The organism is Leisingera sp. ANG-M1, assembly GCF_000813745.1.
In the GTDB taxonomy this organism is placed as follows: Bacteria; Pseudomonadota; Alphaproteobacteria; order Rhodobacterales; family Rhodobacteraceae; genus Leisingera.
Genome location: NZ_JWLC01000020.1, coordinates 57,672 through 113,478 on the forward strand (window position 1 = coordinate 57,672; position 55,807 = coordinate 113,478).

Annotated in this window: 51 protein-coding genes (2 of these 51 only partly in view); 17 read left to right on the forward strand and 34 right to left on the reverse strand. The window is 63.4% G+C overall.

What is annotated here, in order from left to right; genetic code table 11:
* On the reverse strand, positions 1 to 376 hold the 5' end (the start) of the coding sequence (locus tag RA19_RS17020; protein ID WP_039164772.1) for a ParB/RepB/Spo0J family partition protein. Its footprint begins 713 nt before the window's first position; the window shows 376 of its 1,089 coding nt (coding positions 1-376); its start codon is at positions 374 to 376; its stop codon lies off the left edge, out of view.
* Entirely contained in the window at positions 354 to 1,778 is a 1,425-nt protein-coding gene (locus tag RA19_RS17025) for an AAA family ATPase (RefSeq protein WP_039164775.1), read from the reverse strand. The genes RA19_RS17020 and RA19_RS17025 overlap by 23 nt, the downstream gene beginning before the upstream one ends.
* A 590-nt stretch (positions 1,779 to 2,368) precedes the next feature.
* On the opposite strand from RA19_RS17025, the gene RA19_RS17030 reads away from it, so the two are divergent.
* Positions 2,369 to 3,652, forward strand: coding sequence for a replication initiation protein (locus tag RA19_RS17030; RefSeq protein WP_039164777.1), 1,284 nt, complete (start codon positions 2,369 to 2,371; stop codon positions 3,650 to 3,652).
* A gap of 74 nt (positions 3,653 to 3,726) precedes the next feature.
* Here the strand turns inward: RA19_RS17030 and RA19_RS17035 are convergent, their stop codons facing one another.
* From RA19_RS17035 to RA19_RS17070, 8 genes are all read right to left on the reverse strand, one after another.
* On the reverse strand, positions 3,727 to 4,716 hold the full coding sequence (locus RA19_RS17035; protein ID WP_039164779.1) for a sterol desaturase family protein: 990 nt from the start codon (positions 4,714 to 4,716) through the stop codon (positions 3,727 to 3,729).
* Between the two features lie 58 nt (positions 4,717 to 4,774).
* Entirely contained in the window at positions 4,775 to 6,172 is a 1,398-nt protein-coding gene (locus RA19_RS17040; protein WP_039164781.1) for a DUF4856 domain-containing protein, read from the reverse strand.
* A gap of 230 nt (positions 6,173 to 6,402) precedes the next feature.
* Positions 6,403 to 6,888: a bacterioferritin gene (bfr, locus tag RA19_RS17045; protein ID WP_039164783.1), complete on the reverse strand. Its 486-nt coding sequence runs from the start codon at positions 6,886 to 6,888 to the stop codon at positions 6,403 to 6,405.
* A gap of 163 nt (positions 6,889 to 7,051) precedes the next feature.
* On the reverse strand, positions 7,052 to 7,900 hold the full coding sequence (locus RA19_RS17050) for an alpha/beta fold hydrolase (RefSeq protein ID WP_052261857.1): 849 nt from the start codon (positions 7,898 to 7,900) through the stop codon (positions 7,052 to 7,054).
* Between the two features lie 22 nt (positions 7,901 to 7,922).
* A complete protein-coding gene (locus RA19_RS17055) occupies positions 7,923 to 9,089 on the reverse strand; it encodes a CaiB/BaiF CoA transferase family protein (protein ID WP_039164785.1) in 1,167 nt (388 codons plus the stop codon).
* Entirely contained in the window at positions 9,086 to 9,733 is a 648-nt protein-coding gene (locus tag RA19_RS17060) for an enoyl-CoA hydratase/isomerase family protein (RefSeq protein ID WP_052261858.1), read from the reverse strand. The genes RA19_RS17055 and RA19_RS17060 overlap by 4 nt, the downstream gene beginning before the upstream one ends.
* Entirely contained in the window at positions 9,730 to 10,479 is a 750-nt protein-coding gene (locus RA19_RS17065) for a class II aldolase/adducin family protein (protein ID WP_039164786.1), read from the reverse strand. The genes RA19_RS17060 and RA19_RS17065 overlap by 4 nt, the downstream gene beginning before the upstream one ends.
* Positions 10,473 to 11,567, reverse strand: coding sequence for an aromatic ring-hydroxylating oxygenase subunit alpha (locus RA19_RS17070; protein ID WP_052261859.1), 1,095 nt, complete (start codon positions 11,565 to 11,567; stop codon positions 10,473 to 10,475). Before RA19_RS17070 ends, RA19_RS17065 begins: the two co-directional genes overlap by 7 nt.
* 403 nt (positions 11,568 to 11,970) lie before the next feature.
* On the opposite strand from RA19_RS17070, the gene RA19_RS17075 reads away from it, so the two are divergent.
* On the forward strand, positions 11,971 to 12,870 hold the full coding sequence (locus tag RA19_RS17075) for a LysR substrate-binding domain-containing protein (protein WP_193748290.1): 900 nt from the start codon (positions 11,971 to 11,973) through the stop codon (positions 12,868 to 12,870).
* 2 nt (positions 12,871 to 12,872) lie between these two features.
* Here the strand turns inward: RA19_RS17075 and RA19_RS27775 are convergent, their stop codons facing one another.
* Positions 12,873 to 12,989, reverse strand: a complete 117-nt coding sequence (locus tag RA19_RS27775) for a helix-turn-helix domain-containing protein (RefSeq protein ID WP_082020593.1) — start codon at positions 12,987 to 12,989, stop codon at positions 12,873 to 12,875.
* A 183-nt stretch (positions 12,990 to 13,172) separates the two neighbouring features.
* On the opposite strand from RA19_RS27775, the gene RA19_RS17080 reads away from it, so the two are divergent.
* The 3 genes from RA19_RS17080 to RA19_RS25885 are packed head-to-tail and all read left to right on the forward strand — an operon-like array spanning position 13,173 to position 15,481.
* Positions 13,173 to 14,327 (forward strand): aromatic ring-hydroxylating oxygenase subunit alpha, encoded by a 1,155-nt coding sequence (locus RA19_RS17080; protein ID WP_039164789.1) that lies wholly within the window; start codon positions 13,173 to 13,175, stop codon positions 14,325 to 14,327.
* 10 nt (positions 14,328 to 14,337) lie between these two features.
* Positions 14,338 to 15,084, forward strand: coding sequence for an aromatic ring-hydroxylating oxygenase subunit alpha (locus RA19_RS25880; protein WP_052261860.1), 747 nt, complete (start codon positions 14,338 to 14,340; stop codon positions 15,082 to 15,084).
* Positions 15,017 to 15,481 (forward strand): SRPBCC family protein, encoded by a 465-nt coding sequence (locus RA19_RS25885; RefSeq protein ID WP_193748291.1) that lies wholly within the window; start codon positions 15,017 to 15,019, stop codon positions 15,479 to 15,481. Before RA19_RS25880 ends, RA19_RS25885 begins: the two co-directional genes overlap by 68 nt.
* Positions 15,482 to 15,668: 187 nt before the next feature.
* Here the strand turns inward: RA19_RS25885 and RA19_RS17090 are convergent, their stop codons facing one another.
* Together RA19_RS17090 and RA19_RS17095 are read right to left on the reverse strand one after the other, a co-directional pair.
* Positions 15,669 to 17,003 (reverse strand): MmgE/PrpD family protein, encoded by a 1,335-nt coding sequence (locus RA19_RS17090; RefSeq protein ID WP_052261862.1) that lies wholly within the window; start codon positions 17,001 to 17,003, stop codon positions 15,669 to 15,671.
* Positions 17,003 to 18,043: an alcohol dehydrogenase family protein gene (locus tag RA19_RS17095; protein ID WP_342586088.1), complete on the reverse strand. Its 1,041-nt coding sequence runs from the start codon at positions 18,041 to 18,043 to the stop codon at positions 17,003 to 17,005. The genes RA19_RS17090 and RA19_RS17095 overlap by 1 nt, the downstream gene beginning before the upstream one ends.
* Positions 18,044 to 18,118: 75 nt before the next feature.
* Here RA19_RS17095 and RA19_RS17100 point away from each other — a divergent pair, with 75 nt between their 5' ends.
* Complete coding sequence (locus tag RA19_RS17100) at positions 18,119 to 18,637, forward strand: TetR/AcrR family transcriptional regulator (protein WP_039164795.1); 519 nt, start codon at positions 18,119 to 18,121, stop codon at positions 18,635 to 18,637.
* A 59-nt stretch (positions 18,638 to 18,696) separates the two neighbouring features.
* On the opposite strand, the gene RA19_RS17105 is transcribed toward RA19_RS17100, so the two are convergent.
* The 11 genes from RA19_RS17105 to RA19_RS17155 form a co-directional block, all read right to left on the reverse strand.
* Positions 18,697 to 19,713: a proline racemase family protein gene (locus tag RA19_RS17105; protein ID WP_039164796.1), complete on the reverse strand. Its 1,017-nt coding sequence runs from the start codon at positions 19,711 to 19,713 to the stop codon at positions 18,697 to 18,699.
* A 12-nt stretch (positions 19,714 to 19,725) separates the two neighbouring features.
* Positions 19,726 to 20,481 carry an SDR family NAD(P)-dependent oxidoreductase gene (locus RA19_RS17110; protein ID WP_039164798.1) on the reverse strand — a complete coding sequence of 252 codons (756 nt, stop codon included), beginning with the start codon at positions 20,479 to 20,481 and terminating at the stop codon, positions 19,726 to 19,728.
* A gap of 4 nt (positions 20,482 to 20,485) precedes the next feature.
* Positions 20,486 to 21,241, reverse strand: coding sequence for an SDR family NAD(P)-dependent oxidoreductase (locus tag RA19_RS17115; RefSeq protein WP_039164800.1), 756 nt, complete (start codon positions 21,239 to 21,241; stop codon positions 20,486 to 20,488).
* A gap of 3 nt (positions 21,242 to 21,244) precedes the next feature.
* Entirely contained in the window at positions 21,245 to 22,723 is a 1,479-nt protein-coding gene (locus tag RA19_RS17120; RefSeq protein ID WP_039164802.1) for an aldehyde dehydrogenase family protein, read from the reverse strand.
* A 37-nt stretch (positions 22,724 to 22,760) separates the two neighbouring features.
* Complete coding sequence (locus RA19_RS17125) at positions 22,761 to 23,999, reverse strand: NAD(P)/FAD-dependent oxidoreductase (RefSeq protein ID WP_039164804.1); 1,239 nt, start codon at positions 23,997 to 23,999, stop codon at positions 22,761 to 22,763.
* Positions 24,000 to 24,063: 64 nt separating this feature from the next.
* On the reverse strand, positions 24,064 to 24,954 hold the full coding sequence (dapA, locus tag RA19_RS17130) for a 4-hydroxy-tetrahydrodipicolinate synthase (protein WP_039164807.1): 891 nt from the start codon (positions 24,952 to 24,954) through the stop codon (positions 24,064 to 24,066).
* Positions 24,951 to 26,495 carry a choline-sulfatase gene (gene betC, locus RA19_RS17135; RefSeq protein ID WP_052261863.1) on the reverse strand — a complete coding sequence of 515 codons (1,545 nt, stop codon included), beginning with the start codon at positions 26,493 to 26,495 and terminating at the stop codon, positions 24,951 to 24,953. Before betC ends, dapA begins: the two co-directional genes overlap by 4 nt.
* Positions 26,496 to 26,627: 132 nt before the next feature.
* Positions 26,628 to 27,374, reverse strand: coding sequence for an amino acid ABC transporter ATP-binding protein (locus RA19_RS17140; protein ID WP_039164810.1), 747 nt, complete (start codon positions 27,372 to 27,374; stop codon positions 26,628 to 26,630).
* 11 nt (positions 27,375 to 27,385) lie between these two features.
* Positions 27,386 to 28,453: an amino acid ABC transporter permease gene (locus RA19_RS17145; protein WP_039164813.1), complete on the reverse strand. Its 1,068-nt coding sequence runs from the start codon at positions 28,451 to 28,453 to the stop codon at positions 27,386 to 27,388.
* Positions 28,454 to 28,466: 13 nt separating this feature from the next.
* Positions 28,467 to 29,636, reverse strand: coding sequence for an amino acid ABC transporter permease (locus RA19_RS17150; protein WP_039164815.1), 1,170 nt, complete (start codon positions 29,634 to 29,636; stop codon positions 28,467 to 28,469).
* A gap of 61 nt (positions 29,637 to 29,697) precedes the next feature.
* Positions 29,698 to 30,729, reverse strand: coding sequence for a transporter substrate-binding domain-containing protein (locus tag RA19_RS17155; RefSeq protein ID WP_039164816.1), 1,032 nt, complete (start codon positions 30,727 to 30,729; stop codon positions 29,698 to 29,700).
* A gap of 139 nt (positions 30,730 to 30,868) precedes the next feature.
* Here RA19_RS17155 and RA19_RS17160 point away from each other — a divergent pair, with 139 nt between their 5' ends.
* From RA19_RS17160 to RA19_RS17185, 6 genes are all read left to right on the forward strand, one after another.
* Entirely contained in the window at positions 30,869 to 31,573 is a 705-nt protein-coding gene (locus RA19_RS17160; protein ID WP_039164818.1) for a GntR family transcriptional regulator, read from the forward strand.
* A 307-nt stretch (positions 31,574 to 31,880) separates the two neighbouring features.
* Positions 31,881 to 32,894, forward strand: a complete 1,014-nt coding sequence (dctP, locus tag RA19_RS17165) for a TRAP transporter substrate-binding protein DctP (protein ID WP_039164821.1) — start codon at positions 31,881 to 31,883, stop codon at positions 32,892 to 32,894.
* Positions 32,895 to 32,963: 69 nt separating this feature from the next.
* Positions 32,964 to 33,521 carry a TRAP transporter small permease gene (locus tag RA19_RS17170; protein ID WP_052261881.1) on the forward strand — a complete coding sequence of 186 codons (558 nt, stop codon included), beginning with the start codon at positions 32,964 to 32,966 and terminating at the stop codon, positions 33,519 to 33,521.
* On the forward strand, positions 33,518 to 34,810 hold the full coding sequence (locus RA19_RS17175; protein WP_039164823.1) for a TRAP transporter large permease: 1,293 nt from the start codon (positions 33,518 to 33,520) through the stop codon (positions 34,808 to 34,810). The genes RA19_RS17170 and RA19_RS17175 overlap by 4 nt, the downstream gene beginning before the upstream one ends.
* 168 nt (positions 34,811 to 34,978) lie before the next feature.
* Positions 34,979 to 35,863 carry a MurR/RpiR family transcriptional regulator gene (locus RA19_RS17180; RefSeq protein WP_039164826.1) on the forward strand — a complete coding sequence of 295 codons (885 nt, stop codon included), beginning with the start codon at positions 34,979 to 34,981 and terminating at the stop codon, positions 35,861 to 35,863.
* Between the two features lie 3 nt (positions 35,864 to 35,866).
* Complete coding sequence (locus tag RA19_RS17185) at positions 35,867 to 36,715, forward strand: carbon-nitrogen hydrolase family protein (RefSeq protein ID WP_039164829.1); 849 nt, start codon at positions 35,867 to 35,869, stop codon at positions 36,713 to 36,715.
* Here the strand turns inward: RA19_RS17185 and RA19_RS17190 are convergent.
* Positions 36,712 to 37,611, reverse strand: coding sequence for a MurR/RpiR family transcriptional regulator (locus tag RA19_RS17190; RefSeq protein WP_039164834.1), 900 nt, complete (start codon positions 37,609 to 37,611; stop codon positions 36,712 to 36,714). The two genes, RA19_RS17185 and RA19_RS17190, sit on opposite strands and share 4 nt — an antisense overlap.
* 97 nt (positions 37,612 to 37,708) lie before the next feature.
* On the opposite strand from RA19_RS17190, the gene RA19_RS17195 reads away from it, so the two are divergent.
* A complete protein-coding gene (locus RA19_RS17195) occupies positions 37,709 to 40,093 on the forward strand; it encodes a GcvT family protein (protein ID WP_039164838.1) in 2,385 nt (794 codons plus the stop codon).
* 6 nt (positions 40,094 to 40,099) lie between these two features.
* Here the strand turns inward: RA19_RS17195 and RA19_RS17200 are convergent, their stop codons facing one another.
* The 4 genes from RA19_RS17200 to RA19_RS17215 all read right to left on the reverse strand — a co-directional run bounded on the left by RA19_RS17200 (position 40,100) and on the right by RA19_RS17215 (position 45,154).
* On the reverse strand, positions 40,100 to 41,140 hold the full coding sequence (locus tag RA19_RS17200; RefSeq protein WP_052261864.1) for a GlxA family transcriptional regulator: 1,041 nt from the start codon (positions 41,138 to 41,140) through the stop codon (positions 40,100 to 40,102).
* A gap of 4 nt (positions 41,141 to 41,144) precedes the next feature.
* Positions 41,145 to 43,109, reverse strand: a complete 1,965-nt coding sequence (locus RA19_RS17205; protein WP_039164841.1) for an ABC transporter permease — start codon at positions 43,107 to 43,109, stop codon at positions 41,145 to 41,147.
* Positions 43,106 to 44,137 (reverse strand): quaternary amine ABC transporter ATP-binding protein, encoded by a 1,032-nt coding sequence (locus RA19_RS17210; protein ID WP_039164843.1) that lies wholly within the window; start codon positions 44,135 to 44,137, stop codon positions 43,106 to 43,108. Before RA19_RS17210 ends, RA19_RS17205 begins: the two co-directional genes overlap by 4 nt.
* A gap of 69 nt (positions 44,138 to 44,206) precedes the next feature.
* The gene (locus RA19_RS17215; protein WP_039164845.1) at positions 44,207 to 45,154 is read right to left on the reverse strand and encodes an ABC transporter substrate-binding protein; all 948 of its coding nucleotides are present in this window, start codon (positions 45,152 to 45,154) and stop codon (positions 44,207 to 44,209) included.
* Positions 45,155 to 45,343: 189 nt separating this feature from the next.
* Between RA19_RS17215 and RA19_RS17220 the strand changes: the two genes are divergently transcribed.
* Positions 45,344 to 46,036 carry a response regulator gene (locus RA19_RS17220; protein ID WP_039164848.1) on the forward strand — a complete coding sequence of 231 codons (693 nt, stop codon included), beginning with the start codon at positions 45,344 to 45,346 and terminating at the stop codon, positions 46,034 to 46,036.
* On the opposite strand, the gene torS is transcribed toward RA19_RS17220, so the two are convergent.
* Positions 46,017 to 48,941, reverse strand: coding sequence for a TMAO reductase system sensor histidine kinase/response regulator TorS (gene torS / locus RA19_RS17225; RefSeq protein WP_039164851.1), 2,925 nt, complete (start codon positions 48,939 to 48,941; stop codon positions 46,017 to 46,019). The two genes, RA19_RS17220 and torS, sit on opposite strands and share 20 nt — an antisense overlap.
* 92 nt (positions 48,942 to 49,033) lie before the next feature.
* On the opposite strand from torS, the gene torT reads away from it, so the two are divergent.
* Entirely contained in the window at positions 49,034 to 50,086 is a 1,053-nt protein-coding gene (gene torT, locus RA19_RS17230; RefSeq protein ID WP_052261865.1) for a TMAO reductase system periplasmic protein TorT, read from the forward strand.
* A gap of 57 nt (positions 50,087 to 50,143) precedes the next feature.
* Here the strand turns inward: torT and RA19_RS27250 are convergent, their stop codons facing one another.
* The 3 genes from RA19_RS27250 to RA19_RS17245 form a co-directional block, all read right to left on the reverse strand.
* Positions 50,144 to 51,103, reverse strand: coding sequence for a helix-turn-helix domain-containing protein (locus RA19_RS27250; protein ID WP_039164853.1), 960 nt, complete (start codon positions 51,101 to 51,103; stop codon positions 50,144 to 50,146).
* Positions 51,103 to 51,885 (reverse strand): sulfotransferase-like domain-containing protein, encoded by a 783-nt coding sequence (locus RA19_RS17240; protein ID WP_039164855.1) that lies wholly within the window; start codon positions 51,883 to 51,885, stop codon positions 51,103 to 51,105. Before RA19_RS17240 ends, RA19_RS27250 begins: the two co-directional genes overlap by 1 nt.
* 77 nt (positions 51,886 to 51,962) lie before the next feature.
* Complete coding sequence (locus RA19_RS17245) at positions 51,963 to 52,886, reverse strand: LysR substrate-binding domain-containing protein (RefSeq protein ID WP_052261866.1); 924 nt, start codon at positions 52,884 to 52,886, stop codon at positions 51,963 to 51,965.
* 108 nt (positions 52,887 to 52,994) lie between these two features.
* On the opposite strand from RA19_RS17245, the gene RA19_RS17250 reads away from it, so the two are divergent.
* Together RA19_RS17250 and surE are read left to right on the forward strand one after the other, a co-directional pair.
* Positions 52,995 to 54,281 (forward strand): hypothetical protein, encoded by a 1,287-nt coding sequence (locus RA19_RS17250; RefSeq protein WP_039164858.1) that lies wholly within the window; start codon positions 52,995 to 52,997, stop codon positions 54,279 to 54,281.
* Between the two features lie 31 nt (positions 54,282 to 54,312).
* Positions 54,313 to 55,113 carry a 5'/3'-nucleotidase SurE gene (gene surE, locus RA19_RS17255; protein ID WP_039164860.1) on the forward strand — a complete coding sequence of 267 codons (801 nt, stop codon included), beginning with the start codon at positions 54,313 to 54,315 and terminating at the stop codon, positions 55,111 to 55,113.
* A 24-nt stretch (positions 55,114 to 55,137) separates the two neighbouring features.
* Here surE and RA19_RS17260 read toward each other — a convergent pair whose 3' ends face one another.
* Positions 55,138 to 55,807, reverse strand: partial view of a cis-3-hydroxy-L-proline dehydratase gene (locus RA19_RS17260; protein ID WP_039164861.1) — the 3' portion only. It continues 434 nt past the right edge of the window; 670 of the gene's 1,104 nt are visible here — the last part of the coding sequence; its start codon lies beyond the right edge, outside the window; it ends in the stop codon at positions 55,138 to 55,140.

The window sequence follows — 55,807 nt, forward strand, 5'->3', positions numbered from 1 at the left end:
TGAGCGGCTCGAACACCTCAATCGGCAGGCGCAGCCCGTTCACCGAGATCGAGGTCATCAGCTCTTGAAGCTCTTCCTCGTCCATCACGATCCGGTCGCGGTTCAAGGCGTCGGCGGTGATCTCCTCAAGCGGGATTTCCACGGCGACCAGGCCTTTTCCCTCGGCGTCGCGCAGGCGTTCGGCGTCGGCCTTGTCGCGGGCAATGGACTCGCGGTCGGCCTGGGGCAGGGGGCTGGCGTGCTGGGCGGCGTCCGCCACCACATCAGCAATTGGCGGCCGCAGGCCGGGGCTGCGGGCCAGATCCCGGTCGATACCGGCCTCAATCTCCTTCAGCGCCTCGGGCGAGGGGGTCTCAAGCTGTCTGCGGCGTGCCATCTGCTCTGTCCTCTTCGTAGGTTTGCTCTGCCTGCTCCATCTGCTGATCGCGCCACCAGCTACCGATCAGAAGCTCCTTGAATTCCGCATAGGTGCGGTCGAAGACTTCACGCCCGCGCACATAGGTCTCGCGGTTGAAGTTGCGGTAATCGGCCTCGTAGATGCCGGAGACGCTTTCGCCGGCCTGGCCGACCATGGCGGTGTAATCCTGCCGGTAGGCGTTCATCATGTCGCCGAAATAGGCCTGGATCACATTGGCCAGATCCGCCTGCTGACTGGCGTCGAAGCGGGTGATCAGGGCGCGCACAACGTCCCATTCGAACTTCATCTCCGGCAGCCCGGCACGGCGGCGGGCGGCGTTTTCGCCGTCCTCGATCGAGGCAAAGGTGGAGTAAAGCATGTCGAAGAAACGGCCGGTGGAGTCAAACTCCAGGAAGGAGGCGCCAAGCGGCACCATCAGGATATCGGCGGCGGCGAGCGCGTTGATCGTCAGATAGCCAAGGGCAGGGGGGGTATCGAGCAGGATGATGTCGTAGTCATCCAGCGCGCCGCCCTGATCCAGCGAATTTGTCAGCGCGTCCCACAGCGCCCAATTCCTGAGGCCCATGCGCCAGACCGGAATCTGGAACTCGGCCCAGTAGAGATTGAGCTGCGCGCCAATCAGGTCGATGTTGGGCCAATGGGTCTCCTGAACTACGTTTCGCAGCGAAACCTCTTTGGCCTCGGTTAGAGTCTCATCAAGGGGAATAGAGTCTAATCCGGAGGCTTCGCGCACCTTATTCTCGGCTTCTACCGCCTCGGCGTAGTCGCGGGCGAGGAGCGGGAAAACGGTTTGCCATTCGTCGGCAACCTTGCCGCCGAGGATCGAGGTCATAGAGCCCTGGCTGTCGAGGTCAACCACCAGAACCTTGTAGCCGTCGAGCGCGGCTGACATCGCCAGATGCGCTGCGGTGGAGGTCTTGCCGACGCCGCCCTTGAAGTTGGCAACCGCAACCACTTTGGCGGGCAGGCCTTCGGGGCGGTAGGGGCGGTATTCCTTGGTGCTGATGCCTTCTTCTGCGAAATGGTCGCGCAGCTTCAGGACCTCCTCCAGCGTGAACCATTTCGAGCCGCTGGCGCCTTCGCCCTGCGGCAGTTCCGGGTTCTTGTTCAGCACCCGGCGCAGGTGGGCGGGGGCCACCGGGATAAGGTAGCGGCAAACCTCCCAGGTGGAGAAACTGCGCAGGCGTTTCCGGCCGTCCGGCGCATAGCCGCGTTTGGCCAGGTCGTCACGGCCGCGGCCCGCGAAGGCAGCAGCCTTGGCGAATCTGGCGGTGTCGACGAGTTCGCCCAGCTTAGCTGCGGCTGCCTCGGGATCCAGGTTGAAATAGGGGGGCAGGGGGGTGTCAGGTTTCTTTGCCATGTGCCGTGTGCCTCGGGTAGATCGCCTGTTTGACGTGTTATCCCGGTTTTTGTCGCACATCATGGGGCAAGAGTGAATCATTATCTGGCAGCGCATCTGATTTCCGCTGCCGTCCGTATCCCGCGGAATATATGACTCTTTTCCCCAATTCTTACTATGGCACAAACAGGTTGAAATGTTGTGAATCTTTGATTCAGTTTAGAATCTTTGGGTCTGTAATATTAAACAATACCAGTATGTTAAATGACTTTCGGTACCTGCTTCCGGTATCAAAGGGACCCGTTTACAGGGGCATAGGTACCTGTCTGCGGGAGCAAGGGTTCCGATTCGCAGGAGCATGGGTACCCGCGGCCCGGGATCGTCAAAACAGGCCATTTCTGGCGGCAGAATACGCGAAAAACAGCAGATTTCAGCCCGGATCGGTCCCCGGCGCCGGGCCTGAACGTGAAAGGTACCCGTTTGCAGGACTGGGTTCTCCTGTATTTGGGTCCCCAAAGCAGGATTGAGCCCGGGTGCCTTTTCCGTCATAGTGGCGGCAGAGCAGTCCCCGGAGAGTCGCAAAGGCCGGAGCGGGGCAGGAGGGCAGGGCGATGGACGCCGACAACATCCCGCACAACAAGCTGTCAGGCCCGCTGCGCCGGGGCTCGGTGAAGAAGAATGTCGCGGCCATTCATGTCTCGGGCAAGCTGACGCTGCTGCAGCGCAAGCTGTCGAATGTGCTGCTGCTCAATGCCTATGACTCGCTGATCACCAAACCCAAGCACCAGATCGACGCCCAGACCCTATGCATGATGGTGGGCTACAACTCCAATGATATGGAGACGCTGAAACAGTCGCTGCGCTCGCTGGCGGAGACGGTGGCGGAGTGGGATATGCTGGATGAGCAGGGTCGGCAGGAATGGGGCGTGAGCTCGCTGCTGTCTTATGCCAAGCTGGCGGGCGGGGTGTGCGAATATGCCTACTCTCCGGCGCTGGCCGAGAAGCTGCACGACCCCAAGGTCTTTGCGCTGATCAATCTGAACATCCAGCGGCGGTTCACCAGCGGCCATGCGCTGGCGCTTTATGAGAACTGCTACCGGTTCGTGCGCACAGGGTCGACCGGCTGGTGGCCGATTGATCTGTTCCGCCGCCTGATGGGGGTGGATGGCAGCGCTTATTACGAGAGCTTCAAGCATCTCAATGCCAAGATCATCAAGCCGGCGGTTGCGGAGGTGAACAAGACCTCAAACATCCTGCTGACGCCTGAGTTCAAGAAGATGGGGCGGCAGGTGGCCGAGGTGCGGTTCCTGATCAAGGAGAACCCGCAGCTGGCGATGCTGGACATCGACGACGGTGCCGGGGTGCGGCAGGGCGCGGTCTACGGCCAGCTGATGGCGCTGGGGGTGAGCGACCGGCTGGCGCGGCAGTGGATTGCCGAGCATGGCGAGGAGTATGTGGCCGAGAAGGTTGGCTATCTGAAGGGGCGCAAGGGGGTGGACAGCCCGGTGCGTTACCTGAGTGCAGCGCTGCGGGACGATTACAAGGACGCGCCGGCGGACACGGTGAAAGAGGTGCCGCCAGAAGTGCTGGCCGCTGCGGAGGCGCGCAAGGCGGCGGAAGCGGAGGCCGCACGGGCCGAGGCGGCGGCGGATCAGGCCAAGGCGCGCGAGCGGTCTTTGCGGGCGCAGAAGCTGGAGCGGATCCGGGAGCTGGCGGCGGGGCGCTCGCCCACCCAGCGGGATGCGGACAAGCGGCTGTTCCTGAGCCGCCTGGAGGACGAGATCGACCGCGAAGAATTCCGCAACCGCGGCTGGGGCGCGGCGCTGCTGGCCGGTGAGATGGCGGAGTTCTGGGAAGAGCTGATCCCCGGCGCGCTGGAGGATCTGGCCGGGTAGGGCGCCTGTTTGCCCGGGGGGGACTGAACCCGCACCGGCAGCGCTGTGCGGCTGCTTGCAGCCGGGGAGGCGGGTTATGCCCGCCTGAACGTGCGCCGGATGAACCCGAAGCCGCTGCGCAGGCGCCTGCGGAGGAGCCGCCCGATATCCGCAACCGGCTGCAGGTAGAGAACCTTCAGGCTGTCTGCTGAGCTGCGTTCCGATGCATCCAGGCCGAAGGTCAGCTCCTGATCGGTCTCGGACAGGTGCAGGGAGTTGAACAGCCAGTCCCAGACCGCCAGCGCCGCGCCAAAGTTCTTGTCGAAATGGCGCTCGGCCACCGAATGGTGCAGCTGGTGCTGGGCAGGTGAGATCAGGATGTGCTCCAGCCAGGGCCAGTAGCGGATGCTGATGTGGGAATGGCGCAGGTTGGATCCAGTGACATGGAAGAGGAACACCAGCACGTTGACCCCGACCACCGTGTAAAGGCTCACCGCATCGCCGAACAGGTAATAGAACACCGGGATCACCGTTCCCTGCGCGGCAACCCCGCGCAGGGTATACAGCACCCCTTCCAGCGGGTGCACCCGGTAGACGGTGACCGGGGTCAGCGTGGTGGCAGAGTGATGCACCTTGTGCAGTGCCCACAGCAGCGGAAAGCGGTGCATCCAGCGGTGCACCAGGTATTTCGAGAAGTCATCCGCCACAAACAGCGCTGCGGTGAACAATGCCACCACCATTCCTTGGCTCAGACCGCTGAAATGGGCGGGCACCAGGAAATCCTGCCCGTGCAGGAAGAAATAGATAGCGGTGGCGATGGCCACCTGGCTAAGCAGCAGCGGTGAGATCAGGAAGGTGAACAGCCGGTTGATCACAAAGATCTTGCAGTCCGCCAGCGACGATTTGGACAGCAGCACTTTGCGGTCGAACACCCGCGCCAGCGCCGCCCGCAGCGGGGTTTTGCGGATGCAGACCAGCCAGGTGAGCGCAATCAGGACGGACAGGGCCAGATAGCCGAAGAACACCCGTTTCTTCGGATTGGCAAAATCCGCGAACACCGCGGCGATCTGGTCAAACAGGTCCACGCTGATGCCTCAAGCAGAGAGGGCCGGGCGGCGCCTGGGGACGCCGCCCGGACAGGGATTAGTCGGTCTCGGCACCGCCGTCGCCGCTCAGGCTGTCGACCAGGCCGGCCAGCTCGGCGGTCTGGTCATTGGCGCGCGCTTCGATGCCAAAGCTGTTCGCCAGCAGCTCCTGCACCCGCAGCATGTGCAGCTGGTAGCTGTTCCAGGACATTTTGCGGTTCTTTTCAAAGTTGCCGTCCGCATCCAGGCCGCTGACAAAGGTGCCGTCCAGGGTCACCGGGCCGTAGCCGATCAGCCGGTTCAGGTGCACCGCGGTTTTGCCCAGGTTGTTCTTGCCGCTCTGCAGCGCCATGGCAAAGCCCTTCAGCTCGCCCCAGTGCTTGACATATTTGCGGTAGGCCTTGGCGCGGGCGGCATCATCCGCTGCTTCGGTGAGGGCGCTGATGTCTTTGTAGACGGAACCTGCGTATTTGAAGGTCGCCTCAGCCAGTACCATTTCCCAGTTGTCGGCGATGGTCTTGGCATAGCCCTGCAGCTCAGCCCGCTGTGCGTCGGTCAGGTTCTCGCCCGCAGCCGAAGCAATCAGCGACCGACCGTCGATGAACGCCTGGGTAATGGTCTGCATATAGGCGGTTTTGCCGGACTTGTCGGCGCCTGCGGCGTAGTAGGCGGGGCCAAAGACATATTCGGTCTTCAGGTCGATCACGCCGTCGCCATTGGCATCGGCCGCAGCGAGATCCTTCATCTTGGCAACGTTATAGTTATCCTCGGCGCTCAGCGTCAGGCTGTGCGCTGCGGCACCGAAGTAGCCGAAGGCCTCGTCCCAGACGTGCTCTTTGCCGGTGTAATAGGCGCCGTCCTTGTAGGCTTCGCCGTTCGGCTTGGTGCCTGCGCCCAGCTTCTCGTCCAGGTAGTTGTCGACCGCCTGGCTGAACGGCATCGCGCCCATGGTGAATTTGGAGATCAGCTGTGCGTAATCATAGCCGTTTGCCGCGTCAAAGCCGCCGTCGGCCTTGGCCGCCTGCGCGATCATGTGCAGCACAACTTCTTTGCCGGTCATATCGCCGGGCCAGGCCGGCATGGCGCCGTCATAGAATTTGCCCGCGATGTTCTTGCCGCTGGACAGCTCGTTCACAGTGGTCTGCTTGATCGGGAAACCGTCCTTGGAGACCGGCGCGATGATCGGCAGATCCTTGTCCGAACCGTTGAAATAGCTCAGCATCTGGGCTTCCAGTTCGGCTGCGTTGGCGCCGCCGTTGCCCTTGCCTGCCAGTTTCTTCAGGCTGTCGTGCAGCACATGGCGCGCCACCTGGCCGGAATAGGCAACCGAGTTGGCTTTTTCGCCGCCGTAGCCTTTTACGGTCACCGGGAACGGGCCGTAAGTGTCCGCTGCAAATGCGGTGCCCGCAGTCAGCGCTGCCGCCACGATGCAAGTCGTCAGCTTGAGTGAGTTCATCGTCAGTTCACCTTCCTCGCAAAGGTCTTGAGTATTTTTCTCAAGATTAAATTCCCGAGCGAAAAAGTCATATTTCTGCCGGTGATGTCAACAGAAAAGATTGCACCGTGCGCGACGGGGCTGCGGCGGCGCATCAGATGCGGCCGGCCGGATGTCCGGACCGGCAAAAAATGGTCTGGATTCAGCGTGTTTTAAAGGCTGCGGCCAGGCCGGCCGCAGCCTCCGGCGGCTCAGTCCGCGTCTTCCATCTTGGTGGCATTGAGCTGGGCATAATGCTCGGCGCCGATGGATGCATGCAGATCCAGCTGGGTTTCGAGGAAGTCGATATGGCCTTCCTCATCCGCCATCAGCTGCTCAAACAGGCCCATGGACACATAGTCGCCTGCTGCTTTGCAGACATCCCGCGCTTCCTTGTAGAGCGCCCGTGCGTCCTGTTCGGCGGCCAGGTCGCATTCCAGCGTTTCCTTGGGGGTTTGCCCGATCCGCAGCGGATCCAGCTTTTGCAGGTTGGGATGGCCTTCCAGCATGATGATCCGCTCGATCAGCTTGTCCGCGTGTTCCATCTCCTCGATGGATTCCTCGCGGCTTTTCTTGGCCATGCTGCCAAGGCCCCAATCCTCCTGCAGCCGGTAGTGCAGCCAGTACTGGCTCACCGCTGTCAATTCATGCTTGAGCGCCTTGTTCAGATATTCGAGAACCTTTTTGTCACCTTTCATGGAATGTCTCCTCCGCTGCCTTGCAATGCATCTACGGTTGCTGAGAGCACCTAAGGCGTTAAGTGTGGCGCGATCGGAAAATTTCCAGAAATGCCCTGACCTGGGCGGCAGGTCCGGGAGGGCAGGCCAGGACGGCCTGCCGTCTTAGCGGTGCAAAGAACTTTCAAGCCTGGCGGCCCGGCGGGTCCAGTTCGGCGGCAAATTCAGCCAGCAGGGCGTTGAATTCCGAAGCCCGTTCAATGTTGACCAGGTGGCCGGTTCCGGGGAACCGGTGCCATACGGCTTGGGGCAAAATCTCTTGCAGGAAAGCATTTGTCTCGCCCACCAGGTAGTAATCCTCGTCTCCGGTGACCAGCAGCACCGGCTTGTCCAAGGCCTTGAGCCGGGCCTGATCCTCAAACAGCGACCGCCGGTTCCAATGCACGGTCGACAGCACATGAACGGCGCCCTCGGGCGATTGGCCGCGCAGGTTTGCGGCATAGATGGCCCAGTTTTCGGGGTCGTTTTTCTGAAAGCTCTGATAGGCGGGGTCGTCCTCAAGAACAGCGACCGCGCCGTCACCGCCGCGCTCTTCGCGCAGTTTGGCTTCGTGGCCGACCCATTCCTGCCGGTAGCGGATCCGCTCCTGGCCGTCGCGGGGGCCGGAGCTGTTGCCGACAAGGGTCACGCTGGCAACCCTGCTGGGGTGGTTCAGCGCGAAATCGAGGCTGGTGAAGCTGCCCATGGAGGTTCCGGCCACGTGGGCCTGGTCAAGCCCGAGATGGTCCATCAGGGCCAGTAGGTCACCGGTCGAATAGGATTGCCCGTACTGGCTGCGGTCCTGCGGAACCGCGGAAGGCAGAAAGCCGCGGGCGCTATAGGTGATGCAGCGGAAAGACCGGCTCAGCTCTGCCACCTGCAGGTGCCAGCTGCGGTAGTCGCCGCCGAATTCGTGCACAAAGACAATGGGGGCGCCGCTCCCGGTCTCCTCGTAGTAGATCGAAATGCCGTCTGCGGTTTGAAATTCGGGCATGTGCTGTGTCCTGAGTTGGCCGTTAGGTTGTTTCTGCGGTCAGCGCGTCGATGGCAGCCGGGGCGTAGCCCAGTTCGGCCAGAATCTCGCGGGTGTGCTGGCCCAGTTCGGGGGGCGGGCTTTCCTGCTGGCCGCGGTCGGCGATGGGGTTGCGGGCAAACTGCATGGTCCGCCCGGCCGTTCCGGCTTTGACGGTGGAGAAGGCCGCGTATTCCTCGGCAATGGGGCTGTCGGCGATGGTCTGGATGGTCTCAACCACCGAACAGGGGATGGCGTTGTCGATCAGGATCTCTGTCCAATAGGCAGAAGGGTGCTGTTTCAGGTGCGCGCCCAGCACCTCGTCCAATGCGTCGCGGTTGGCCAGCCGCGCCTCATCGCCCTGGAACCGCGGGTCGTCCAGCAGTCCGGTATAGCCGATGGCCTCGCAGAACCGCGGCCAGTCCTTGTCACTGCCGAGGCCGATGACAATGTCCCGGTCGGCGGTGGGGTAGGGCTCGAACGGTGCCATCGACGGGTGCCGCGAGCCGATCGGGCCGGGCACGATGCCTGCGTTGAGGTAACGGGCAAAGGCGTTTTCCAGGCAGACCCACTGGCAGGCCAGCATGGAGACATCCAGATGGCTGGTTTCGCCTGCGCCCTTGGCGTCACGTTCGTAGAGCCGCTGCATAATGCCGATGGTGGTGAACAGGGCGGCGGCGATATCGCCCACGGAGAAGCCGACGCGGGTCGGGTCGCCGTCCAGCTCGCCGTTGATGCTCATCATGCCGCTCATCGCCTGCACCACGATGTCATATGCGGGGCGGTGCGACAGGCTGCCGGTTTGGCCAAAGCCGCTGATGGAGGCGGAGATCAGCCGCGGATTGATCCGCTTGAGGTCGGCGTCGCTGCAGCCCAGCCGGTCGCGCACGCCGGGGCGCATGTTCTCGACAAAGACGTCCGAGGTGGCGAGCAGCTTGTGCAGGGCCTCTTTGCCCGCCTCGGTTTTCAGATCCAGTTTCACCGACCGTTTGCTGCGGTTCAGCGAGGCGAAATAGAGGCTGATGCCGTCCTCGAACGGCGGCGTGGTGCGGGCCAGGTCGCCGTTCGGGTTTTCCACCTTGATCACATCGGCGCCGAGGCTGGCGAGCAGCCAGGTGCAGAACGGGCCGGACAGGACCGAGGTCATATCAACAACGCGGATGCCTTTCATGATGCAGCTCCCCTCAGCATGGATTTGAGTGTTTTCAGATGTGCGCCATCGGCGGCCAGTGCTGTGGCGCAAAGGCTGCGGCAAGTGTCTTCCAAAGCCTCCCGCGGTGCCAGCCGGTCCGCCAGTCCCCAGGCGGCGGCGTCTTCCGCGCTCACCGTATCGCCGCCAAGCAGAATTGCGGCGCTGCAGCCGGGGCCGGTCAGCGCCTTCAGTTTATCAACGTCGTATTGCCCGGGCAGCACGTTGTTTTTGAGCACGGGGTAGGAGAACCGCGCTTCGGGCACGCAGACGCGGATGTCGCACCCCAGCGCCAGGGTCAGCCCGCCGCCGATGCAGGGGCCGTTGATGGCCGCCACCGTCAGCACCGGAACAGCGCGCAGTGCTGCGGCCATTTCGTCCCAGGGATCGGGGCCGAATTGCGCGTCGTAAAGCGTGTTCAGGTCCGCGCCGGCGCAAAACACCCGTTCGCCCGCGCCTGTTATGACAACTGCCCGCAAATCGTCGTCGCTGGCCGCAGTGCGGAAGATGTCCCGCAGCGCGCGCAGCATCTCCGTGGTCAGCGAGTTGGCCTTGTCCGGCCGGTTGATGGTGACGGTCAGGCAGGCATCCTCGCGCCGGGTCAGGATCAGGCTGTCTGAACTCATGACCGGAACTCCGGCACCGTGCGCTCCAGCATCCGGATCAGCGACGGCCATTGCACATCGCCGTGCGGGCCGTTTTCCGGCGCGCCCCAGTCGTGCAGGGCGGCCATGGCATCCTCGGTGATGGTGATGGGCTTGTCAGTGGCGCCCAGAATGTCGACCTGAATTTTGCAGGCCATCTCGAGGTAGTAGTGGTAGGTGAAGGCCTCCGCCGCAGTGCGCCCGGCGACCAGCAGCCCGTGGTTCTGCAGCAGCATGGCGAAATTGCTGCCCAGGTCGCGGGCCAGCAGCGCGCCTTCATCCTCGACCGCGGTGGAGTCCTGATAGGGATGGCTGGACAGGGTGCCGAGCACAAATCCGGCGTGCTGGGACAGCGGCAGCAGGCCTTGGGGCATTGCTGAGACCGCCACACCGGCGCGGGTGTGGCTGTGGATCACGTAGTTCACATCGGGGCGCGCATTCAGAATGCCGGAATGGATGATATGGCCGGCCAGATTGATGACCTTGCCGCTGCCGGGCTGGTCATCCACCGCTTCACCTTCGAAAGACATGCGGGTGAGGTTTGATGCGGTGATCTCGTCGAACATCAGGTCGTGCGAGTTCAGCAGGTAGTGCCCCGGGTCCTGCGGCAGGCGGGCCGAGATATGGGTCGAGGTGAGGTCGGTCCAGCCAAAGTGGTGCGACAGCCGGTAGAGCGCGGCCAGCTCCTGGCGGATCTGGGTGGCGGAGTCAGATGAGGGGGTCAGCATTCCGGTTCTCCCAAAGCGTCGCGGTAGAGATTGTGGAAATGGCGCAGGCCCACTTCGCTCATGGCGCCGCAGCCGTCGCCGATGACGTAAGGGCCGGGTTCAAAGGCTCGGCTTTGCATGCCTTTCTGGATCTTGGAGACCACCACTTCGTCCTCGGCGCCGGTGGTTTCGCGGTGCTTGACCATCAGGGCGCGGACCTCGTCGTCGGACACCGTGCCGCTTGCGAACCAGCGGTAGCGGTAGATGGTGCGGTTCCAGGCGACCGGCAGCCATTGGCGGATGGTGAAATAGCCGCCCGGGTAGCAGCACATCGACACATTGGGCCAGATCCAATAGGCGCCGTAGTCGCCTGCGCGGGGGCTGGCCTCCAGGTCATAGTCGTACTGCTTTTCGTTTTTCGTCTGCGCCTTGCCGTCGTGCCAGATGGTCATGCCCTTCGGCACGGTGGTGTAGCCTTCCATGTCCAGCACGCCATGGGTCAGCGAGGAGGCATGCACCGTCGGGCAGTGGTAGCATTCGTTGTAGTTCTCGACCGAAAGCTTCCAGTTGGACTGGTGCTCAATCTCGGTCTCGCAGACAAACCGCAGCTGGGTCGGGTCGGGGTGGAAGCTCAGCAGGTTGTCCCGGTATTCCTCCAGCGCGGGCGCCATCGGCGCGGCGTCCTCATCCAGATTGACAAAGATAAAGCCGCAGAATTCCTCGACCCGGATGGTGCGCAGATTGATCTGATCGCAGGTCAGCCCATCACTTTCGACCGACCCGGGCGCGCGGCGCAAGCGACCGTTAATCTCGTAGGTCCAGGCATGATAGGGGCAGACCAGCACCCGCTTGCCCTTGCCTTCTCCCTCAACAATCGGATGACCGCGGTGGCGGCAGATGTTGTAATAGGCCTTGATGCCGCCATCCGGCGCCCGGATGACAAAGACATCCTCGTCGACAATGGTGAAGGTTTTGAAATCGCCGGGCTCTGCGATCTCGGACACATGGCAGACGCATTGCCAGCTGCGGAAAAAGATCTTTTCCTTGTCGGTCTCAAAGCAATCCGGCTCAACGTAGTAGCGCGCGGAAAGCGGGGTGTCGCGTGACATGGGCTGTGCCTCTCAGACAGGTTTCAGGGTGTGGGCTGGGCGCGCGTATGGGCGGCAGTTTCGCAGGTGCAGGAAACAAGGGCTTCGCAGCACCGGGGATGGGTTTCCTGCACGGCCCCTCGGTGGAGAAGTTCGCGAAACAGACGCTGGCCAGCTTCCCGCCCCTGGTTTCGCTGAAGGCCATATTGGCGCAGAGCTGGCCGTTCTGCGCCCCATGCGCGGGCAAATTGCGATGGGCCGGTGAAACGCGTTCTCCTAAAGGCCTTTGTCAGGGTGATCCGGGACAATTCCATCGGGCTGGCCTCTCTGCGTGCTCTGGAATGAGCCGCAGTTTGGCTTGCTCTAAACGTGTTGCATAGATATATAATTTTTGCACCTAGGGTAACTTGAAATTGGTCTGATGATGCCGGAGCCTTTGCCTTCCATACCGCTGACGGCGGTGCGGGCCTTTGCCGCCGCGGCACGGTTCGAAAATTTCAAACGCGCCGCGGCCGAGCTTGGCGTCACGCCCACCGCCGTCAGTTCCCAGGTCAAATCGCTGGAGGCCTACCTTGGCTGCAGGCTGTTTGACCGCAACGCCCAATCGGTCACGCTGAGTGACGCAGGACGGCAGTTTTCCGAGGCCTGCGATGCTGTTTTTGCACGGCTCGACAAGGCGGTGCAGGATGTGCGCCAAACCGCCAGCCGCACTTCGATCACGGTGGGGGTCGGCGCGCTGATCGGCTCGCAGTGGCTGTCCAGGCGGCTGTTCAGTTTTTGGCAGCGGTTTCCGGAAACCGGGCTGCATCTGCAGTACTCGCCCGGCGGGGTCGAGTTCTCGGACGGCCAGACGGACATGATGATGGCCTGGGGCGACGGGCGCTGGCCAGGACTGGTGTCGGAGCCGCTGCTGCGTTTCAAAACTTCGCCGGTGATCGGCCCGGCGCTGCTGGCGGGCGGTCCGACCCCGGCCCGGCCGGCGGGTCTGCTGAACCTGCCGCTGCTGCATTGGAAGGATCAGCACGACTGGCTGGAGTGGTTCGGCGCCATGGGGGTGGAAACCGGCGGCCGCCTGCCGGGCGTGGTCATCGACGATTCCAGCGTGCTGCTCAGAGCGGTGCTGTCCGGCCAGGGGGTGTCGCTGGGGCTGCTTCCCCTCATCGAAAGCGAGCTGCAATCCGGGCAGCTTATCCGGCCGTTCAGCGGCGATTTCACCCCGTCGCGGTCCTATCACCTTGTCTATCCGCCGGATGCCATGGACCAGCCGCAGCTGAAAGCGTTCCGGGATTGGATTGTTGAGGAGGCCGGGGTGCATCAGCCATAGGGTCAGGGTGCGCCTGCGTGCCGGTGGGCCGAGGGCGTTTTGCCGTATTTCCTGCGGAAGGCGCGGGTGAAGGCGCCGCGGGTTTCGAAGCCGCAGGCGATGGCGACAGCTGGGAGTATTTCGGCACCACCAGTATGGCGGCTTCATAAGGCGGGTGCGCATGTGCCATGCGGATTCCCGGGTTAAACGAACGCGGCATGTAGGATTTTGTCAGTTGGCACGTCGTCTATGGCGGTTTCTGCGCCATGCTTGGCGGAAAAATCAATCTCCATTACGTCCCGCCATGATGGAGGAGCCAGGCCATGCCCCAGCCCGAAACCAGCCCGGACCGCCTCGGCGACAGGGATCTGCGGGCGCTGCCTTCCAAGTATTATGTCAGCGAAGGCGTGTTTCAGCGGGAGAAGGAGCTGCTGTTCTTTCGAACTTGGCAGTACGCCTGCCACAGCAGCGAAGTTGAAAACCCGGGCGACTATGTTGCCACCGATATCCTGGGCCAGAATGTTTTTGTGGTCCGCGATCAGGATGGCGAAATCCGCGCCTTCCGCAATGTCTGCCCGCACCGCAGCCACAAGCTGGTGGAGGGCAGGGGCCATACCACGGTTCTGGTCTGCCCGTATCACCAGTGGAGTTTTTCGCTGGACGGCGGTCTGAGGCGGCTGCGCAAGACGCCGGACAGCCAGGCGCCTGCGGCCGGCAGGGTTTGCCTGACACCGGTGCGCTGCGACCGGATGCTGGGGTTTGTCTTCATCAACCTGGATGACGATGCGGCCTCTATTGCCGAGACTTGGCCGGGGGTGGAGGCGCATATCCTGGAAACCTGCCCGGAGGTGATGAGCTACAAGCTGGCGGAGGGCGCCTCGGCCGTGCCGCCTGCGGATGTCGATTGCAACTGGAGGATCCAGGTCGACAATTACCTGGAATGCCAGCACTGCCGCCACGGGCATGAAAACTTTGCCGACATGCTGGACATCTGCAACCAGAACTACACGCTGGGTGCAAACCACGCTTACTACTTCTTCCTTTCGGCCGGGAAAGCGGACAACAAAGCCTATCCGCTGGATCCGGAGCACGATGTGATGGATCTGCACTTCTGGTTCCTGTTCCCCAACATCGGCTTTGGCCAGTTCTCCGGCCCCGGCAACCTGAGCCTGTTTCAGTGGCTGCCGGTTCATACCGGGAGCGGCATCCGGGTGAATGCCTCGCTGGAACCGGCCGAACCCACTGATCCAGGCATGAAGGTGCGCCAGGCGCTGCGCACCAAATGGGGCGAGGAGGTTCTGCAGCCCGAAGACCTCGCCTTTATGCGGTCGGTTCAGGTGGGAATGCATCAGCACACATTCGACCAAGGCTGGTACATCGTCGACCGCGAAAGCCAGGAGTTCTCCGAGGCGATGATCCGCCATTTCCACCAGCTTTATCAGGCGCGGATGGCAGCGCCTGAGCCGAGCGCCAATTAAGGAGCCCGCCATGAACACGCCACAGTCCCATGCCGCTTTCAGCAATGCGCCCGATGCCGATCTGCAGAGCTCCTTTGTGCTGCCGGCCTGGACCTATACCGACCCGGAGATCTACGGGCGGGAGAAGCGCGAGATCTTCTACCGCACCTGGCATTACGCCGGGCACCGCTCCCAGCTGGCGGAGCCGGGCAGCTATGTCACGGCCGTTATTGCCGATGAGGAAGTGGTTGTTGTGCGCGGCCGTGAAGGGGTGCTGCGCGGCTTTTTCAACGTTTGCCAGCACCGGGCGCATCCCTTGTTGAAGGGCGCTGGTCAGACCAAGCTGATCGTCTGCCCCTATCATTTCTGGACCTATGATCTGGACGGGTCATTGCGCGGGGTGAAGAAAGGCAGCGGCATGTCCTGCTTTGACAAGGGCAGTGCCCAACTGACGCCAGTTGCGGTGGAGGAGTTCTGCGGGCTGGTCTTTGTCAATCTGGATGCGGACGCGCAAGGCCTCGCCGAACAGGTGCCCGGGCTGGAGAAGGACATCCGCCGCCTGATCCCGCGCTATGATGAGCAGGTGCCGATGCAGGAAATGGCGATGTTCGACGGCGACCTGAAAGCGGGCTGGAAGGTGACCATCGACAATATCCTGGAATGCAACCACTGCACCAATGCGCAACCCGGCTCTGGCGGATCTGATCAACATGGAGAGCTACCGGAACGACACCTTCGGGATCTGGTCGCGCCAGTACGGGCCGGAGATCAGGATTGAGAATTCGGCTTATCCGGTGACCGGCGACTCGCCGGTTCAATACAGTGCCTTTTGGTACATCTGGCCCTCCACTGCGATCCTGCTGAACCCCGGCGAGGCGCAGATGGATGTCTGCACCATGATGCCGACGGGGCTGGAGACCTCGACCTTCCGCGGCATGCATTTCTCGCCCGGGGGCGAGCCGCTGGATGCGGCGCGGATCACCTATATGAACGAAGTGCTGGGGCCCGAGGACACCAGCCTGTGCGAGATGACCCAGAAGGGGCTGAAGTCCATGGGTTACCGGCAGGGGCGGATCGTGGCGGACTGCAATGGTGATGGCACGCTGGAGCAGGGTGTGCACCACTTTCATACACTCGTGTGGTCGGCGCTGTTCGGCGATCAGCCCGCAGACTGACCGGGGCAAGGAAAGCGTTCTGCTGAACCTGCGCTAGTCAGTGGGACGGGCGGCGCTGGACCGGAAAATCGCCTGCGTGGCGCTGAAAGCTCTCAATCCGCGGCTGATCCTTGTGCAGCCCGGCCCGATCCCTGCCGGGCGGCTGTGATTTGCGGTAAAACGGGAAGAGCCGGAGGGCTCCGGCCCGTTATCCTGATGCCTCCTGCCCAGGCTGGAACAGCTCCAGGACATTGAAATCCGGCTGGGGCTTGGCCGGGGCCAGCAGCAAGTCTGCCAATACCCCGCGCTGCCGGGAGGTCAGAACACCGGAGGTGTAAAGCTCCATCTTCCCGGCCAGCTCCTGGTCGCTTAGCGGGGCATCATAGTTGCCGCGGGCGGCTTTGAATTCGGAGGTGAAGCGGCGGCCGTCGCGCAGCGTCAGCGACACTGAGGCGTAGCGTTCGTCCGGAAAGGCTGCATTGCAGTCGCTGGATTCCTCAAACTCAACCAGATCCGCCAGCCGCCAGGTTTCCGCTGTGCTGTATTGTTCGGGCAGCAGGTGCCCGGGCAGGATAGTGCCGTGCTGAAGCGCCAGCGCAACAGCAAGCGGCAGGCTGTATTGCGCGGCGTCGCCGTCCAGGGGGCGGCGCACCGACAGCCGGGTTGCTTCGTGGAAAGTCGTGACGGTGATGCCGGTGATGTCTGCTGGAAGGATGTCCTCGGCACGCAGAAGGGAGAGTGCGGCCTCAACGGGCGGGTGGGCCCAGCGGCACACCGGGTAGGCCTTGAAGTTGCTTTCAAGAATACGCCAGCGGCGGCCCAGATCGCTCCAGATATCTGCAACCTCGGCCGCTTCGACGGTCAGCGCCGGAGCGCCGGTGAAACCGTCCTCTGCCAGATCGGCGGCTGAAATCCCGGTCAGGGCGCCCCAGCTGCTGCTGTCCTTGACCATGGCCGGGTGGTCAATGCAGCGCATCATCGGGGCCCGCGGGCCATAGTATTCGGCGATACCAAGCGCCTCGCGGGTTTGTGCCGGCGGCAACCCGCGCAAACGGCTGGCAATGGCGGCGCAGCCAAGCGCGTTCCAAGCCCCGGAGGAATGATAGTCCGGGGCCGTGGCATGGAGCGACAGGGCTGCGCGAAGGGCGATTTCCTCGCCCGCGATCAGATGGCACAGGAATGCGTCCAGCGTGCAGCTGCGGTCTCCGAGTTCGGCAATCAGGGCGGGCACCAGCGCAACGCTGGCATGGCCTTTGCAGGATTGATGCCCGTCGTGGGCATCCAGCGCATCAATGCTTGCAGCACCGGCAAAGGCGAAGCCTGCCGGATTGACAGGCCGGCCGTCGAACGGCAGCGGCAACCGGCCCGGATAGCGCCGCGCGGCATGGTTGCGCGCGATGCGGGCGGGGGCGGTGGCAGCCCCCGCAGCCCAAACTGACAAAGTGTCCGCCAGGCAGCGCCTGGCCATGCGGAGCACCTCTGCGGGGAGATCTGCAGGGGTCAGGCCGTGGATGAACTCCGGTGCCGGAATGCGCTTGGCCATTAGGGAACCTCTAGAACGATTTTGCCGGTATGGCCCTTTTTGCCAAAATCCTCCTGGGCCTTGTCAATGTCTTTCAGGGCATGCACCGCGGCGACCAGCGGTTTGATTTCGCCGCGTTCGATCCGGCCTACCAGGTTGCCAAAGACTTCGGGCTCCAGAACAGTGCAGCCAAAGAAGCTCAGATCCTTGAGGTAAAGGGTCCGCACGTCCAGCTCGACCATCGGGCCGCCGATGGCGCCGGCCACAGCGTAGCGGGCGCCGGGGCGCATCACGTCCAGAAGGGCAGGCCAATTCGGTCCGGCGACAAGGTCAATCACCACGTCGACGCTGTTTGCACCGAGCCCGGCGAGCAGGTCATCGTCCCGGCCAAAGGTGCGCGCCGCGCCCAATTCGCGCAGGGTTGCGGATTTTGCCGGGCTGGTCACCGCGGCAACAGTGGCCCCGCGCGCCCGGGCCAGCTGGACTGCCGCCGAGCCTACGCCGCCTGATGCGCCGGTGACCAGAACGGTGTCGCCGTGCTTGACCTGCGCGCGGGTCAGCATGTTTTCCGCCGTCGAATAGGAGCAGGGGAAGGAGGCCAGCTCAATATCCGACAATGTGCTGCGGACAGGGTGGGCATGGCGGCTGGCAACCCGGGCAAACTGTGCAAAGCCGCCGTCGCATTCGGACCCGAAATACCAGGGAGCGGCCAGTTCCGCGCCGTCCGCTTCGCGGATGCAGGGCTCGATCAGGACGCGCTCGCCAATTCTGCCGGGGCTGACATCTGCGCCGACGGCGGCGATCTCGCCGCAAACGTCCGCCCCTTGAATGCGCGGAAACTGCAGCGGGTTGCCGGACCACGAAGCGTCTTCGGCCTGGTTGCCGCCCTTGGAATACCAGGCTGTCCTTGTGTTGATGTCGGTGTTGTTCACAGCTGCGGCGCGCACCCGCACAATCACATCCTTCGGACCTGGTTGCGGGACCGGCAAATCATCGCGCCATTCCAGCTTCTCCGGTCCGCCGTGCCCGGTCAGCACGACGCCGCTCATCCTGCTATCCATCATCGTCCTCCGTCGTCAGTTGTAGAATCATCATTCTACTTGTGTGAGTAGAATGTTTATTCTACACGGTCAAGCATGACGGATACCGCCACGAAAATTGCTGCGGGGCTGGAACAGGCCTTTGTTGAATTCGGATTTGCCGAGCCGCCGGTGGAAGCGCTCAGAGAAGCTGCCGGGGTCAGCATGCGCACGCTGTATAAGTACACGCCGTCGCGCAGCGAGATGGTGCTGAGCGCATTGGAGCACCGTCACCGGCGGTATTTGCATCACGTTTTTGACGGGCTGCCCGGCAGCAAGGCAGAGGCACTGGATGAGATCATCGCCAGGATTGCGCAATGGATGGCCCAGGAGGCGCCCCGCGGGTGCCTGTTTCATGCCGCCGTTGCAGCCGCCCCGCAGGACGCGCGTCTCCGGGAGCTTTTAAAGCGGCATAAAGGCGAAGTTGCCGCCCGCGCCGCAAAGGCCGCCGGAGCCGAGGACCGGGAAATGGATCTTTCGCTGATCTTCGAGGGGCTGACCCAAAGCTGGCCGCTGCACGGGAGCGCAGCAGCCGGCTGCGCCCGGCGCCTGGCGGGCGGCCTTTGCCCGGGGTGAGGAAGCCGACTGAAGGCGGCTGAGATGGCCAGGGGCGCCGTGAGGCTTGCGGTGCCGGTCTATCCGCCCCAGGTATCCGACAGGGTGAACCCCTGCTGGAAGGGGTCCGTGGGGTCGAGGCCGATCTGGCTGATGCCGTAGATCCAGCATTGGCCCGACACGCGGTTTTGGGTGGCGGTGTAGGGGCCGGCACGGGTTTCGCGGAGGAATTCGGTTGTGAACTCACCGCCGATGATAGAGCGCGTCAGCGTTAGCGCGCCGGGCTGCACCAGCCCGCGGGCGTGGCGCGCGGCCATATTGGCGTTGGAGCCGGTGCCGCAGGGGGAGCGGTCGGCGCGGCCCGGGCGCAGGGTGGTGCAGGTGCGGATGGCGCCGTCCGGCTCGGGGCTGCGGAACATCACATAGGCGAGGCCATTCAGCGCCGGGGTGGTGGTATGCAGCACCTCGGTGCGCCCGGCGATCAGGTTGCGCAGGGCAACGCCGGTCATGGCCAGCTCGCGGGCGTTTTCCGGCGTGATGGCGAGGCCCAGCTGATCGGCATCCACCAGCGCGTAGAACACGCCGCCGAAGCAGAGGTCATAGGTGATGCGGCCCCACTCCGGGGTGTCGATCACCGCGTCTTTGGCAGCCACGAAAGCGGGCGGCATATCGAGGGTGACTCGGGTGACCTTGCCGTCTTGGCAGGCGGCTGTGGCGCGGACCAGGCCTGCAGCGGTGTCGAGCACCACTTCGGTTTCCGGCTCCTGCATGGGTTTCATGCCGGTTTCCAGGATCGCAGTCACTGCGCACATGGCGTTGGAACCGGACATGGCATGGGCCTGATCCGGCTGAAGCACGATGAAGCCGGTGTCGGCCTCGGGCGTGGTGGCGGGGGGGAGCAGCACGACGGAGCCTGCTGGCCCCGAGCGCGGCTCGGAACACAGGAGGCGGCGGAGGCTGTCGTCCTGGGTATTCAGGTAATCCAGCTTGTCCGCCATCGTGGTGCCGGGAATGTCCAGCAGGCCGCCGGTCACGACGCGGCCGATTTCGCCAGCGCAATGCACATCGACGGTCTGCAGGGTACGGGTCCAGCGCATGAGGATCTCCTGTCAGGCGACGGCTTGGGCGCCGGTGATTTCGACAACGGAGCCGCAGAGGTAGCCGGCCTCGTCCGAGGCGAGGAAGGCGATCAGCGCGGCGATTTCCTCGGGTTCGCCGATGCGGCCATAGGGCACCAGCGCGTTGAGGTCGTTGAGGCTGCGCCCGGAGCGGGCGAGGTTGCTTTCCAGCATTGGGGTGCGGACTTCGCCCGGGGCGACGCCATTCACCCGGATCTTGTCCGGCGCATAGTCGCGGGCGAGGTTTTCCGTGAAGGCCACAACCGCAGCCTTGGTGGTGTTATAGGCGATGTGGCCGGGTGCGGGGTGCAGCCCCCATTGCGAGGCGGTGTTGACGATGGCGCCGCCGCCCTGGGCCTGCATCACCGGGACCACCGCCTGGCACATGTGGAAGAGCGCGTCGATGTTGACCTGGAAGGAGAGGCTCCAGTCCTCGGGGGTGAGCTCCATAAGCGCGCCGCGGCGCATCAGGCCCGCGTTGTTGCACAGCACGTCGATGCTGTGGCCTTTGGCGGTGAGGGCGGAGACAAAGCTGCGGATGGCTTGCGGGTCGGTCAAGTCGACGGCGCTGAAGTCTGCCTGGCCGCCATCGATGCGGATCGTTGCGGCCAGGTCCTCTGCGGCTCCAGCGTTGGTGTCTACGATCCAGACGTGGGCGCCCTCAGCGGCGAGGCGGCGGCAGATTGCAGCGCCGATGCCGCCGGCGCCGCCGGTGACGACTGCTGTCTTGTTTTCGAACCGGTTCATTCGGTTACCTCATCTGGCTGGCGCCGTTCACGTCGAGAACGGCTCCGGAAAGGGACGATTGCGACGGGCGCAGGGCAAAGGCGGTTAGTTCTGCTATTTCATTGGGTTCGGCCATGCGGCCGATGGGGATGCCCGAGAGTGCCGCCGCCTCGCCATGTTTGGCGATATAGGCCTCGGACATTTCCGTGCGGACCCAGCCAGGCGCCAGTGCGGTGGCGGTGATGTTGTCCGCTCCGAAACCGCCCGCGATGCTTTGCGTCAGGTTGACCAGCGCCGCCTTGGTGGCGCCATAAGACATCGCTTCGGCCCGGTAGCCGCCCTGCGCCGCGCGGGAGGCCATGTTGACGATCCGGCCGCCGCCACGGGCGCGGAAATGGGGGATGGCGGCGCGGCACAGATCTGCGGCGGCCAGCAGGTTCACCTGCACATCGCGCGCCCAGGTCGCCTGCCATTGGTCCAGCGGGTCATCCACCGAGGAGGGTGACAGGATGCCGGCATTGTTGATCAGCGCATGGATGCGGCCTGCTGCGGCTTCCGCCTCAGCCCAGAGGCGGGAGGGGGCGGCCGGGTCGCTGAGATCGGCCGCGAAGCACATGGCGCCGTTGCCGATCTCCGCCGCCAAGGCCTCTGCCGTCTCGCGGTTGCGGCCGTAATGGAGCAGCACCCGGGCGCCCTCGCGGGCGAGCTCCCGGGCGATGGCGGCGCCGATGGTGCCGGTGGCGCCGGTCAGCAGTACGGTTTGCCCTGTCAGGTGCGCCATGGCTCAGCCTTTCAGATACCAGCCCCAGGGTTTGGAGCGGTTGTAGGTAGTAATCTGCTTGGTCTCCAAGTAGTTGTTTAGCCCCCACTCGCCCAGCTCGCGGCCGATGCCGGATTGTTTGTAGCCGCCCCAGGGCGCTTCGGTGAACGTGGGCTGCGAGCAGTTGACCCAGACGATCCCGGCGCGGAAGGCGCGGGCAACGCGGTTGGCGCGCTCGAGATCGTTGGACATAACGGCTGCGCCGAGGCCGAAGCGGGAGTCGTTGGCCAGCGTTATAGCTTCCTCTTCGGTTTTGAAGGGGCGGATGCAGACGACGGGGCCGAAGATTTCTTCGTTCCAGATCCAAGCGTCAGTGGGGACGTCGGCAAAGATGGTGGGTTCGACATAGCAGCCGTGCTCCAATCCCTCCGGCACGCCGCCGCCGCAGACCAGGCGGGCGCCTTCGGATTTGCCGCGGGCGATGGCGGCGAGGACTTTTTCGTGCTGGCCCTGGCTGACGAGGGGGCCGAGCAGTACGCCGTCCTCCAGCCCGTGGCCGATTTTGATCTTCTGCGCCTCTTGCTGAAGCCTGGCCAGCAGGGGTTCGTAGAGACTCTCTTCGATCAGCACGCGGGAGGTGGCGGAGCAGACCTCGCCCTGGTTCCAGAAGATGCCGAACATGATCCATTCGACGGCTTCGTCGATATCCGCGTCGCCAAAGACCACCATCGGGGACTTGCCGCCAAGCTCCAGGCTGACGGTTTTGATCTCCTGCGCGGCTGTGGCCATGATGCGGGCGCCGGTGGGGACAGAGCCGGTGAAAGCGAGCTTGTCGACGCCCGGGTGCTCGGTGAGCGGCTGCCCGGCCTCAGGGCCGAAACCGGTGACGATGTTGAGGACGCCTGCGGGCAGGCCTGCGGCGGTGGCGATAGTGCCGAGTTCCAGCGCGGTGAGCGGGGTGAGCTCCGAGGGCTTCAGCACCATGCAGCAGCCCGCGGCGAGGGCCGGGGCGACCTTCCAGGAGGCCATCAGCATCGGGAAGTTCCAGGGGATGATGGCACCTGCCACTCCGACAGGCTCTTTTACCGCCTTGGAGGTGAACTCCGCCATCGGCAGTTCGATGTCCTGTTCGGCGCTGTTGGCAAGACGCTCGGCCAGATCGGCGTAGAAGTGAAAGCAGCCCGCGGTGTCCTCGATGTCCCAGACTGCCTCGGGCAGGGGTTTGCCGTTGTCGCGGACTTCCAGACGCGCCAGTTCGTCGGTGCGGCGGGTGATCTCATCCCCCATCCTGCGCAGGATGGCGGCGCGCTCGGCCCCGGTCATCCGCGGCCAGATGCCGGTGTCAAAGGCGGCGCGGGCGGCCTGAACGGCGGCGCCGATGTCGGCGGCATTGCCGCGGGCCACCTGGTGAAATGTCTCGCGGTTGGAAGGGTCCACCACATCGAACAGGGCGCCGGATGCGGAGGCGGCCCATTTGCCGTTGATGAAGAGTTTGTTTTGCATGGTTGTTCTCCGGTGCCGGCCGGTGCCCGGCAAATGTTTAGAAACGATCGGCCCTGTAGGCGTGCATGTCGATGTTGGGCTGGCGCCCGGCAGCGAGGCTGCGCACCAGTTTGCCGGTGGTGGCGCTGAGAGTGAGGCCGAGCTGGCCGTGGCCGGTGGCCAGGATCACGTTGGCAGCACCCGGAGCCCGGCCGATGATGGGCTTGGTGTCCGGGGTCAGCGGGCGGCGGCCGATGCGGCGCTCGGCGGGCTCGGTGTGCAGGCCGGGCAGAACGCGCTTGGCCTTCTCCACAAGGATTTCGGCGCGTTTCCAGTTTGGCTGGGCATCAAGGCCAGCAAATTCGATGCTGCCCGCGACGGCCAGCCCGCTTTCATAAGGCGTGATGCCGAAGCCGCCCTTGGCGTAGACCATGGCGTGGGTCACATCGACGCCAGGGGCCGTGAGGCTGGTCTGGTAGCCGATGACGCCCTGCATCTGGATCGAAACGCCCAGGTCGCGGGCCAGGTCTTTGGACCAGGCGCCGGCGGCCAGGACGTATTGGTCGCCGGTGACGGTCTCGCCGCTGTCGGTGCGCACGCCTGCGGCGCCGCTGCCGTTGCGCAGGAAACTGGTGGCGCGGGCGGGTTTCACGGTACCGCCGCGGGTGGTGAAAACGCGGTGCAGCTCGGTCACGAACCGCTTGGTGTCCACCACCGAGCGCCAATCGAGGAACACCGTGGCGCAGGCGAAATCACCGGCAATTGAAGGCTCCATTTCCTTGGCCTCGCCGCCGCTGATCTCGTCAATCTGGAAGCCGAGCGCGCGGCGCATGTCGTGGAAATCGCGCTCGTGGGCGAGCTCTTCGGTACTGTCGTAGAGCTCCATCACCGGGGTCGGGCGCAGCAGGTCCGAGAGCCCATAGCGCGCCAGCATGGACTGCAGGTCGGCGAGCGACGGCAGGGTGAGCGCGGCGATGTCGGCGCTGATCGCCCGGATCCGGCTGGCGCGGGCGTTGGCGGCAAAGCGCAGGAACCAGGGCAGCACCCCGAGCGCGGATGAGGCACGCAAGGTCAGCGGCCCCAGCGGGTCCAGCAGCCAGCCCGGTGCCTTCATCATGATGCCGGGTTTAGAGAGCGGGATCACCTCGCTGACGGCGATGGATCCGCAGGAGGCCCAGCTGGCGCCTTCACCGATGGGGCCGGGTTCCAGCACGGTGACGCGGTGGCCGTCGTCCTGCAGCTCCAATGCGCAGGCGATGCCGACAACGCCGCCGCCGATGACCACGATATGGCTCATGTCTGTCTTGTCCTAAAAAGCCCGGAAACGGCGCGCCTGCGCCGCCTCCGGTCAGGGAGAGAGGTTACCAGTTCAGGATCGGTTCCATCGCGGCGCGGAATTCGGTCTTTTCCTGATCCGTGAGCGAGCCCAGCGGGGCGCGGCATTCGCCGACAGGCAGGCCCTGCAGCTCGCAGCCGTATTTGATCTTCTGCACGAACTTGCCGGATTCCAGGATGTTCATGGCGCGGTAGAGCGTCTTCATCATCTCTTTCGCCTTATCCAGGTCGCCCGCCTTGTAGGTGCGGTCCAGGTCGCAGCAGGCCTTGGCCATGCAGTTGGACGGGCCGCAAATCCAGCTGTCCGCGCCCCAGAACATGAAGTCCAGCGCAATGTCGTCGGAGCCGGAGACCAGCTGGATTTTGCCTTCGTAGCGCGAGGCGATGTCGATCGCGCGCTGCAGCACGCCGGAGCTTTCCTTGATGCCGATGACGCGGGGATTGTCGGCGAAGTGGTCCATCAGCTCGAAGCTGATGTCATTGCCGTCCTTCAGCGGGTAGGAGTAGAGCACCAGGTTCACGTCGACTTCGGCCAGCACGGTCTCATAGTGCTTGATCAGCTCATCCTGGGTCGGGCGGGTGTAAAAGGGCGGCGCCAGCAGCACGTTGTCATAGCCGATGTCCTTGGCCATGGCAGTCTGCTCGATCACTTCGCGGGTGGCGGGCGCGTTGGTGCCTGCGATCAGGATCTCGTCATCGTTGGCGAATTCCTTGACGAACTGCAGCACCTGGCGGCGTTCCTCAGTGGACTGGCTGAAGTATTCGCCGGTGGAGCCGTTGGGCACCCAGCCGGTCACGCCTGCTTCACGGAAATGGGTCAGCAGTTTTTCGAAGGCACCGAAGTCGACGCTGCCGTCGGCGCTGAAGGGGGTCACGAGAGCGGGCATGACGCCCGAGAGTTTGACGTTGTAGCTCATGAGGAGGTCCTTTTGGTGTTGTAGGGGAGGTAGCCGCGCTGTTCGACTTCGGGAAAGGCGTCGCCGCGGCGGACATAGTTGGTGTTCTGGGTGAGAGGGCGCGGGGTGAAATCCCAGATTTCCTCGCGGCCCGTAGAGAGGGCGTTGTCGATCAGTTTGCGCGCAACCTGGCTGGCGATGACGTCATCCAGCAGGGTGTCGAGCGGCCAGGTCTGTTCGGCAAGTTCGGTCAGGCGGGCCTCGTCCGCATCGCCTTGGCCTGCCAGGTTGACCTGCTCCAGCGGGTCGGCGGCGAGGTCATAGAGCTGCGGCGGGTAGGCGCGGGAGATCACCAGCTTCTTGTCGCCGTCGCGGACGCAGACACGCGGGGCGGAGGTGCCGCCGTCGATGTGTTCGGCAAAAACGGGGCCGATCAGGGCCTCGCTCCGCAGGGCGGGCATCAGGCTGCGGCCGTCCAAGGGCGTCTTGATGGCCTCGCCCCGGATGCCGCCGATGTCGAGGAGGGTCGGGAAGATATCCAGCAGCGAGGCCGGTGCCGCGACCCGGCCGGGGGCGTGCCCTGGATGGGCGATGATCAGCGGTACCTGAATGGCCGGGTTGAACAGGGTCTTTTTGAACCACATGCCGCGCTCGCCGATCATGTCGCCATGGTCGGAGGCAAAGAGCACCACGGTGTTGTCTGCATAGCCGCTCTCGTCCAGCGCCTGCATCAGGCGGCCGAACAGGTCATCGACGTAAGAAATCATCCCGTAATAGCCGCGCCGCGCGTTGCGGTAGTCCTGCTCGCTCAGCGCGCATTTGTCTTGGCCGTAGTGGTAGTAGAGCGACTGGCTGTGGGCGTCGCGCTGTTCCACCGGGATATGGGGCACCTGCGGGGCGTCGATAGTGTCTTCCGGGTGGCGGTCCCAGTATTCCTGGGTGGTCACATAGGGGTCATGCGGATGGGTCAGCGAGACCGTCATCATGAAGGGACGGGTGTCGTCGCTGCGCGCCCGGGTGTAGAGCTCGCGCACAGCGTGGTGGATGACGTCCTCGTCGTAGTCGATCTGCATCGACCGGGCAACGGGGCCTGCGTCGCGCACGGTGTCGATGGTGGAGACGCCGAAGGTATAGGCGCGCTCTTCGTCCTTGTTGTAGTCGCGGAAATCTGCGTCCGGGGTCCAGGACATGTCGGCCGGGTAGATCTCGGTCGTGAGGCGTTCCTCAAACCCGTGGTATTGGTCGGGGCCGACGAAGTGCATCTTGCCTGAGATACAGGTGTAATAGCCGTTTGCCCGCAGGTAATGGGCAAATGTCGGGGTGGAGGCGGTGAATTCGGCGCCGTTGTCATAGGCACCGATGCGCGAGGGCAGGCGGCCTGCCATCATTCCGAACCGAGATGGCGCGCAAAGCGGATAGGGGCAATAGGCGTTTTCGAACACCGTGCCGCGCGCCGCCAAAGCGTCGATGTTGGGGGTTTTGCAGGTGGTGCCGCCATAGGCGTTCAGCACAAATGAGGTGAGCTGATCGACCATGAACAGGATGATGTTGGGTTTTGTCATGCTTTGTCCAATTGCTTAGCAGTACCACGGTGAGCGTCTGCCCGGGCGGGTGCGGAACGCGCCCGCCGTGGGGCGGGCGACGCGTGCCCGCCGCTTGTGCGACGGGCAGGAATTCTGAGGAAACACGGCACTTCAATGCCCCAGAACCTGGCTGAGGAACGTTCGGGTGCGTTCGTTCTGCGGGTTGTCGAAGAACTGCTCGGGCGTGCCCTGTTCGACGATCTCACCATCGGCCATAAAGATCACCCGGTCGGCGACCTGCCGGGCAAAGCCCATCTCGTGGGTGACGCAGACCATGGTCATGCCGTCTTCGGCCAGCGACACCATCACGTCGAGCACCTCGGAAATCATCTCAGGGTCCAGGGCCGAGGTGGGTTCGTCAAACAGCATGATCTCGGGCTTCATGCAGAGCGCCCGTGCTATTGCGACCCGCTGCTGCTGGCCGCCCGACAGCTGGCCGGGGAATTTGTCGGCCTGCTCGGGGATCTTGACCTTGTGCAGGTATTCCATCGCCACCGCCTCGGCCTCTTCGCGCTTCTGCTTGCGCACCAGGATCGGGGCGAGGGTGCAGTTCTCCAGGATGGTCATGTGCGGGAACAGGTTGAAGTGCTGAAACACCATGCCGGTCTCGCGGCGGATCTCGTCGATGTGGTCGAGGTTGTCGTCCAGCTCGGTGCCCAGCACATTGATCGAGCCCGCGTGGTAATCCTCCAGCTTGTTGATGCAGCGGATCAGGGTGGACTTGCCGGAGCCGGAGGGGCCGCAGACGACGATTTTCTCGCCCTTGCGGATGTCCAGGTTGATGTTCTTCAGCGCGTGAAAGCTGCCGTAGTATTTGTCCATATCGGCGATGCGCACTGCGGTGTCGGTTGCGGGCATGGGTTCCTCCCTCAGCGGCTGGCAACGGCCAGGCGGCGTTCCAGATAGGCGCCGTAGCGGGACAGCGCGAAGACGAAGACAAAGAAGATGAGCGCGACGAAGCTGTAGACTTCGATATGGGCAAAGCTCCATTCGGCGGTGCCAAAGGCCGCATTGCCCGAGGCCATCACATCAAAGAAGCCGATGATCACAACCAGCGAGGTCTCCTTGAAGGTGATCACAAACTGGTTGATGGTCGGCGGCAGCGCGTTGCGGAAGGCCTGCGGCAGCACGATATAGCTGATGCGGTGCCAGTAAGACATGCCAAGCGCCTTGGCAGCCTCTTCCTGGCCGGCGGGCAGCGCCTGTATGCCGCCGCGGATGATCTCGGCCTGATAGCAGGCAAAGAACAGCGCGTAGCCGACGATGACGCGGTAGAGCTTGTCGCCGATCAGCCAGCCCGGCAGCACAAAGGGCAGCACGATGGCAAAGGTGAACATGATCGACAGCAAGGGCAGCGAGCGGATGGTGTCGATCACCAGCCCCATGGTGCGGGCGATCCACGGGAGCTCGGACCGGCGCAGCAGGGCAAAGACGATGGACAGCGGCATGCCGATGATGGCGACCGCGGCGAAGACGAAGATGGTCAGCGACAGGCCGCCCCAGCTTTGCGGCGGGATTTCTTTGAGCCCGAAATAACCGCCTGCCATCAGCACATAGAAAACGGCAAACCCTGTGAGCCACAGCACCGGCAGGCGCCTGGCGTTCCAGAACCAGGGCACGCAGGAGAGCGCGGTGACCAGCACGATGGCGGCGCAGGCGATGGCCGAGCGCCACTGTTCCTCAAACGGGTAGAGACCGAACAGGATCAGCCGCCAGCGCGCGTCGATCACCGACCAGCAGGCGCCGGCATCGTGGCCGCACAGCTCCTTGTCGGCGGCGCTGAACACGGCGTCCAGAACGGCCCAGTTCAGCAGGCTCCATAGGATCCACAGGGTAATGGCGCCGAAGAGGACCGACATGGCGGTATCCAGGCGGGTGGCGAAGTAGCGGGTGCGGACGTGATCCAGCAGGGTGGGGCGGTGATAGGTCTTGGCCATGGCGTGTGCTCCTTCAGATCCGCAGCTGCGTGCCTTTGAGCTTGATCGCGTCGTTCACGCGATTGAGCACCCAGGCCATGGTGTAATTGATCAGCAGGTAGCCCCCCATCAGGATTCCGATCAGCTCCAGCGTCTGGCCGGACTGGTTGATCGAGGTGGAGACCACCATGAAAAAGTCCGCGAACCCGATGGCGATACCGATGGTGGTGGCTTTGAACAGCCAGACGTACTGGTTGATCATCGTCGGCAGCACCACACGGATGGCCAGCGGCAAGCGGATGCGGCTGAAGATCTGCCAGCGGGTGAGGCCCAGGGCATGGCCGGCCTCGCTCTGGCCGCCGGGGATGGCGTTGAAGCCGGCTCGGATGATCTCGGCGATGTAAGCGGCGCCGTAGATCGAGATGGCGATGATGCAGGCCAGGAGTTCCGGTGAGATGCGGATGCCCTCGCGGTAGTTCAGCCCCTTGAGGTAGGGCATGTTGACCAGCGGGGTGTCCGGCAGGCGGCCGAGCCACATCGACAGGATGCCAAGGATGATGGCCCCCAGCCACAGGCTGCGGCGCAGCGTTTTCTTACGTGCCTTGCCCATCCGCGAAAAGCGGCGTGCGGCGCCGAGCCAGAGCGACAGGCCGAAGGCTGCGAGCAGGAACAGGAAGGCGAGGAAGACGGAGCCGCCGGAGACATTCAGTCCAGGCACAAAGATGCCGCGGCCGGTGAGGGCAATGGAATCCCAGACAAAGGGCGCCTGTTTCGGTTTCGGCAGCCCGATCAGCAGCGCATACCAGAAGAACAGTTGCAGCAGCAGCGGCACGTTGCGGAATATCTCGACAAAGGCGGTGCCCAACAGCTCGGCCATGCCGTTGCCGGAGGTGCGCATAACGCCTGCGGTGACGCCCAGAACGGTGGCGACGGTGAGGCCGATGGCGCCGACAAACATCGAGTTCAGCACGCCGACCAGGATGGCCCGCCAATAGGGGGAGGATGTGGAATAGTCGATCAGGGAGAAATTGATCTCCCAGCCGGTGGCGCGCTCCAGGAAGCCAAAGCCGGACGTCAGCCCCTGTGCCTCCAGATTGGTTTGCGCAGTCAGCACAAAGACCACGATCATGATGAACAGACCGCCGGTGAACCCAGCCTGCAGGCCTGCGTCGCGCACGGATTTGCTTCTGAGCAAAGCTGTCATAGTGTCTCCCCCCTTTGTTTGATGGGCAGAGCCAGCCGGCTCTGCCCGGGTTCAAACCGGATCAGTCGATGATCATCGGGTAGAAGACGCCGCCCTCGGTATAGAGCGCGTTGATGCCGCGGGGCAGGTTGTAGGGCGAGCCGGAGCCGATGTTGCGCTCGTAGATCTCGCCGAAATTGCCGACCTCCTTGATCATGTTGTAGGCCCAGTCGTCCTTCAGGCCGAGACGCTCGCCGTAGCCCGGGGTGACACCCAGGAACTTGCCCACGGTGGTCGAGGGCGGGTTGGCCTTGAACTCGTCCACGTTGGCAGAAGTGATGCCCTGCGCCTCGGCGTACCAGAGCGAGTTCAGCATCCAGTTCTGCACGTCCAGCCAGTCCGGGTCGCCCTCGGGGACGATGATGCCTTCGGCTTCCAGCTCCAGAACGTCGGGCAGGATCACATGGGCGGAGGGGTCTTCGGCCTCAACCCGGGCGGCGGCCAGGCTGGGCGCCCATTCGATCAGGCCGTCGCAGCGGCCGCCGAAGTAGGAGGTACGGACCTCGTCACCCTTTTCAAAGACGATGATCTCGGCGTCGATGTTGTGGCTTTCCAGGTAGGAGGCCAGGACCCGCTCGGTTGAGGTGCCGGCCGAGACGCAGATCGAGCCGCCGTCGAGATCCGCCACGCTTTCCGCTTCGGTTTCGGCGTGGGCCATAACTTGGAAGGCACCGATGAAATAGGGGCGGCTGTAGGCCAGGTTCAGCTCGGTGTCGCGGCTTTGGGTCCAGCCGGAGACCTTGATCACCACGTCAATGTCGCCCGACTGCAGGGCAGGCCAGCGCTGTGCCCAGCTGATCGGCACGATTTCCAAGTTGCCGTCGGACTGGCCAAAGAGGCCCGCCGCCAGTGCCTTGCACAGGTCGATGTCGACGCCCTTCCAATTGCCCTGATCGTCCACCTCGGCAAAGCCCAGGAACGAGCCGTTATGGCCCGAGCACAACAGCGATCCTCGCTCCAGAACGGTGTTGAGGCGGGTGTCATCAGCGGCAAATGCGGTGCCCGCCGCCAGTGCGGCGGCGCCTGCCACGGCGCTCAAAATTGTTGGTTTCATGTTCTCCTCCCATTCTTGTCGACATTTTGTCTGCACGTTTAGTGTCGACAGTTTGGCGACACGTCAATAAATTTGTTTGGCCGGGCAAATGCTGTATGAGTAGGCAGAGGAGCCGCCTGCCGCCTTTGGAAGAGTAAAAATGACGGAAAATCAGCAGTCTGCACAAAAGCTTGCCAAGGGGCGCGGGGCCAAATTTGTCTATGACGAGTTGCGCCGGGAGATCCTGACGCTGGAGCTGGCACCGGGGGAACCCTTGGATGAGACCAGCTTGTCGCAGCGATTCGCCATGTCGCGCTCACCGATCCGCGAGGCGCTGGTGCGGCTGTCAGCGGACGGGCTGGTGGAAATGCTGTCGAACCGGTCGACCCTGGTGGCGCCGATCCGGCTGGCGGAATTTCCGCGCTATGTCGAGGCGCTGGATTTCCTGCAGCGGATCAATACCAGGCTGGCGGCCGAATTCCGCAGCGAAGCGGATCTAAAGCAGATGACCCGGGATGCGAAGGCCTTTGAGGAGGCCTGCCGCAAGAACGATTATCTGCGGATGTCCGCGACCAACCGGGATTTCCATATGACCATTGCGGCAGCGGGCCGGAACCCGTATCTGGCGCGGTCTTACGGTCAGCTGCTGGATGAGGGGCGGCGGCTGCTGCACATGCATTTCGACTATATCCAGTCGTCGGCGACGGATCATCTGCTGACCAGCGAGCATTTCGATATCATCGAGGCGATCCGCAATCAGGATGTGCCGCTGGCCGACAAGCTGGCGCATGAGCATACCCGGCAGTTCCATGACCGGTTCATGAGTTTCCTGAGCGCCCGCTATCACTCAGATTTCGAGTTCTGAGCCCGGCGGCAGCCCCGCAATCCTCTGAACGATTCCCTTTTGCCTGCAGCCTGCAGGCCGTGCAGCAGCGTTGTGCGGCACTGGCTGCTGCGCCTGAATGCTCTGTTCAAGGAAGCTGATCTCTCCTGTTTGCAAGGTCTTAAGGCCCTGCCGGGGCGTGTCATGCTCAATTATGAAATTTAACAAATGACACTGAAGGATACAAAAGTATTGCAAATGATAAAATCCTTAGCCTAAAGTCCCTCCACCCGATGCGGCCCGCAAGAACCCGCACCAGTCTGACGCGTCCTGAGCAAGGGAGGGAAACATGCTCAAATCACTCAAATTCGGAAAACTCCTGGGCCGGGCCGGCCTGGCAGGCGCCCTGGCCCTGTCCGTTGCCACCCTGGCCTCCGCTGCCGACATGCGCCTGAAATTTGCAGGCACCTTCCCGGTCGATCACCCCGGCACCAAGATGATGGAGCAGATCAAGGCGGATATCGAAGCTGCTGATGTGGGCCTCAAGGTCTCGCTGTTCCCGGCCAACCAGCTGGGCTCCGGCGAGGCGCTGATGGAAGATACCATCCGCGGCAACATCGATTTTACTGCCGCCTTCATCTACAGCCACAAAGACCCGCGGCTGGAGTTCCTGTCGATGCCGTTCCTCGTCAACAATTTCGACGAGATGGACAGTATCATGCGCAACATGGACAGCCCGTTTAACCAGATCCTGCAGGAGCGCCTGAACGAGCTGGGGCTGCGTCTGCTGGCGAACAACCCCGAAGGCTTCACCGGCATCGTTGCCAACAAGAAGCCGGAGAACTGGAACGTCATGGGATCCAAGGACATGAACATCCGGGTCTGGTCCTCGCCTGTTGTGAAGAACATGGTCGAAGGGCTGGGCTTCCAGGCAACCACCATGGCCTGGGGCGACATCTTCCCGGCGCTGCAGTCGGGCATCGTGGACGGTGCGATCTGCTGCACCAAGTCGGCGACCTATTCGATCTTTGCGCAGTCGGATGTGGGCAAATACTATGTCCAGTACAACTCGGTGTCCGAGCTGACCTCCTACTACGCCTCGGAGAAGACCTGGGCCAAGCTGGACGACGCGCAGCGCGCGGCCGTGCAGGCGGCCTTTACCAAGGCGTCGGATGACTTCTTTGCCTACAACCGCGAGAACGATGCCAAGTTCGGCGAGCTGCTGCAGGAAAAGGGCTATGAGATCCTGGCCCTGAACGACGAAGAGCAGGCTGCGATGGCCGCTTGGGTGCGCGAGAACATCTGGCCGACCATGGTCGACACCATTGGGCAGGACACGCTGGACCGTCTGACCGCGGAGTAATCCAAGGACCGGGGCCGGCGGCATCCTATGCTGCCGGCCTACTTCTGCCATGGCGAAAGGGGAGGGCTGATGAGCGAGATTACCGAAAGACTGCCGCATGGCGCAGCCGCCCCGCTGCGGGCCGCGTTGCGGTTCATGCGCCTGTTTGTGGCCGCAGGCGGGTTGCTGATGGCGCTGACCTTTCTGGCAGTGGTGATCATCCGATACGGCTTTGCCGGCAATCTCTTTGCTTATGAGGAATGGCTGCTGGCGATCAGTTTCTGGACCTTCTTCTTTGGCGCCGCTTTGGCTGGTGAAAAGAAGTCCCACGTCAATGCCGATATCCTCGGCGTGGTATTGGGGGACGGCAAGCTGGCCTGGTGGCGCGGCATCCTAGTCTATCTGATCGAGATCGGGGTCGGCGCCTATATCGTCTACTGGTGCTACCTGGCAGTGGAGAGCGAGATCATCGCCTACCCGCTGTGGGAGCGCACCACGGCGCTGAAAATCCCCGCAGTTCTCCCCCGTGCCGCGATCATGACCGGCTTTGCCTTCATGACCCTCTTCAACGCGATTTACTTCGTGCTGCATCTCATCGATGGGCCTGACGCCTATCACGCGCCCCGCCCCGAGGAGGACGACGCATGATCATCTTTGGCAGCATTGTCATCATCTGCGGCCTGCTGTTGCTGGGCGTCAGCGTCTATATCGCCTTTGGCGCGGTGCTCTTGTTCCTGGCCATGACCGGCGGCCATGACATCACCGGCTATCTGCCTGCGGGCTATTGGAAGATGAACACGCTGGTTCTGCTGGCGATCCCGCTGTTCATGATCTCCGGTGCGATCATGGAAAAGGGCAAGATCGCCGCACCGCTGGTGGCATTGGCAGAGCTGTTCATCGGCCATATCAAGGGCGGCTTGTCCGCCGCTGCGGTGGTCGCTTCGGGCATCTTCGGGTCGATCTCCGGCAGTGCGAATGCGACGCTTACCTGCATCGGCGGTATCATGATGCCGCATCTGCGCAAGGCGAATTACCCCGATGGCCTTTCCGCTGCGCTGATCGTCAGCGCCAGCCCCTTGGGCCTGCTGATCCCGCCGAGCTCCTCGCATATCCTTTATGCCTGGGTGGCGCAGCAGTCGGTGCTGAAGGCGTTCCTGTCGACCGTTTTTCCGGGCATCATCCTGATTGTCCTGCTGATTGCCACCAACCAGTTTGCCCTGCGCAAATACAAGGACATAAAAACCACTGAAAAGCCGGTGGACTTTGCCCCGCAGTTCAAGCTGCAGACCCGTCAGGCGATGCCTGCGCTGCTGATGCCGCTGATCATTCTGGGCGGTATCTATGGCGGCATCATGACCCCGACCGAAGCCGCAGGCGTTGCGGTGGTCTATTCGATCCCGATTGCGATTTATGTCTACCGCGGCCTCACCTGGCGCGGGCTGATGCAGACGCTGACCGGCGCGGGCATCACCATCGGCGTGGTGATGACGATGATCTTCATGGTGCTGATCGTCTCGCGTTTCCTGATCTTCGAGGACATTCCGAACATCGCCCGCGATCTGGTGTTCTCGGTTTCGGAGAACCCGATTGTGATCCTCTTGATGGTCAACCTGGTGATGATCCTGATCGGGATGCTGATGGACGATATCTCAGGGCTGCTGCTGGCGACGCCGCTCTTGCTGCCTATTGTGCGCGATGTCGGGGTCGACCCGATCCATTTCGCGGCGATCCTGGGGGTGAACCTTGGCATGGCAAATGTCACGCCGCCAACCGCGCCGCTCTTGTACCTGGGCGCGCAGGTGACCGAGACGCCGGTGGGCAAGATGCTAGGGCCGACGCTTTTGTTCATCTTCTGCGCCTGGCTGCCGACACTGGCGCTGACCACCTTTGTTCCTCAGCTGTCGCTCTGGCTGCCGGATGTGCTGCTGAGCAGCTGAGGCCTCCCCGGGCGGCAAGATGATCCCCCGCGCCGCCCGGGCCTTGAACTTCCCCGTTGCAATGTTTGCAAATGTAAAATCTTTTGCAGCGGGGTGTATTGAATGGATCGGGCTGCACCCTTTGGACTTGCAGGGGAGCCTTGGATGCAACAGGAGACGCCGGCCGGCATGAATACCTACCTTCACGTGAGCGACAGGCTGAAGGAGCTGTTCCCGCAGCTCCCGCGCGCGCTGAAGGTGGCGGCGACCTACATGCTTGAGCATCCGGGCGATATCGCGACGCTGTCGATGCGGCAGGTGGCCGGGAATGCGGGTGTTTCGCTGCCGAATTTCTCGCGCCTGGCCAAGGCGCTGGGATTTGAGACCTACAGCGAACTGCGCGAGGTTTACCGCAAGCAAGTGCAGCAGAACGATATCAACGAGTACCACCTGCGCGCCGAGAACCTGCAGAAATCCGGCGGAGACCAGGCGGCGCGGGAAGTCTGGGAGGACTTCCGAAGCTCCACGATTGGGAACCTGACGGCGATTTTCGACTCCATCGATCCTGACTATTTTGCCAGTGTTGCCAAGGTGCTGAACGATGCCGGGCAGGTCTATATGGTGGGGATGCAGGCTTCGGCCAGCTTCTCAGCCTACGCGCACTACATCGGCGGCATGGCCAGCGGCAAGGTGCGGCTGGTGCGCGGCGAGGGCGGGGTGTTTGCCGATCCGGTCGCTGACATCGGCGAAGGCGACGTGATGATTGCCATCAGCCAGCAGCCCTGCGCGCGGGCCGCGATTGAGCTGGCGATGTTGGCGCGCGAGCGCGGTGCCAAGGTGATTGCGATCACCGACAGCCCGGCCTCACCGATCGCTATGGAAGCGGACTATGTGCTGCTGGGGCCGAACCGCAGCCCGCTGTTTTTTGAATCCTATGTCGGAACCACGGTGCTGATCGAGGCGCTGATCGGCTTCTTCACCATTGGCCAGCCCAGCGGCGTGGTGGAACGGATCGAGCGGATCGAGGCCGACCGGCTGCGCATGAACGAATACTGGAAAAACAAGAAAGCCTGAGCCATGACCGCCACCGAGACCCTGACCCTTCTGGCCTGCCAGATCAGCATCCCGCCGATGACCAGCGCGGCGGAGCGCGATGCGCATCTGGCGGCCTCGGCGGCCAAGGTGCGTGCGCAGCTGGAGGCAGCGGACGGCAAGGTCGATCTGGTGGTGCTGCCGGAACTGTCCAGCATCGACTATGCCCGCGACACCTTTGCCCGGCTGGATGAGATCGCGGAGCCGCTGGATGGCGCCTCGTTCCAGGCCTGGCGGCAGGTGGCGCAGGAGCATGGAGTGCATGTCTCCTACGGGTTTGCCCGGGCAGGCGAGGGCGGCCCCTTCATCAGCATCGGTGTGGTTGGCCCGGACGGGGAACTGGCCGGCCATTACGACAAGCTGCATCTGGCGCAATACGGCGCCTCGATGGAGAAGGAGTACTTCAACCGCGGCAGCCACCTGTTTGTGTTTGAGGTCAACGGCTTCCGCCTGGCGCCGATCATCTGCTACGACATCCGCATCCCGGAGCTGGCGCGCACGCTGGTGGTGGACCACGGGGTCGACGCGATCCTGCATTGCGGCGCCTATTACCGGGATGAGAGCTTTCACACCTGGCATCCTTTTGCGATTGCGAGGGCGCTGGAAAACCAGGTGTTCTTCCTGTCGCTGAACCGGGCTGGGGAGACCTATGGCAACTCGCTGTTCTGCCTGCCGTGGCAGGACGAAAACACCCCGCCGGTGGAGTTTGCCGAGACCGCGGAGGAGTTCCGTCTGATCATCCTGGACCGGGAAACCCAGGCCAAGGCGCGGCGGGACTACACTTTCCTCAAGGACCGGCTGGACGACTACCGGATCAGCGTTCTGTCGGCTTAACTCCGGATGCGGGGCGTGCGGCCGGCCTTGTAGTAGGCTCCGCTGTCTTCGCGGGTAGCCTCGTAGTCGGCAATCCGTTGCTGGGCCTCTTCGCCGCCAAGCGCCACGAGGTGGCCCAGCAGGCACTCCAGCACCGCCATCGCGCCGCCGTAGCAGCCGAAGTAGTGATGCGACTGGGTGGTGATCGGGAAGACGACATCAGGGTCGATCTGCGGCGCGACCACCTCGCTGTCGGAAATCACGATCAGCCTGGCCCCGCGGCTGCGGGCATAGCGCAGCGACTGGATGGTTTCGGCGGAGTATGGGGCGAAGGTGATGGCGATCAGGCAGTCCTGCTCGGTTGCGCCAATCAGCTCATCCACGGCTGACCCCATATGGCGGGGGATCAGCTGCAGGCCGGGCAGGGCCATGCGGCCGACGTAGTGGAAGTAATAGGCCATCGCATAGCTGGAGCGGGTGGCCGTCACATAGCAGTGGCGCGCCCCGGTCATGCAGCGCAAAGCGGTCTCGATCCGGTCCTGCGACATCATCCGCAAAGAGCGTGAGACGATATTGATTTCATTCCGGGCCAGCCGGGCCTGGGTTCGGGCCAGGCTGTCACCGTCATCCAGTTGGGCAATCCAGTCGGCGCCCATCTGATCCTCGCGCTCAGTCACCAGGGCATGGCGGAACGGATCGCGGAACGGTTCAAAGCCTTCAAACCCCATCTTCTGGGCCAGCCGCACCAGCGAGTTGGGGCTGACGCCGATTTTCTCTGCCGAGACGCGGATCGGGTCCATGCCGAAGTCGCCCGGGTTGTCGATGACGTACTTGGCGATCACCTTGAGCCGCGGCGGCAGGCCGCCGATGGCGGCTTTGAGATCGGCGAGGAGACGGGCTTTGCGGTTCTTGTCCATGCTTCAATAAGAACGAATGTTCTTAGATTGGCAAATTGAAAACACGCGTGGAGAGGCCAATCTGGCGCAAATCTGATCTTTAGAGAAAGACTGGCCCATGTCCCTTCCTTCCCACGCCTCGGTCGTTGTCATTGGCGGCGGCATCATGGGGTGCTCGACGCTGTACCACCTGGCCCAGATGGGGGTGAGCGACGCGATCCTCCTGGAGCGCAATAAGCTGACCAGCGGCACCACCTGGCATTCGGCGGCACAGGTGCGGGCGCTGCGCCATTCGCAGAACCTGACCCGGATGATCCAGTATTCGGTGGATCTTTACTCGCGGCTGGAGCAGGAGACCGGCCAGTCGGTCGGCTGGATCCAGAAGGGCAGCCTGTCGATTGCCACCAACCCGGACCGGATGACCCACATCAAACGGCAGGAAGCGCTGGCCCAGGCTTACGGCGTGCGGGCGCAGTCGGTGAGTGCGGAGGAGGCCAAGGAACGCTGGCCGCTGATGAATGCGGAAGACGTGATCGGCGCGGTCTGGTCGCCGGATGACGGGCGGGTGTCTCCGTCGGATGTCTGTGCGGCGCTGGTCAAGGCGGCCAAGGGGTTGGGCGCGAAGATTTTTGAAAACACCGGTGTCACCGGCATCCTGACCGAGAACGGCAAGGTCGTGGGTGTTGAGACCACGCAAGGCACCGTCATGTGCGATGCGATTGCGCTGTGCACCGGTCTGTGGTCGCGGGAAGTCGGCGCCATGGCCGGGGCCGAAGTGCCCGCGCTGGCCTGCGAGCATTTCTATCTGCTGACCAAGCCGATTGACGGCATCACCGGCAACACGCCGACGCTCAGCGACCACGACAACCATCTCTATATCCGGGACGACAGCGGCGGGCTTTTGGTTGGCTGTTTTGAACCGATGGGCAAGCCGATCAAGCCGGGTGTGCTGGACGAAAGCTTTGAATTCGGGCTGCTGCCCGAGGATTGGGAGCATTTCGAGCCGATGATGATGAACGCGCTGCACCGGCTGCCCGCGCTGGAGACGGCGGAAGTGAAGATGCTGTTGAACGGGCCGGAGAGCTTTACCCCCGATGGCATGTTTATGCTGGGTGAGACAGCAGAGACCAAGGGGTTGTTCCTGGGCTGCGGCATGAACTCGGTTGGCCTGGCCTCGGGCGGCGGAGCGGGCATGAACCTGGCGCATTGCATTGTGCACGGCCACACCGCCTATGACCTGGGCGAGGCGGATGCCAAGCGGTTTGCTCCGGTTTACAACAGTCTGGAGCATCTGATGGCGCGCGCGCCGGAGATCCTGGGCACTCATTATGAGATTGCGTATCCGGGGCGGCAGCTCTCAACGGCCCGGGGTTTGCGCGCCTTGCCGCTGGAAGCTGAGTACAAGGCGGCGGGCGCGCATTTCACCCAAGTCTATGGCTGGGAGCGGCCGCTGTACTTGGGCAAGACGGCCGAGCCGCGGATGACCTTCGGCAAGCCGGACTGGTTTGAAAATGTGAAGGCTGAGGTGATGGCCGCGCATGAGAAAGCCGCGGTCTTCGATGCTTCGCCCTTTGGCAAGATCGAGGTTCAGGGGCCGGATGCGGAAGCCTTCCTGCAGCGCACCTGCGCGTCGAATATGGCCAAGGCGCCGGGCAGTGCCATCTACACCGCGGTGCTGAATGGGCGCGGGACCTATGAAAGCGATATCACTGCGCACCGGATTGCCGGGGATCACTACCGGCTGTTTGTCGGCACCAATGCGATCAAGCGCGATTTTGCCTGGTTCAAGCGGCATGCCGAAGGCTTTGATGTGACCCTGACCGACAGCACTGAGGACTATGCAGTGCTGGGCCTGATGGGGCCGGAGTCTGCACGGATCATCGCGGAATGCGGCGCGCCGGAGCTGAACGAGCTGGGTTACTTCAAGGTTGGCCCGGCGCATGTTGCGGACTGCCATGTGCGTGCTGTGCGGATGTCTTATGTGGGCGAAGCCGGCTGGGAGCTGACCATGAAGGCGGAGGATGCCTCCACGGTTTTTGCGGCGCTGACCGCTGCCGGAGCGATGCCTGCGGGGATGTTTGCCCAGACCTCGATGCGGGTGGAGAAGGGCTTTGCCGCGATGGGGCATGAGCTGGACAGCGACACCAGCCCGGTTGAGGCGGGTCTGGACATGCTGGTCTCCAAGAAGAAGAACTTCATCGGCTCCGAGGCGCTGGCCGGGCGGCGCAAAGAGGCCAAGCGGGAACTGATGACGGTGATTATCGAGGATGAGAGTGCGGTGCCGCTGGGGCATGAACCGGTCTATGCGGGCGGCAAGATTGTCGGGCACACCACCACGGCTTGTTTCGGCTACCGGGTCGGCAAGCCCATCGCGCTGGCCTATGTCCATATGGAGGATGCGGACGGGGCTGCGGCGGAAGTCAATATTGCCGGCACCCGGTTTGCCGCGCGTCTGCAGTTCGCCTGCGCCTTTGACCCGAGCGGCAGCCGGATGAAAGGATAGCTCCCGTCAGGAACAGCCCGGTGCCAGCGTTGACGATGGCGCCGGACTGCCGCGCGCCGGCAGATAGGCCTGTTTGCGGTCCTGAACGGGCGTGACGCCGTAGAACTTGCGGTAATGCAGCGTCAGGGTCGAGGAACTGGCATAGCCGACCGCATGGGCGATGTCCGAGACGGAATCCCAGGAGTAAAGCACCATCTGCCGGGCCGCTTTCAGACGCTGGCGCCGGTAGTATTCGCCGGGGCTGAGGCCGGTGGCGGTGCGGAAGCTGCGCTCCAGCTGGCGCGGCGAGATCCCTGCCATGCGGGCCACGTCGCGGATGCAGACGGGCGTTTCGAAGTTCTCCGAGAAGATCGCCATGGCCTCCTTCACTGCGGGCGGCATCTGGTCGACGGTGCGGTCGCTTTGCAGCACCGGGATTTTCTGCCGGGCGCTGCCATTGCGGATGACGGGGTGCTGGAACATGCAGGCAACCTCGTTCATGGCATCGGCACCAAGCGCTTTGCCGATCAGCTCCAATGACAGGTCGAACATGGCAGTGGCGCCGGAGACCGTGTGGACATTGCCGTCGCGCACGATCAGCCGGTCGACGGCGGTGCAATCGGGAAAGGCGGCCTCGAAAGCGCTGCGGTAGCACCAATGCACGGCAGAGCGCCGCCCTGACAGCACACCGCTGCGGGCGAGCGGGAAGACACCGCCGGACACCGCGCCCAGGGTTACGCCGTGGCGGGCAAGGTAGCGCAGCCGGCCGGGGCCTGACACGGGATCTTCAAATTCGGCTTCCGGGCCGGACAGAAGGAACAGGCAGTCGAACCCCTCGGCCTCTGCCAGGCTGGTGTCCGCTGGAAAAAGGACCCCGGCAGAAGCCTTTGCGTCTGCGCCGGTTTCGCTCACCAGGGACCAGGTAAACACCTGGTGCCCGGCGATTTCATTGGCGGCACGCAGGGGCTCCATTGCCGAGGTCAGGCAGGCCATGGGAAAGCCTGGAAACAGCAGAAAGCCTATGCGGGTGTGGGGGGCGGGACCGAAGTCGTTTGAATGGATGGTCATGGTTTTACTCCAGCCCCAGCGCTTCTTTCTTGGTTTTTGCCCAGGTGGTGACCAGATGGTCGACCATCAGCCCCATGAAGGCGACGGCCAGACCCAGCACCAGGCCTTTGCCCACATCGGTGGAGGACAGTGCGCGCTGCATCTCCTGCCCCAAGTCCTGGGTGCCGATGAAGGCGGCGATGATCACCATGAACAGCGAGAACATCACCGACTGGTTCACCCCGACCATGATGGTGGGCAGGGCCATCGGCAGACGGACTTTCCACAGGGTCTGTGACCGGGTGGCGCCGGACATGTCGGCAGCCTCGATCAGGGTTTCCGGCACCTGGCGCAGGCCTTCGATGGTGTAGCGCACCAGCGGCACAGCAGCGAAGAGGACCACGGCGCCGATCACCGCCACGTCGTTCACGCCGAACAGCATCACAACCGGGATCAGGTAGATGAAGCTGGGGAAGGTCTGCAGCGTGTCGCAGATCAGCAGGGCGAGCGCGGCGCGTTTCTCGTGGAAGGAGCCCCAGATGCCCAGCGGGAAGCCGATCACGGCGGCGATCGAGACGGCAACCACGACAGTATAGACCGTGATCATCGCGCGGTCCCACCAGCCGGACATGGCGATAAGCCCGAAGAAGGCGAGGCAGACAAGGGCGGAGCGCAGGCCGCCGATGGCCCAGCCAGCCGCCGCCAGCAGCGCCAGCACCGCGGCGTAGGGCATCCACAGGAAAGCGTCGCGGATCGGGATCAGCACCCAGGTGATCAGGAACCAGCGCAGCCATTGGGTGATCGGGTCGATCAGCACGATGAACCAGTCCGCGACCGCGTCGATCGGCTTGGAGATGGTGAAGGCATCGCGGCGGCCGATCTGGTCCATCAGCGGGATGAACTGCGCCAGCACCAGGCAGGCCAGCGACAGGCCGGCGCCAAGCAGCAGGAACTTGTTGCGGACAGCGAAGGAAGTGCCTTTTTCGAAATGCTCGGGCTGTTTGGTGGCCCAGGCCTTGGTGCAGCGGTCCAGCATGACCGCCAGCAGCACGATGGTGATGCCGATCTCGACCGAGCGGCCGATCTTGAGCGCCTGCAGGAGCTGCAGCAGTTTCTGGCCAAGGCCCGGCATGCCGATAAAACTGGCCAGAACCACCATGGCGAGGCACTGCATGATCACCTGGTTCACGCCCACCAGGATCTCGGTCCGAGCAGTGGGAATGCGCACGTGGCGCAGCAGCTGCCAGCGGGTGGAGCCGCACATGTGGCCGCTTTCGATCACCTCATGCGGAACCTTGCGCAGGCCAAGGAGGGACATGCGGATCATCGGCGGCACCGAGAAGATGATGGTGACGATGGCGCCTGCCTTGGGGCCGACGCCGATGAAGACAACCACCGGGATCATGTAGGCGAAATGCGGCAGGCTCTGCGCGATGTTGAGGATCGGGTTCAGGATCCGCTCGAACGTCTTTGAACGCCAGGCGCAGATGCCCATGACCAGGCCGAACAGGATCGAGAAGGGTGCGGCGACGACGATGACCGAGAGGGTCTCCATCGCCCACTTCCACTGGCCCATGACGGCAATCCAGACAAAGGTGCCGCCGGTGAGCAGCGACAGGCGCCAGCCTTGCAGCGCGTAGCCGATGACAAAGCCGATGCTGGCAATCACGGTCCAGGGGATCGGGCCGATGCGGGGCCAGCGGTTCTTGCCGTAAAGCAGGTTGGCGGTCACATCGAGTAGCCATTCGACACCATCGGCAAAAGCGCGGGTCAGGTAGAGAAGGCCCAGGTCATCGCGCAGAAAGGCAAAGATGGCATTGATCCAGTCGGCAAAGGGCAGCACCAGCCATTCCGGCGGGCGCACCAACCCTGCGGGCAAAACGGAGTTTCCAATGGCCAGCAGGCAGGCTGCGGCAAAGATCGCCCAGCCGGTTTTGGCCCGTGTCCAACTGTGGTTTTTTTCAGCAAGTGTCATGGTCTGGTCCGTCATGACGCCTCTCCCAGAAGAACGTCGAGCGCCTCCTGGCGGCTCATGGCTCCGATCAGGCTGCCGGCGGTGTTGGCCACGGGCAGGAAGTCGCGGCTGTCATTGACCAGCAGACGGGCCAGTTCGGAGATGGTCTGTTTTTCGCCAATGGGGGTGCCTGTCAGGCTGTGGCCGTTGACCTCGCGCGCCAGCACTCCGGCATGCACAACGCGGGATTTCTCGATTTCCTCGGTGAACTTGGCGACATATTCGGTGGCTGGGTTCAGCACGATCTGGTCCGGGGTGGCGCATTGCTCGACCACACCGTCCTTCATGATGGCGATCCGGTCGGCGAGGCGCAGGGCCTCGTCAAAATCGTGGGTGATGAAGACAATGGTTTTGCCGAGCATCTCCTGCAGGCGCAGGAATTCGTCCTGCATCTCGCGTCGGATCAGCGGATCGAGGGCGGAGAATGGTTCGTCCAGGAACCAGATGTCGGGTTCAATCGCCAGGCTGCGGGCTATGCCGACACGCTGCTGCTGGCCGCCGGACAGCTCGCGCGGGAAGTAATCCTCGCGGCCCGACAGGCCCACCAGTTCAATCACTTCCAAAGCGCGGGCGCGGCGCTCGTGGCGGTCCTGGCCGCGCATCTCGAGCGGGAAGGCGACGTTGTCCAGCACGGTGCGGTGCGGCAGCAGGCCGAAGCTCTGGAACACCATGCCCATCTTGTTGCGGCGCAGGTCGATCAGCTCTTTCTCGGACATGTCGCCGATGTTCTGGCCTTCGACACGGACCTCGCCGCCGGTGATGTCGATAAGGCGGGACAGGCAGCGCACAAAAGTCGATTTGCCGGAGCCGGACAGCCCCATGATTACCAGCATTTCCCCCTTGGCAATTTCCAGGGACACGTCGCGCACCGCGGCGATGTAGCCGGCCTGGCGGATTTCATCAAAGCCCGGGTTGCCGGTCAGCGACTTCAGATACTGTTCCGGATTGGCGCCAAACAGCTTCCAGACGTTTTTGCAGGAAATGACGGGGGTGGCGGCGGTCATGGGTCTACTTTCGTTAGTAAAAATCCGGGGCAGTGGACCGCCCCGGTGAGTTGGAGAGGAAAGGAAGGTTCAGGAGCCGGTCCAGGGCTTCCAGAGATCCTCATTGGCCTCCAGCCATTCGGCAGCAGCGTCCTCGGGCTCCATCTCGTCAATGTCGACCAGCTTGGCCATTTCGGCGATTTGCGGGTTGGTGAAGCTGATCTCAGTCAGCGTCTGATAGGCGGCCGGCCACTTGTCTTTCATGCCGTCCCAGGCGGCTTTTTTCAGGTAGCCGTTGGCGGGGTTGCCGCAGTCATAGGTGGCGTCGGGGTTCGGACCGACCGAGGGGTCCTTGTCGCAGCCTTCGACCCAGGTCGGGAACTCGACAAACTCGCCCGGCCAGACAGCTTCGGCAAAGTTCGGGGTCCAGTTGAAGATCACGACGGGCCGTTTGGTTTTTTCCGCCGCGGCCACTTCGGCCCAAAGCGCTGAGGCTGAGCCCGCGTTCACCACGGTGAAGTTCATGCTCAGCGCCTCGACGCGTTCGGCATCATGCTTGAGCCAGTCCACCGGTCCGCCCAGGAAACGGCCTTTGTCGCCGGTCTCGGGCGTGGCAAAGATGGCTGCGCAGTCGTTCAGCGCTTCCCAGCTCGGCAGGCCGGGGCAGGCTTCCTTGGTCCAGGCCGGATACCACCAGTCTTCGCGGGTGACGGCATTGTGGTCGCCCGCGTCATGCAGGCCGCCCTTGGCCAGTGCCTCGTTAAAGGATTTGCCAAAGGCGCCTTCCCAGACTTCCAGTTCCAGGGTCACGTCGCCCAGGCGCACGGATTCATAAACTGCCTGGCTGTCGGTCGAGACATATTCGACATTGTTACCCATGGACTCGAAAATCTGCCCGACAACGTGGCTCATCACGATCTGGCTGGACCAGTTGTGGACCGGGATTATGATGGGGTCCGAGGAGTCTTCCGCCATTGCCATCGGGGCTGTCATGGCGATGGCCGCTGCACTGGCCAAAAGGATTTGCCGGTAATTCATGTGTGTCTCCCTGTTGTCGCAGCCCGGGTCCGGATGGCCTGAGCTTTTCGCGTGGTGAAAGCCTGTGCTTTCGGGGGAGGAGGCTAGGCAGCAGATGTGAACAGGTCAGCCCGGCGGGATGAACAGGCTGGTCAGTGATGTTAAAATTTGTTAACCGGTAGGAAAATTCCGCGAAGGGGCACAGCGTTTATGGCGCATATTCTGATCATCGAGGACGAGCCGGTCACCCGCGCCACCCTCGCCAGTTATCTGGATGCGCAGGGGTATGATGTCTCGCAGGCCGAGACCGCGGAGGAGGCTGAGAAAGTCCTGGAAGAGCAGGAGGTTGACCTGCTTTTGGTCGATATCAATCTGCCCGGCAAGGACGGCTTGCAGATCACCCGCGAACAGCGCGCCAAGTCGGAGATGGGGATCATTCTGGTCACTGGCCGGGATGATGAGATCGACCGGATTGTCGGGCTGGAGCTGGGCGCGGATGATTATGTCACTAAGCCGTTCAACCGGCGCGAATTGCTGGCGCGGCTGAAGAATCTGTTGCGGCGGACGCAGGACATCCGGCGGCTGTCGCGGCGGATCTACAAGTTCGGCAAGTTCCAGTTCGACGTGGCCGCGCGGCATCTGCAGACGGTGGAGGGAGACAGCATTGCGCTGACCCGCGCCGAGTTCGAGGTGCTGGACATGCTGGTCAGCCGGGCGGGCGAAGTGGCCTCGCGCGATGCGCTGATGAGCCGGGTGACCCACCGGCAGTACGGCGCCAACCCGCGTACGGTTGACGTGCTGATCCGGCGCCTGCGCGGCAAGCTGGAGGAAGACCCGGCCAGTCCGCGCATGATCACCACCGTGCATGGCGAGGGCTATGTTTTCACGGCGCCTTTGACCTGACGGCGCCGCAGGCGCTCAGCACCGCGGCAAGTGTGTCCAGGGTTTGCGGCGCCAGCCGGTTGAGCGCGTCCAGTTTTTCCGCGGCGCCGGCCAAGTCACCGTCCCCGGCCCGTGCTTCCAAGCCGGCCAGCAGCGTTGCAAGGTCCTGCTGGCCAAAGGTGGCGGCCGCGCCTTTGGCCCGGTGGGCTTCCTTGGCCAGTGCTGCAAAATCCTGCGCTTCCAGAGCTGCATCCATACGGGCAAGGCTTTGCGGCAGCTCGCGTTCGAACATCTGCGCGATCTTCAGGGCCTGGGTTTCTCCGAGATCCCGGATGTTTTCCTGCATCTGCTCCATCAGGACAGCGTGCCGGCCGTGCGGTGCAGCGCCAGCCTGGCGGGCCGACAGATATACCGCGCCCTCGCGTCCCTGGGTGACACTGTCGAGCGCCTTGGCCAGGCGTTCTGGCGACACCGGTTTGGCGACAAACCCGGTCATGCCGGCGTGCAGAAGTGTTTGGATCTGCTCCTCCTGCACATGGGCGGAGATGCCGACGACCGGCAGGGCGGCGAGCTGCGGATCGGGCAGGGCACGGATATGGCGGGTGGCTTCAGTGCCGCTGATGCCAGGCAGGTTCACGTCCATCAGCACCAGATCGAAGCCGGAGCCTGGCAGCAGGTCCAGCGCTTCTTCGGCGCTGGACACGCAGTGGCAGGAATGGCCCATGCGCTCCAGGTAGCCCTGTGCAACCATCTGGTTGATCTCGTTGTCTTCGACCACAAGGACTGACAACGGGTTTTCGGCCTGCGAGACCGGAGCCGGGGTTTCGTCCGGTGCCAGGTCCGCGGGGGTGCCTGCGTCGAGTTCCAGAGCCAGGGTGAACACCGAACCCACGCCTTGAGAGCTTTCCAGAGAGAGCCGGGCGCCGATCGCCTCGGCGAAATGCTTGCTGATTGCAAGCCCCAGCCCGGTGCCGCCGAACTTGCGGGCCGTGCCGGGGTCCTCCTGTTCGAAGGCCTCAAAAATCCGCGACTTTGCCTCGGCCGAGATGCCCTTGCCGGTGTCGCTGACTTCAAAGGCCACTTGGTGCCGGCCATTGGAGGCTTCGTTTGCCCGGACCCGCAGGATCACTTCGCCTTCCTCGGTGAACTTCAGCGCGTTGGACAGGAGGTTGAACAGGATCTGCCGCAGCTTGGCGGCGTCGCCGCGGACCACATCGGGCAGATCCCCGGGGGCATCCAGCCAAAGATGAACGCCTTTGTTGTCAGCTCCCGGGCGCAGTAAGACGACAATATCCCGCACCAGGCCATGAAGTGAAAATGCGGTTTCCTCGGGCTGCAGCGCGCCGCTTTCGATTTTCGAGTAGTCCAGAATGTCGTTGAGGATTTTCAACAGGTTCTGCCCCGAGACCAGCGCCGCCCGCAGCCGTTCCATCTGCCGGGGCGGCAACCCGTCGTCGGAGAGGCTGCGCAGCATGCCCAGCACCCCGTTCATCGGCGTGCGGATTTCATGGCTCATCATGGCCAGGAATTCCGATTTTGCCTGGTCGGCAGCCTCGGCCATTTGCCGGGCCTCGTCATGGGCTTCGACTTCCTCGCGCAGCCGTTCGGTCTGGTCATCCACCAGGGCCTGCAGGTTGTTGCGGTGCTCGCGGAGCTCCTGCTCGTTGCGGTCGCGGACCCGTTCCAGTTCCAGTTTTTCGATGGCCTGCTGGCGGAACACTTCGACGGCTTCTTCCATGCGGGCAATCTCGTCGCTGCCCCGGGGGCGAAGCGGGCGGTCCAGCTGGCCGCGCATCAGTGCCGCCATGGTGCCCGACAGCTGGTTCAGACGCCGGGTGATGCTGCCGCGCACGTAGAACCACAGCACCGCCAGCGACAGCACAAAGCCTGCAGCCGCGGCAAAGCCGTTGCGCAGCTGCGCCCGCTGCACGTCCTGGGCGGCTGCATTGCCTGATCTGATGGCCCGCGCCTGTGCCTGATCCGCCACCGCCGCGGCCTCATCGCCCAGCCGCAGCGCGGTGTCCTGCAGCAGTTGCTGCAGGGCGGTGATGCGGGTTTCGGTGGTCAGGATCCGGTCGCGGAGCCCAAACAAGCCCTCGTCTTCTCCGGAAATGGTCCGCAGCTGTGCCGCATGGCCTTCGGCCTGTTCGCGGCGGCCCGGGTCGCGGATCGCCTTGATCCGGCGCGAGACGATCAGCAGGCGGCTGGTCAGCGAGGCTTCGATCTCGCCCAGTTCGATGTCGCTGCCGGCATCTTCGATCCGGTTGATCAGCAGGCCGATCTCTGCGGTTTGGGAGCGCAGCTCGAACATCAGCCCCAGCTGGAACAGATCCACTTCGATCAGCTTGTCCAGCGTGTCGGTGCGGGCCTGCTCCTCAATGGGGGAGGCGCCGGGGCCGTACAGGCTTGAGATCACCGCAGTGGTGCCCATTTCCGCGTTGGCGACCAAGGTGTCGGCCATGCTGAGCAGTGTGTTTGCGGCGGCAAGGTTGCGCCCGGTCAGCGCCTTGAAATCCTGGCGCAGGGCGATGCGCGTTTCGACCAGCTCGTTCAGCAGCGACAGCACCCGGGAGGCGTCGGTCACCGTTTCCCGCAGCCGCTCCGAGCCGCCGCCGGCCTGTTCCAGCGCTTCCAGCCGCCGGGTGAGGGCCGCCACCTGGCCTGCCAGAAACTGCGCGCGGTTGCGGCGGTCGGATTGAGTGGTTACTGCGGCCAGCTCGGGCGCGATTGCAATGATGCGGGTGCTTTCTTCGGCCATGCCCCGCACTTCGGCAATGGCGGGAATGGTCTGGCTGATCACCTCGGCCTGGCGCCGGGCCAGCACCCGCAGCTCGACCAGGCCGAGGATGCCCGCAAGGGTGGGCAGCCCTGCAATCACGATGAATGCAAGGCTCAATTTTCCGCCAAGGCCGAGCTTTCCGAACATGCCGGAACTTTCGCCCGCATTGGCGCGCTGTGCAATTTTGAATTTCCCTTTTGTGCTCCGCTGCCTATCCTCCGTGCCGGAAAGGGGAGGCTATGCGCGTGATCTGGCTGGCGATTTTTACGGTTCTGGGCACCGCGGCAGCGGCGGAAAGCTGGCGTCTGCAAATCCCGCGCACGCCGTTTGATTACGAAAGCGGCTATGAAACCGCGGCTTACCAGCCCTTGGAGAAAGCGGCACAGGCGTGGCGGCTGTGCATCGCCTATCCGCACCTCAAGGATGCCTACTGGCTAAGCGTCAATTACGGGATGGTGGCCGAAGCCGCCCGGCTGGGCGTCTCCTTCAAGCTGGTGGAGGCTGGCGGATACCCTAATTTGCAGCGTCAGATCGACCAGGCCGAGGCCTGCGTGGCAGCAGGTGCGGATGCGCTAGTCCTTGGGACCGTCTCCTTCGCGGGTCTTACCAGCACTGTCGAGCGTATTGCGGCCGACGTTCCGGTGATCGCCGCGGTGAACGATATTGCGGATTCCGGCATTGCGGCAAAGGCCGGCGTGTCCTGGACCGAAATGGGTGCCATGGCCGGCCGGGTCATTGCCGCGCGCCATCCCAAAGGCTCGGCGCCAGTCAAGGTGGCCTGGTTTCCCGGGCCGGAACACGCAGGCTGGGTGGCGTTTGTAGAGCAGGGCTTCCGCGCGGCACTGGCGGATAGCTCGGCCGTTGTTGCGGCGACAAAATACGGCGACACTGGCCGGGAAATCCAGGTCCGGCTGGTCGAAGAGGCCCTGGATGAGGTGCAGGATCTTGACTACATCGCCGGCTCAGCCCCCGCCGCCGAGGCCGCTGTTTCGGTGCTGCGGGCGCGGGGCCTGCAGGACAAGGTGAAGATCGTTTCGGATTACATGACCCATGCAGTCTACCGGGGAGTACTGCGCGGCCGGATTATTGCGGCGCCGACAGATTTCCCGGTGCTGCAAGGGCGGCTGGCGATAGAGATGGCTGTGCGGGCAATCGAAGGTGAGCTGCACATCAAACATGCCGGTCCGGAAATCCGGGTTTTCGAACAGCAGTCGTTGACCGCGGATGCGCTGGAGCAGTCTCTGGCGCCGGCGAGTTTTGTGCCGGTTTTCGACTTCCGCCCTCAGCAATGACCGGGTGGCCGGCGGCAGGGTGCCGGGCGGGGCGCCGCGCCTGGCGGAGCCAAAGGTTTACGGTCCGCCAGAAGTTCCCGGGCGCAGCTGGGCCGCCGCCGCAAAATAGTGGAGGAACAATTCGCGCTCGGCGGTGATGTCCAACTTCGCATAGATTCGGCGCTTGTGGTTCTTGATATTGCCAACGGACAGCCCCAGCATATCGGCAATTGCGCTGTTGCCGTGGCCTTGCAGGATCAAGGCGGCAATGTCGCGCTCCCTGGGGGTCAGGCCGTTCTGCCCGGCCCAGTCGTCATAGGATTGCAGCGGTGCCTGGTTGCGGCCGTCGGCGGGAGGCAAGGTCCAGACGAAGTAATCCTGCAGGCCGAAGTCCCCGGCAATGCTGGTGCAAGTTCCAACGGTATCCGGAGTATGCTGGGCACGCCATTCATTGGTCACCCAGATTGTCGCGCCGGTGCAGCTGGTGAGCCGCAGCGGCCGCCCGAGCGACGGGGACGCGGCAATGCCCTGGCCGGTCAGCAGCAAGCCGCGGATGTGCTGGCGGTAAAGTTCCGCGGCGGTTGCAAACAGGTCTTGCAGGGCTGCGATGTCGCCCTGCGTGAACTGGCCGCTGCGCTTGTTGTAGAACAGAGCAACGGAATCCCCGTCCACTTCGGGCAGCATGAGGCCGATTTCATCAGTGACGCCGATTTGCGGCAGGAAGGTGTCCTTGTAGCGCTGAAAGCGCTTGGTCCCTTTTGAAACGCAGGACAGGGCAACAACCCCGGGCTGGCGGGTGCGGGCCCAATGGTCCGCATAGGGGTCGCAGGCGGCGTATTCGGACAGGTAGAGCTCGGCCAGGTGCGAAGGAAAGCAATGCGAATGGACCAGGAAACAGGGCGGGTTGCGCACCGAATAGCGCACCATAGTTATGAAATCATGCGGAACCGCAGTACCTGCCGCGTCTGCGAGGTGTTTCTCGAAATGCGCTGTGCCCATGGCGGCTATCGCCTTGGGCAAGGCTGCCAGAAAGGCCATTAGTCTCCTCCGCTGCCTTGCACTGGATCCTCCCCCAGCGCGGCCCCCTTCAAACGCAGATAATAGGGCAGGTGATGCTCGAGATAGTCCAGCAGCCTGGGCTCTTTGCGGGCCAGGGCAAAGAATTTGCGCTCCTGTCCGGCGATTTCCTCCAGCGTCAGCGGGCGGATTGCGCGGGAGCTGCTGACGTCGCCGTGCCAGCCGTCCACCTGCTGCCAGTCCTTGGGGTTTTCGTTTTGCCAGTCAAAGGCCGCCTCGGAAAACTCCAGCCCGATCTTTTCCCACATCCGGGCCAGGGTGCCACGAGTGTCGCTGCGCACCGCTTCGGCCTCAATCACGAGGGGATCGTGGCCGGCCTGTTTGAGGCCGGTGTAGTGGCGCCACTGGGCTTCCAGGCCGATTTCCTCAAGCGTCAGATCCGGGTCCAGTTTATAATAGGAGGGGATCGAGGCGATGGGGTTGCGGATCAGGAAGCAATTGACCAGCCGGTCGCGGAAGGCGGCGTCCTGCAGGATGCGGGGCATCACGTAATAGCTCATGTCCTTGAAAAACACCGGCTTCTGTTCAGCCCGTTCCAGCAGCATGTCGCGGATTGCCTCGTAGGAGACCGGATGGCCGGGCTGCACGTCGAAATGCGGCATCCGGCGGACCTGGCGGCTGACGTAATAGTCATACATGAAGGGCTCATGGGCGCAGTCAAGGTCGCCGCGCTCGCGCATCACCCGTTCCATCGCGGTCGACATTGAGCGCGGATGCGACCACAGCGCGATAATCTTGTTCATCGGTTGCTCCCTAGGCTGGTTGTCCGGTTCCGGCAGGCTGGCACAAAAGGCGGCGCGGCGGAGGGTGCCTAAAGACACTATGCGCAAATTCCGCCGCCGGTCTCTGCCTTGAACCACTCTATCAGGCGCCGCCCGGCCTCATGCCCGCCCCATTGCGGCAGATGCACCAGGCGGTAGCTGCCCTTGGTCCGCAGCGGTGCGGCCTCCAGAGACTCGAGCCATCCATTTTCCTGATAGGGGCCCAGCAGCTGGCGCCAGGCCAGGGCGATGCCTTTGCCTTCGGCGGCGGCCTGCAGGCAGAAGGCATAGTTGCGGAAGAAATAGGTTTCCGGCGGCGGACTGTAGGGAAGCCCCTGGGCGGCAAACCATTCGCGCCAGGAGATCCAGCCCTCCTCACCCTCATCCAGATGGATCAGCGGCTGCTGCAGCAGCCAGCCGGACCGGTCCCGGGGGGCGAGCACCTGCCAGGCGGCCCGCAGGCCGGGGGCGGCGACGGGCACCACCTCCTCTTTGAACAGGGGAGTGCCGGGTGGGTCTGAATCCTCGCTGCAGTAGCGGACTGAGAAGTCGATTTCCTCCGGATCGAAGGCGTTGTTGCTCTCGGATGTGACGATTCTGATTTCCCATTCCGGAAACAGCGCCTTGAGCCGTGAAAACCGCGGCATGATCCAGAGGTGCGAAAACCCGTGGGTGCAGCCGATAGTCAGCACTTTGGGGGCCTCCTGCCTGCGGCATTCCGTCATGGCGGCAAAGATTGCATCGGTGCCGTCGCGGGCCGCCGCAAACAGCAGCTGGCCTGGGGATGTCAGCGCGATCCGGTTGTTTTTGCGGTCAAACAGGCGGCAGCCGAGCTGGCCCTCGAGGTTGGCGATATGGCGGCTGACCGAGGGCTGCGAGGTGCCGAGCGCGCGTGCCGCGCGCGAGAAACTGCCCAGGCGCGCGGCGCTTTCAAACACCAGGACCGCGTTCATGACCGGCTGAAGGCTGCGTTCTTTGTCCATAACGCCAGGCTATAGGCTGCATCGGATTTTTCAAGCTGTCGGAGGTGAAACCCCACCGCTAACCTGCGGCGCAAGAGACCTGGTGAAACCAACCGATCCGGTGACCGTATGACCGAAGAACTGACCTTTCCCAATGGTATCCGCCTGCTGGCTGCCTGGCAGCGCGGCGAGCCCGGTGCCGCCAAGCGGCTGCGTGAAATCATGGACGCTGCCATCGACGGCGAATATGACGCGCAGTTCCGCACTCCGCCGCCAACGGACCGGGTGAACCTGGGCGGCTCGGTCAATATGACCACGCTCAGCCTGCTGCATGACCTTTACGGCTTTGATTCCATGGAGGTTTACCGGGGCGATGCCGACCGCTATGTGCGTACCACGATGATGACCCGGCTGCTCTTGGGGATGAACAAGATGTACATCAGCTGGGCGGTTTATGCGCTGGCGGCTGAGGCGCTGGGGCAGGAAACCATGTACCCCGACAAGTTTCCGCCCGGCGCCGACCCGGACCAGCCGCTGCTGAACCGGGACAACTGGCATCTGCTCAGCACCCCGGATTTCGACAGCGGCGTGGCCGGGCATATCCGCGATCTGGTGGATTCCTACACCCGCATCACCGGGCTGGAGCCGATCCTGCAGATCTCGGCGCCTTATAACATGGCGGCAGACATCTATGGCCAGGAGCCGCTCCTGGGCGAGCTGATCAACGACCCGGAATTTGCCAACAAGCTGCTCGACCATATCGTCGACACCGTGCACAAGCCCTGGATCGACCACCACATGGCGCGCCATCCGAACGGCTGGGTGGAACTGTCGGACGCCTCCGGCTCGCCGTTCTTCATCGGGCCGGAGAACTGCAAGAATTTCTCGATCCGCGCGATCCGCCGCCTCAAGGAGGAAAACCCTTGGGGCCACCGGGTTTATGACGCCAATTACCGCGGTGACTATGTGGCGACGGTAGAGAAGAAGGACCGCCGCAGCGCCCGCAAGGAGCGGCGGGCGGCCGCGCCCAAGGTGGATCTGGCGGCGCTGACCGCAGAGAAGCATAAGATCTGCGAGGATTACGTGATCCGCCTGCATGACGATCTGGTGCCGGTCGACTTTTACGCTTCTGAGGCGATCAAACAGCGTGTGCCCTTCTTTGCCGGCGTCGGCTCGGCCGAAGTGGACCGCAACGGCATTGCCGATCTGGAGGCGGCCAAGGCTGATCTGGACCGCCGCACCCGTGAAAAGGTGCGCGAGGTCCGCCGGGTGGCCCATGCGATCCGGGCCGGGGGCTATACAGAGCAGATGCCGCCCTGGCCGGGCACGCTCTATTTCGAAGATATCAGTGGCGAAGCCAGTTTTGATCTGGTTGAAACGGCGATACGGGCGGGCCTCGAGGAAGGCGCGCTTTGATCTGACCCGGCCAATTTCAGAAGGTCCGCCTATGACGCTTCACGCCCATATCCAGCCGCTGCCGCCCTTGAGCCAGTGCCGCATCCTGATCTGCAATGATGATGGTTTCGACAGCGAAGGCATCCGCATCCTGCTGGAGGCGGCGCGGCGGCTGGCGGACGATGTCTGGCTGGCCGCTCCTGCCAGCAACCAGTCGGCCCGCAGCCGCGCCTATTCCATCGCCCGTGACGTGACCGTGCAGCAGCTGGACGAGCGCCGCTTTGCGGTGGCGGGCACGCCGGTCGACTGCGCCATTGTGGGGTTGAACGGTCTCATTCCGGGCAAGCGCCCCGATCTGGTGCTGAGCGGTGTCAACGAGGGCACCAATCTGGCCGAGGACATTCCCGCCTCGGGCACCATCGGCGCCTGCCTGGAGGCCGTGGATCAGGGTGTCCCGGCCATCGCCTTCAGCCAGGTCGGCACCTACAAGGCCTCGGAAAAGGGCAGCTGGCTGGCAGCGGAGTCCTTGCTGCCGGATTTGCTGCCCAAACTTGCGGCGCAGCTCGGGCCGGACGTTCCAATGCTGAACGTCAACTTCCCGCAATTGCGGTCAGCGGATGCGTTGAAGGGCGTCAAGGTGACGGCGTCGGGCCGCCGGAAAGACCCTGTGCATGTGCAGCAAAGGGCCGGAAGCACACCCGGCGAAAGCATCTTTTACTTTGATCTCTTGCGGGATGACGTGCCGCGGGTCCCGGAAGGGGATATCCATTTCGCGCTGGATGGCTATGTGACGGTCACTCCTCTGTCATGGACGCTGACAAATCAGCAGGGTCTGGATCGGATTGACCTGTAGCCTAGCCTGGAGGCCGGCCAGGCTTCAGGTGTAAGCTGCCACAGGGGCGCCTAGCACGCTGAAGTCGGGAACGATCCCCAGGCCGGGACGGTCCGGGGCGGTCATCTTGCCATTTACGCGCTGCGGTGCCCCCGAGGCGATTGTCACCGTTCCATAACTGTTGAAGTCTGTGGCCGAGAAACAGAACTCTTCCGGCGTCGAGCGCGCTAAATGCGCAATCGCTGCGGTGGTAATGTCGCCGCCCCAAGTGTCCTCGATAGTCATCGGGATGCCTGAGGCCACGCATAAGTCGCGCATCAGTTTCGCACGGGTCAGGCCGCCGACCTTGGAGATCTTGAGGTTGATCACGTCCATCGCGTCCTCAGCAATACCCCGCACCAGCATGCCTGTGCCGTCAATCATCTCGTCCAGTACAAAGGGCAGGCCGGTGCGGCGGCGGATCGAGACGCTTTCCTCGTAGGTGGGGCAGGGCTGTTCGATATAGACATCAAGATCCTGCACCGCTGCAACGACCCGTGCCGCCTCGTGCCGGGTCCAGCCGGTGTTGGCGTCGGCGACCAGCAGGTCCGACGGTTTCAGCGCGGCGCGGGTGGCCCGGATGCGGTCAATATCGTCATTGGCCGCGCCGCCTACCTTGAGCTGGAACTTGGTGTAGCCCTCAGCCGCATAGCCTTCGATCTTGGCGGCCATCTGC

Excerpts from the sequence above, each read along its gene's own strand:
- RA19_RS17210 (WP_039164843.1), bottom strand. The coding sequence starts at position 44,137 with ATGACCGCCGCCACCCCCGTCATTTCCTGCAAAAACGTCTGGAAGCTG.
- RA19_RS17160 (WP_039164818.1), top strand. The coding sequence starts at position 30,869 with ATGACGGAAAATCAGCAGTCTGCACAAAAGCTTGCCAAGGGGCGCGGG.
- RA19_RS17245 (WP_052261866.1), bottom strand. The coding sequence starts at position 52,886 with ATGGACAAAGAACGCAGCCTTCAGCCGGTCATGAACGCGGTCCTGGTG.
- RA19_RS17060 (WP_052261858.1), bottom strand. The coding sequence starts at position 9,733 with ATGAGTTCAGACAGCCTGATCCTGACCCGGCGCGAGGATGCCTGCCTG.
- RA19_RS25880 (WP_052261860.1), top strand. The coding sequence starts at position 14,338 with ATGAACACGCCACAGTCCCATGCCGCTTTCAGCAATGCGCCCGATGCC.
- RA19_RS17195 (WP_039164838.1), top strand. The coding sequence starts at position 37,709 with ATGTCCCTTCCTTCCCACGCCTCGGTCGTTGTCATTGGCGGCGGCATC.
- surE (WP_039164860.1), top strand. The coding sequence starts at position 54,313 with ATGACGCTTCACGCCCATATCCAGCCGCTGCCGCCCTTGAGCCAGTGC.
- RA19_RS17140 (WP_039164810.1), bottom strand. The coding sequence starts at position 27,374 with ATGCCCGCAACCGACACCGCAGTGCGCATCGCCGATATGGACAAATAC.
- RA19_RS17030 (WP_039164777.1), top strand. The coding sequence starts at position 2,369 with ATGGACGCCGACAACATCCCGCACAACAAGCTGTCAGGCCCGCTGCGC.
- RA19_RS17185 (WP_039164829.1), top strand. The coding sequence starts at position 35,867 with ATGACCGCCACCGAGACCCTGACCCTTCTGGCCTGCCAGATCAGCATC.
- bfr (WP_039164783.1), bottom strand. The coding sequence starts at position 6,888 with ATGAAAGGTGACAAAAAGGTTCTCGAATATCTGAACAAGGCGCTCAAG.
- RA19_RS17190 (WP_039164834.1), bottom strand. The coding sequence starts at position 37,611 with ATGGACAAGAACCGCAAAGCCCGTCTCCTCGCCGATCTCAAAGCCGCC.
- RA19_RS17095 (WP_342586088.1), bottom strand. The coding sequence starts at position 18,043 with ATGGATAGCAGGATGAGCGGCGTCGTGCTGACCGGGCACGGCGGACCG.
- betC (WP_052261863.1), bottom strand. The coding sequence starts at position 26,495 with ATGACAAAACCCAACATCATCCTGTTCATGGTCGATCAGCTCACCTCA.
- RA19_RS25885 (WP_193748291.1), top strand. The coding sequence starts at position 15,017 with ATGGAGAGCTACCGGAACGACACCTTCGGGATCTGGTCGCGCCAGTAC.
- RA19_RS17240 (WP_039164855.1), bottom strand. The coding sequence starts at position 51,885 with ATGAACAAGATTATCGCGCTGTGGTCGCATCCGCGCTCAATGTCGACC.
- RA19_RS17105 (WP_039164796.1), bottom strand. The coding sequence starts at position 19,713 with ATGCGCTGGACCCGTACCCTGCAGACCGTCGATGTGCATTGCGCTGGC.
- RA19_RS17250 (WP_039164858.1), top strand. The coding sequence starts at position 52,995 with ATGACCGAAGAACTGACCTTTCCCAATGGTATCCGCCTGCTGGCTGCC.
- RA19_RS17080 (WP_039164789.1), top strand. The coding sequence starts at position 13,173 with ATGCCCCAGCCCGAAACCAGCCCGGACCGCCTCGGCGACAGGGATCTG.
- RA19_RS17155 (WP_039164816.1), bottom strand. The coding sequence starts at position 30,729 with ATGAAACCAACAATTTTGAGCGCCGTGGCAGGCGCCGCCGCACTGGCG.
- RA19_RS17065 (WP_039164786.1), bottom strand. The coding sequence starts at position 10,479 with ATGCTGACCCCCTCATCTGACTCCGCCACCCAGATCCGCCAGGAGCTG.
- RA19_RS17200 (WP_052261864.1), bottom strand. The coding sequence starts at position 41,140 with ATGACCATCCATTCAAACGACTTCGGTCCCGCCCCCCACACCCGCATA.
- RA19_RS17075 (WP_193748290.1), top strand. The coding sequence starts at position 11,971 with ATGCCGGAGCCTTTGCCTTCCATACCGCTGACGGCGGTGCGGGCCTTT.
- RA19_RS27250 (WP_039164853.1), bottom strand. The coding sequence starts at position 51,103 with ATGGCCTTTCTGGCAGCCTTGCCCAAGGCGATAGCCGCCATGGGCACA.
- RA19_RS17125 (WP_039164804.1), bottom strand. The coding sequence starts at position 23,999 with ATGAGCCATATCGTGGTCATCGGCGGCGGCGTTGTCGGCATCGCCTGC.
- RA19_RS17100 (WP_039164795.1), top strand. The coding sequence starts at position 18,119 with ATGACGGATACCGCCACGAAAATTGCTGCGGGGCTGGAACAGGCCTTT.
- RA19_RS17180 (WP_039164826.1), top strand. The coding sequence starts at position 34,979 with ATGAATACCTACCTTCACGTGAGCGACAGGCTGAAGGAGCTGTTCCCG.
- RA19_RS17110 (WP_039164798.1), bottom strand. The coding sequence starts at position 20,481 with ATGAACCGGTTCGAAAACAAGACAGCAGTCGTCACCGGCGGCGCCGGC.
- RA19_RS17090 (WP_052261862.1), bottom strand. The coding sequence starts at position 17,003 with ATGGCCAAGCGCATTCCGGCACCGGAGTTCATCCACGGCCTGACCCCT.
- RA19_RS17175 (WP_039164823.1), top strand. The coding sequence starts at position 33,518 with ATGATCATCTTTGGCAGCATTGTCATCATCTGCGGCCTGCTGTTGCTG.
- RA19_RS17050 (WP_052261857.1), bottom strand. The coding sequence starts at position 7,900 with ATGCCCGAATTTCAAACCGCAGACGGCATTTCGATCTACTACGAGGAG.
- torT (WP_052261865.1), top strand. The coding sequence starts at position 49,034 with ATGCGCGTGATCTGGCTGGCGATTTTTACGGTTCTGGGCACCGCGGCA.
- RA19_RS17040 (WP_039164781.1), bottom strand. The coding sequence starts at position 6,172 with ATGAACTCACTCAAGCTGACGACTTGCATCGTGGCGGCAGCGCTGACT.
- RA19_RS17215 (WP_039164845.1), bottom strand. The coding sequence starts at position 45,154 with ATGAATTACCGGCAAATCCTTTTGGCCAGTGCAGCGGCCATCGCCATG.
- RA19_RS17170 (WP_052261881.1), top strand. The coding sequence starts at position 32,964 with ATGAGCGAGATTACCGAAAGACTGCCGCATGGCGCAGCCGCCCCGCTG.
- RA19_RS17150 (WP_039164815.1), bottom strand. The coding sequence starts at position 29,636 with ATGACAGCTTTGCTCAGAAGCAAATCCGTGCGCGACGCAGGCCTGCAG.
- RA19_RS17120 (WP_039164802.1), bottom strand. The coding sequence starts at position 22,723 with ATGCAAAACAAACTCTTCATCAACGGCAAATGGGCCGCCTCCGCATCC.
- RA19_RS17070 (WP_052261859.1), bottom strand. The coding sequence starts at position 11,567 with ATGTCACGCGACACCCCGCTTTCCGCGCGCTACTACGTTGAGCCGGAT.
- RA19_RS17220 (WP_039164848.1), top strand. The coding sequence starts at position 45,344 with ATGGCGCATATTCTGATCATCGAGGACGAGCCGGTCACCCGCGCCACC.
- RA19_RS17025 (WP_039164775.1), bottom strand. The coding sequence starts at position 1,778 with ATGGCAAAGAAACCTGACACCCCCCTGCCCCCCTATTTCAACCTGGAT.
- RA19_RS17055 (WP_039164785.1), bottom strand. The coding sequence starts at position 9,089 with ATGAAAGGCATCCGCGTTGTTGATATGACCTCGGTCCTGTCCGGCCCG.
- RA19_RS17115 (WP_039164800.1), bottom strand. The coding sequence starts at position 21,241 with ATGGCGCACCTGACAGGGCAAACCGTACTGCTGACCGGCGCCACCGGC.
- dctP (WP_039164821.1), top strand. The coding sequence starts at position 31,881 with ATGCTCAAATCACTCAAATTCGGAAAACTCCTGGGCCGGGCCGGCCTG.
- RA19_RS17205 (WP_039164841.1), bottom strand. The coding sequence starts at position 43,109 with ATGACGGACCAGACCATGACACTTGCTGAAAAAAACCACAGTTGGACA.
- RA19_RS17145 (WP_039164813.1), bottom strand. The coding sequence starts at position 28,453 with ATGGCCAAGACCTATCACCGCCCCACCCTGCTGGATCACGTCCGCACC.
- torS (WP_039164851.1), bottom strand. The coding sequence starts at position 48,941 with ATGTTCGGAAAGCTCGGCCTTGGCGGAAAATTGAGCCTTGCATTCATC.
- dapA (WP_039164807.1), bottom strand. The coding sequence starts at position 24,954 with ATGAGCTACAACGTCAAACTCTCGGGCGTCATGCCCGCTCTCGTGACC.